At 57.2% G+C, this 42,986-nt stretch carries 40 protein-coding genes; 18 read left to right on the top strand and 22 right to left on the bottom strand.

The window, feature by feature from the left end; translation table 11 throughout:
* Positions 1–613 precede the first annotated feature (613 nt).
* The gene (locus FQB27_RS06660) at positions 614–1,933 is read left to right on the top strand and encodes a M23 family metallopeptidase (RefSeq protein WP_169560131.1); all 1,320 of its coding nucleotides are present in this window, start codon (positions 614–616) and stop codon (positions 1,931–1,933) included.
* An 84-nt stretch (positions 1,934–2,017) separates the two neighbouring features.
* Here the strand turns inward: FQB27_RS06660 and clpB are convergent, their stop codons facing one another.
* From clpB to FQB27_RS06610, 10 genes are all read right to left on the bottom strand, one after another.
* Positions 2,018–4,606 carry an ATP-dependent chaperone ClpB gene (gene clpB, locus FQB27_RS06655; protein WP_169560130.1) on the bottom strand — a complete coding sequence of 863 codons (2,589 nt, stop codon included), beginning with the start codon at positions 4,604–4,606 and terminating at the stop codon, positions 2,018–2,020.
* Positions 4,607–4,880: 274 nt separating this feature from the next.
* Positions 4,881–5,573, bottom strand: a complete 693-nt coding sequence (locus FQB27_RS06650) for a DUF4167 domain-containing protein (RefSeq protein WP_169560129.1) — start codon at positions 5,571–5,573, stop codon at positions 4,881–4,883.
* 232 nt (positions 5,574–5,805) lie between these two features.
* A complete protein-coding gene (gene prmC / locus FQB27_RS06645; protein WP_206374411.1) occupies positions 5,806–6,660 on the bottom strand; it encodes a peptide chain release factor N(5)-glutamine methyltransferase in 855 nt (284 codons plus the stop codon).
* A gap of 4 nt (positions 6,661–6,664) precedes the next feature.
* Positions 6,665–7,753, bottom strand: coding sequence for a peptide chain release factor 1 (gene prfA / locus FQB27_RS06640; RefSeq protein WP_169560128.1), 1,089 nt, complete (start codon positions 7,751–7,753; stop codon positions 6,665–6,667).
* 9 nt (positions 7,754–7,762) lie between these two features.
* Positions 7,763–9,007: a histidine--tRNA ligase gene (gene hisS / locus FQB27_RS06635; protein WP_169560127.1), complete on the bottom strand. Its 1,245-nt coding sequence runs from the start codon at positions 9,005–9,007 to the stop codon at positions 7,763–7,765.
* A 37-nt stretch (positions 9,008–9,044) separates the two neighbouring features.
* Positions 9,045–10,172: a flavodoxin-dependent (E)-4-hydroxy-3-methylbut-2-enyl-diphosphate synthase gene (ispG, locus tag FQB27_RS06630; RefSeq protein ID WP_169560126.1), complete on the bottom strand. Its 1,128-nt coding sequence runs from the start codon at positions 10,170–10,172 to the stop codon at positions 9,045–9,047.
* A 124-nt stretch (positions 10,173–10,296) separates the two neighbouring features.
* The gene (locus FQB27_RS06625) at positions 10,297–11,907 is read right to left on the bottom strand and encodes a RodZ domain-containing protein (RefSeq protein ID WP_169560125.1); all 1,611 of its coding nucleotides are present in this window, start codon (positions 11,905–11,907) and stop codon (positions 10,297–10,299) included.
* 106 nt (positions 11,908–12,013) lie between these two features.
* Positions 12,014–14,278, bottom strand: coding sequence for a phosphoenolpyruvate--protein phosphotransferase (gene ptsP / locus FQB27_RS06620; RefSeq protein WP_169560124.1), 2,265 nt, complete (start codon positions 14,276–14,278; stop codon positions 12,014–12,016).
* On the bottom strand, positions 14,279–15,322 hold the full coding sequence (locus FQB27_RS06615) for an NAD(P)H-dependent flavin oxidoreductase (RefSeq protein WP_206374409.1): 1,044 nt from the start codon (positions 15,320–15,322) through the stop codon (positions 14,279–14,281). It abuts the gene before it with no gap.
* A 2-nt stretch (positions 15,323–15,324) separates the two neighbouring features.
* Complete coding sequence (locus tag FQB27_RS06610) at positions 15,325–16,545, bottom strand: aspartate kinase (protein ID WP_169560123.1); 1,221 nt, start codon at positions 16,543–16,545, stop codon at positions 15,325–15,327.
* Between the two features lie 170 nt (positions 16,546–16,715).
* Between FQB27_RS06610 and ubiG the strand changes: the two genes are divergently transcribed.
* The 3 genes from ubiG to mutT all read left to right on the top strand — a co-directional run bounded on the left by ubiG (position 16,716) and on the right by mutT (position 19,235).
* On the top strand, positions 16,716–17,477 hold the full coding sequence (gene ubiG / locus FQB27_RS06605; RefSeq protein ID WP_169560122.1) for a bifunctional 2-polyprenyl-6-hydroxyphenol methylase/3-demethylubiquinol 3-O-methyltransferase UbiG: 762 nt from the start codon (positions 16,716–16,718) through the stop codon (positions 17,475–17,477).
* A 111-nt stretch (positions 17,478–17,588) separates the two neighbouring features.
* Positions 17,589–18,821, top strand: a complete 1,233-nt coding sequence (gene argJ, locus FQB27_RS06600) for a bifunctional glutamate N-acetyltransferase/amino-acid acetyltransferase ArgJ (protein ID WP_169560121.1) — start codon at positions 17,589–17,591, stop codon at positions 18,819–18,821.
* A 6-nt stretch (positions 18,822–18,827) separates the two neighbouring features.
* A complete protein-coding gene (gene mutT / locus FQB27_RS06595; protein ID WP_169560120.1) occupies positions 18,828–19,235 on the top strand; it encodes an 8-oxo-dGTP diphosphatase MutT in 408 nt (135 codons plus the stop codon).
* A 22-nt stretch (positions 19,236–19,257) separates the two neighbouring features.
* Here mutT and FQB27_RS06590 read toward each other — a convergent pair whose 3' ends face one another.
* A complete protein-coding gene (locus FQB27_RS06590) occupies positions 19,258–20,160 on the bottom strand; it encodes a methyltransferase domain-containing protein (RefSeq protein ID WP_169560119.1) in 903 nt (300 codons plus the stop codon).
* A gap of 93 nt (positions 20,161–20,253) precedes the next feature.
* Here FQB27_RS06590 and FQB27_RS06585 point away from each other — a divergent pair, with 93 nt between their 5' ends.
* The 3 genes from FQB27_RS06585 to FQB27_RS06575 are packed head-to-tail and all read left to right on the top strand — an operon-like array spanning position 20,254 to position 22,189.
* Positions 20,254–21,018 (top strand): ComF family protein, encoded by a 765-nt coding sequence (locus FQB27_RS06585; RefSeq protein ID WP_169560118.1) that lies wholly within the window; start codon positions 20,254–20,256, stop codon positions 21,016–21,018.
* Positions 21,019–21,052: 34 nt separating this feature from the next.
* The gene (gene grxC, locus FQB27_RS06580) at positions 21,053–21,313 is read left to right on the top strand and encodes a glutaredoxin 3 (RefSeq protein WP_169560117.1); all 261 of its coding nucleotides are present in this window, start codon (positions 21,053–21,055) and stop codon (positions 21,311–21,313) included.
* 18 nt (positions 21,314–21,331) lie between these two features.
* Positions 21,332–22,189 (top strand): carbon-nitrogen hydrolase family protein, encoded by an 858-nt coding sequence (locus FQB27_RS06575; RefSeq protein ID WP_169560116.1) that lies wholly within the window; start codon positions 21,332–21,334, stop codon positions 22,187–22,189.
* A 3-nt stretch (positions 22,190–22,192) separates the two neighbouring features.
* On the opposite strand, the gene FQB27_RS06570 is transcribed toward FQB27_RS06575, so the two are convergent.
* Complete coding sequence (locus FQB27_RS06570) at positions 22,193–22,693, bottom strand: class I SAM-dependent methyltransferase (protein WP_169560115.1); 501 nt, start codon at positions 22,691–22,693, stop codon at positions 22,193–22,195.
* A 138-nt stretch (positions 22,694–22,831) separates the two neighbouring features.
* Here FQB27_RS06570 and FQB27_RS06565 point away from each other — a divergent pair, with 138 nt between their 5' ends.
* Positions 22,832–23,293 carry a DUF1178 family protein gene (locus tag FQB27_RS06565; RefSeq protein WP_169560114.1) on the top strand — a complete coding sequence of 154 codons (462 nt, stop codon included), beginning with the start codon at positions 22,832–22,834 and terminating at the stop codon, positions 23,291–23,293.
* An 81-nt stretch (positions 23,294–23,374) separates the two neighbouring features.
* Here the strand turns inward: FQB27_RS06565 and FQB27_RS16800 are convergent, their stop codons facing one another.
* Entirely contained in the window at positions 23,375–24,394 is a 1,020-nt protein-coding gene (locus tag FQB27_RS16800) for a peptidylprolyl isomerase (RefSeq protein WP_338090295.1), read from the bottom strand.
* A 328-nt stretch (positions 24,395–24,722) separates the two neighbouring features.
* On the opposite strand from FQB27_RS16800, the gene secA reads away from it, so the two are divergent.
* The 5 genes from secA (at position 24,723) to FQB27_RS06535 (ending at position 30,017) form a co-directional block, all read left to right on the top strand.
* Positions 24,723–27,392 (top strand): preprotein translocase subunit SecA, encoded by a 2,670-nt coding sequence (gene secA / locus FQB27_RS06555; protein WP_169560113.1) that lies wholly within the window; start codon positions 24,723–24,725, stop codon positions 27,390–27,392.
* Positions 27,392–27,853, top strand: coding sequence for a tellurite resistance TerB family protein (locus tag FQB27_RS06550; RefSeq protein WP_169560112.1), 462 nt, complete (start codon positions 27,392–27,394; stop codon positions 27,851–27,853). Before secA ends, FQB27_RS06550 begins: the two co-directional genes overlap by 1 nt.
* Before the next feature lie 109 nt (positions 27,854–27,962).
* Complete coding sequence (fdxA, locus tag FQB27_RS06545) at positions 27,963–28,298, top strand: ferredoxin FdxA (RefSeq protein WP_169560111.1); 336 nt, start codon at positions 27,963–27,965, stop codon at positions 28,296–28,298.
* 289 nt (positions 28,299–28,587) lie between these two features.
* Positions 28,588–29,085 carry a CarD family transcriptional regulator gene (locus FQB27_RS06540; protein ID WP_169560110.1) on the top strand — a complete coding sequence of 166 codons (498 nt, stop codon included), beginning with the start codon at positions 28,588–28,590 and terminating at the stop codon, positions 29,083–29,085.
* Between the two features lie 119 nt (positions 29,086–29,204).
* Positions 29,205–30,017 (top strand): hypothetical protein, encoded by an 813-nt coding sequence (locus FQB27_RS06535; protein WP_169560109.1) that lies wholly within the window; start codon positions 29,205–29,207, stop codon positions 30,015–30,017.
* Between the two features lie 5 nt (positions 30,018–30,022).
* Here FQB27_RS06535 and FQB27_RS06530 read toward each other — a convergent pair whose 3' ends face one another.
* A complete protein-coding gene (locus FQB27_RS06530; protein WP_169560108.1) occupies positions 30,023–31,522 on the bottom strand; it encodes a M48 family metalloprotease in 1,500 nt (499 codons plus the stop codon).
* A 21-nt stretch (positions 31,523–31,543) separates the two neighbouring features.
* Entirely contained in the window at positions 31,544–32,380 is an 837-nt protein-coding gene (locus tag FQB27_RS06525) for a thermonuclease family protein (protein ID WP_169560107.1), read from the bottom strand.
* Between the two features lie 95 nt (positions 32,381–32,475).
* Between FQB27_RS06525 and FQB27_RS06520 the strand changes: the two genes are divergently transcribed.
* The 4 genes from FQB27_RS06520 (at position 32,476) to FQB27_RS06505 (ending at position 35,801) form a co-directional block, all read left to right on the top strand.
* Complete coding sequence (locus tag FQB27_RS06520; RefSeq protein WP_169560106.1) at positions 32,476–33,213, top strand: phosphoadenylyl-sulfate reductase; 738 nt, start codon at positions 32,476–32,478, stop codon at positions 33,211–33,213.
* 114 nt (positions 33,214–33,327) lie between these two features.
* Positions 33,328–33,648, top strand: a complete 321-nt coding sequence (locus FQB27_RS06515) for a DUF2849 domain-containing protein (RefSeq protein ID WP_169560105.1) — start codon at positions 33,328–33,330, stop codon at positions 33,646–33,648.
* A gap of 16 nt (positions 33,649–33,664) precedes the next feature.
* Positions 33,665–35,317, top strand: a complete 1,653-nt coding sequence (locus FQB27_RS06510) for a nitrite/sulfite reductase (protein WP_169560104.1) — start codon at positions 33,665–33,667, stop codon at positions 35,315–35,317.
* The gene (locus tag FQB27_RS06505) at positions 35,310–35,801 is read left to right on the top strand and encodes a DUF934 domain-containing protein (protein WP_169560103.1); all 492 of its coding nucleotides are present in this window, start codon (positions 35,310–35,312) and stop codon (positions 35,799–35,801) included. Before FQB27_RS06510 ends, FQB27_RS06505 begins: the two co-directional genes overlap by 8 nt.
* A gap of 139 nt (positions 35,802–35,940) precedes the next feature.
* Here FQB27_RS06505 and FQB27_RS16670 read toward each other — a convergent pair whose 3' ends face one another.
* The 7 genes from FQB27_RS16670 to aliB form a co-directional block, all read right to left on the bottom strand.
* Positions 35,941–36,597 (bottom strand): rhomboid family intramembrane serine protease, encoded by a 657-nt coding sequence (locus FQB27_RS16670; RefSeq protein WP_169560102.1) that lies wholly within the window; start codon positions 36,595–36,597, stop codon positions 35,941–35,943.
* Positions 36,598–36,605: 8 nt separating this feature from the next.
* Positions 36,606–37,760: a M24 family metallopeptidase gene (locus FQB27_RS06495; RefSeq protein WP_169560101.1), complete on the bottom strand. Its 1,155-nt coding sequence runs from the start codon at positions 37,758–37,760 to the stop codon at positions 36,606–36,608.
* An 82-nt stretch (positions 37,761–37,842) separates the two neighbouring features.
* On the bottom strand, positions 37,843–38,232 hold the full coding sequence (locus FQB27_RS06490) for a phosphomannose isomerase type II C-terminal cupin domain (RefSeq protein WP_206374403.1): 390 nt from the start codon (positions 38,230–38,232) through the stop codon (positions 37,843–37,845).
* A gap of 75 nt (positions 38,233–38,307) precedes the next feature.
* Positions 38,308–39,450, bottom strand: coding sequence for a CaiB/BaiF CoA transferase family protein (locus FQB27_RS06485; RefSeq protein ID WP_169560100.1), 1,143 nt, complete (start codon positions 39,448–39,450; stop codon positions 38,308–38,310).
* Positions 39,451–39,671: 221 nt separating this feature from the next.
* Positions 39,672–40,454 carry a 2-ketocyclohexanecarboxyl-CoA hydrolase gene (gene badI, locus FQB27_RS06480; RefSeq protein WP_169560099.1) on the bottom strand — a complete coding sequence of 261 codons (783 nt, stop codon included), beginning with the start codon at positions 40,452–40,454 and terminating at the stop codon, positions 39,672–39,674.
* Positions 40,455–40,468: 14 nt separating this feature from the next.
* Positions 40,469–41,227, bottom strand: coding sequence for a glucose 1-dehydrogenase (locus FQB27_RS06475; protein WP_169560098.1), 759 nt, complete (start codon positions 41,225–41,227; stop codon positions 40,469–40,471).
* Positions 41,224–42,369 (bottom strand): cyclohexanecarboxyl-CoA dehydrogenase, encoded by a 1,146-nt coding sequence (gene aliB, locus FQB27_RS06470; protein WP_169560097.1) that lies wholly within the window; start codon positions 42,367–42,369, stop codon positions 41,224–41,226. The genes FQB27_RS06475 and aliB overlap by 4 nt, the downstream gene beginning before the upstream one ends.
* Before the next feature lie 102 nt (positions 42,370–42,471).
* Between aliB and FQB27_RS06465 the strand changes: the two genes are divergently transcribed.
* The gene (locus FQB27_RS06465) at positions 42,472–42,945 is read left to right on the top strand and encodes a MarR family winged helix-turn-helix transcriptional regulator (protein ID WP_169560096.1); all 474 of its coding nucleotides are present in this window, start codon (positions 42,472–42,474) and stop codon (positions 42,943–42,945) included.
* The last annotated feature ends 41 nt before the right edge of the window (positions 42,946–42,986 follow it).

Raw genomic sequence — 42,986 nt, 5'->3', positions numbered from 1 at the left:
GGTTTATAGGCCCTCCCCCCCAAACCGTCAAACCCTTTTTTGGAAATTCTTACAATTTTTTGAAAAAGCCTCTCAAAGGGGCTGAATACTGCTCTTTTGCATCGGAATAAAACCCCGCCCTGAATGATCCAAAAGAGAAAATACCCAGAAATCCCATTCAACTTTCCAGCTAGGGCACTGAATCATACCCGGGAAACAGGGGAAAAAGGACCATGCTCCCTCTCCCCTCCCCCAAATCGAGTGAATCGAGGGCAATTGAGGCGCTAAAAAAGGGGGGCGAAAAACCGGCACCTTCACAGCCCCTTTATAATAAAGTGGGGCAGCCCCATCCGGGGAGCCGGAAAACCTTGATCGTGACACAGGCCACCATATTTATGGCACATTAACAGAATATAGAGGAAAACTTGACAAAAGTGGCCTCTAAGCTCATTGTTCGGGCCAGTATTTATATAGTTAACAGGCCATTTTTCCGGCCAGGTGTTCGGTGGTTTAATCCGTGAATAAAAAACCAAAGATTCCAGGACTTAACAAAAAGAGGGGAAAATCCATATTTATCCCGTCTATTGCAATCGTAAGCGGAGCCCTCCTCGGCGGACTTGCAGTCAATCTGCTTATGGATGATGGTTCGGCTCATTCCAGCCCGGCCAATACCGACTATGTCAATACAGCCGATACAAACGGCACAGTGGCGAACGGATCAACGGATATGGTTCTCGCCATGGCCGATCCGAAGGCAACCCTTGACCAGAACAACACACCCTTTACCAACACGACACCGGCTGAGCCGATCGAGTTGGAAAAGACTGTGTCTGTCGACAAAGGGGACACCCTGATCAAGGTCCTGACCAAGGCGGGCGCCTCGCAGCAGGAAAGCCATGAAGCCATTACCGCCCTGTCCGAGGTTTTTGACCCCCGGCGTCTGAAGGTCGGGCAGGACATCACCCTGTCCTTCAAGAACGAAAACGGGATTGATACTGCGAGCGAAGGCACCATTGGCCAACTGGTCAGTGTTTCACTCAGTCAGGATGTGGATCTTCAGGTCGGCGCCTACCGCACACCGGATGACAGCTTCGAGGCCAAGGAAACCAAGATTGATCTTGAGAAGATCATGACGCGCGCCGGCGGCAGCATCGAAAACTCGCTGTTCCTGTCCGCCCGCAATGCCGGCGTTCCCACCAAGACCATTCTGGACCTGATCCGTATCTTCAGTTACGACGTGGACTTCCAGCGTGAAATTCAGGCGGGCGACAGCTTCGAGGTTTATTTCGAACGCTTTGTCGATGATGCTGGCCGTCCGCTGAAGGAAGGCGAGATCCAGTGGGCGTCCATGACCCTGAGCGGCGAGAAGATCGCCCTTTACCAGTTCAAGACATCCGATGACGGATTTACCGACTATTACAACGAAAAGGGTCACAGCGTTCGCAAGACCCTGATGCGGACCCCCATTGACGGGGCGCGACTGACATCCCGGTTTGGCAAACGCAAACACCCCATCCTTGGTTACACCAAGATGCACAAGGGTGCCGATTTCGGAGCCCCTCCCGGAACGCCGATCATGGCTGCCGGTAATGGCGTGATTGAAATGGCTGGACGGAATGGCGGCTATGGCAACTATGTTCGCATTCGCCACACATCCGAATACAAGACGGCCTATGCCCATATGAAGGGCTTTGCCAAGGGCATTCGCAACGGCTCCCGCGTGAAGCAGGGACAAATCATTGGCTATGTGGGTTCTACCGGTCGGTCAACCGGCCCCCATCTGCATTATGAAGTGCACAAGAACGGCCGCCAGATCAACCCGCTGTCTGTCAAACTGCCGGCAGGTCGCAAGCTGGGCGGAAAAATGCTGGCCGCCTTCCGCGACCATATTGGCACCGTCGATCAGGCCGTGGCCAGCCTGCCGCTGGAAACACGGATTGCCGGACTGGACTGATCCGTCAGGCACAGACCCGATACAAGCAAAAAGAAAGGCGGCCAGTGGCCGCCTTTCCTGTTTATAGCATGACGTCCCGGAGGATCAGGCGGCTTCGGCCTGCTGACCATTGATCAGCAAACCATCTTCCCCGCCTGTAATGGTGACGGTATCCCCGTCCCCCACCCGGCCTTCCAAGACCAGATTGGCAAGGGGGTTTTGCAGATACTTCTGGATCACCCGCTTCAGGGGCCGTGCCCCGTAAACCGGATCAAAGCCCCGCTCTGCCAGCCAGTCACTGGCAGACTTGTCCAGCTCAAGGGTAATCTGTCGGTCTTCCAGCAGCTTGACCAGATTGCCAAGCTGGATCTGGACGATCCCATCCATATCTTCGCGCTTCAGGCGATGGAAAATAATCTGCTCATCCAACCGGTTCAGGAATTCAGGTCGGAAGGCAGACCGAACCACCTCCATCACCTTGGCCTGAACCAGCGGGTCATCCGCATCATTGTCGCCGCCCAGGAATTCACTACCAAGGTTGGAAGTCAGAATGATCACCGTATTCTTGAAATCTACGGTCCGGCCCTGACCATCGGTCAGGCGCCCATCATCCAGCACCTGCAGCAACACGTTAAAGACATCCGGGTGGGCCTTTTCCACCTCATCGAACAGGATGACCTGATAGGGCCGCCGCCGGACCGCCTCGGTGACAACGCCGCCCTGATCATACCCCACATAACCCGGAGGGGCACCGATCAGGCGGGCGACACTGTGTTTCTCCATATACTCGGACATGTCAATCCGCAGCAGGGCATGCTCGTCATCGAACAGGAATTCCGCCAGCGCCTTGGTCAGTTCCGTCTTACCAACACCGGTCGGCCCCAGAAACAGGAACGAACCAATGGGCCGGTTCTGGTCCTGCAGCCCCGCACGGGCACGGCGCACCGCATTGGAAACGGCTTTCAAGGCCTCTTCCTGACCAATAACCCGTCCTCTCAACTGGCTTTCCATGTTGAGCAGCTTTTCACGCTCCCCGGACAGCATCTTGTCGACCGGAATACCGGTCCAACGAGAGACAACGCCGGCAATGTCGTCTTCCTTGACGCTTTCCTTCACCAGAGAGGAATTCTCGGTTTCCTCGGCTTCGGACAATTGCTTTTCAAGACCCGGGATCAGGCCATAGGCCAATTCCCCGGCTCTTTGAAGATCCCCTTTGCGCTGGCAGTTCGCCAGTTCATTCCGGGCCTGCTCCAGCTTCTCCTTGATCTGCTGGGCGGAATGGAGTTTTTCCTTCTCCTGCCGCCAAAGCTCGGTCAGGTCGGCAGATTTCTTCTCAAGACTGATCAGCTCGGCTTTCAGTTTTTCAAGCCGATCCTGCGATGCCTTGTCCTTTTCCTTTTCAAGGGCGGAGGCCTCGATCTTCATCTGAAGGATTTTCCGGTCCAGCTCATCCACTTCCTCGGGCTTGCTGTCGACCTCCATACGCCTACGGCTGGCGGCCTCGTCCACAAGGTCAATGGCCTTGTCCGGCAGGAACCGATCCGTGATATAGCGGTTGGAGAGGGTCGCCGCAGCCACAAGGGCACCGTCGGAAATCTGCACACCATGGTGAAGCTCGTATTTCTCTTTCAGGCCGCGAAGAATGGAGATGGTATCCTCAACCGTTGGCTCGGATACAAAGACAGACTGGAAGCGCCGGGCAAGCGCCGCATCCTTCTCGATATATTTGCGATACTCATCCAGCGTTGTGGCGCCGACGCAATGCAGTTCGCCCCGCGCCAAGGCAGGTTTCAACAGGTTGGAGGCATCCATGGAACCTTCTGCGGCCCCGGCCCCAACCAGCGTATGCAATTCGTCAATGAACAGGATAACCTGCCCTTCAAGGGCGGTAACCTCGGACAGGACCGATTTCAGCCGTTCCTCAAATTCACCCCGGAATTTTGCACCGGCAATCAACTGCCCCAGATCCAGAGACATCAGTTTCTTGTCTTTCAGGCTTTCCGGCACATCCCCGTTGACGATCCGCAGAGCCAGCCCTTCCACGATGGCGGTTTTACCCACCCCGGGCTCCCCGATCAGGACCGGGTTGTTCTTGGTGCGGCGTGACAAGACCTGTACCGTCCGGCGAATTTCCTCGTCGCGGCCGATCACCGGGTCAAGTTTCCCCTTCTGGGCTTCCTCGGTCAGGTCCCGCGCATATTTCTTGAGAGCATCATAGCCCCCTTCCGCGCCGGGACTGTCGGCGGTCCGCCCCTTGCGAAGGTCGTTGATCGCCGCATTCAGGTTGTTGGCCGTGATGCCACCATTGGCCAAGGCCGTATGGGCATCGGTTCCGGTTTCCAGAACAAGCGCAAGAAGAAGGCGTTCCGCCGTGACATAGCTGTCCCCGGCTTTCTCCGAGACTTTTTCGGCGGCCTGAAAAAGACGCGCCAGCGCAGGTGTAATGCTGAGCTGTCCCGCCCCGCTTCCCGTGACCTTGGGCAATTTACCCAGCGCCACATCCACAGCCTGCAGGATACCGTCCGGGTCCCCGCCCGCCTTGGCAATCAAACCCGCGGCCAGACCTTCCTTGTCATCCAGCAGGGCTTTCAGCACATGTTCCGGTGTCAGTTGTTGGTGATTTTCCCGAAGGGCAATTGTCTGTGCAGCCTGAATAAAGCCACGTGACCGATCTGTATATTTTTCAAAATCCATGCTCGTCCTCGACACATAGACCGCTGTTTCCATTGCGCAATCCGCATCCCGATCCCAAAAGAGGCAATCGGCACCCAGGACCCGACCAGCGGCTTCCTTGTTCTAGATTTGGGGTCCTCTTTTCATTTTGCAAGATCAAACCGCCCCTCGTCCAGTGTTCCTTTCCCGCCGCCCCCGGAGCATGGTTTCCTGCAGACACAAAAAAAGCCTGACACGCAGAAAACGGTCAGGCTTTTTTTGTTTTGGTAAGGATCACAATCCGCGTTCAGAAAACTTACTCGGCGGGTGTGTCCGCATCTTCGGCACCGGCGTTTCGCTTGCTGGTGCGGCGGCGCAGGGTGCGCGTCCGGCTGACACGACGCTTGGTTTTCGGCGGTGTATCATCGTCTGCCGCATCCAGATCGCTGTTTTCGGAACCGTCTTCATCGCCGTCGTCATGGGTCGGGTCGGGCTGTTCGCTGGACAAATCCAGAACCGGCTGAACCTGAACCTCATCCTCGGTGGATGTATCTGTGTCCTGATCGTCATCAGCGTCATCGTTCCGATCGCTGGTATCCTCGTCGGAATGATCCTGCGTCTGATCACTTGCAGAGGAGGAATGATCTTCCTGTGCGGGGCTGTCATCTGTCTGAGAGGCGCCCGATGGTTCAGAGGGTTGCCGCTCCGGCTTTACCAGATTGTTGGCCAGCATGATCCGGAAATAATGCTCGGCATGCTGATAGTAGTTTTCCGCAGCGACACGATCACCGGACGTTTGCGCGTCCCGGCCAAGGGCGACATATTTGTCGTAGACCTGCGTGGCAGTTCCCCGGATTTTCCCATCGGGACCATTACTGTCGTAACTGCGGTTCCCGTTATTCGTACGCCGGTTTCCGCCTGATCCGCTCCGACCACCGGAAGACCCGGATCGGCCATTCCCGGAACTGGATCGACCCCCACGGGTCCGCCTGTTGCCGCTAACTCGCATTATTCCATCGAATCCATCTGTATTGTTTTTAATAGGTCGACCGGACCGCTTCTTTTATGTTGATTGAGAAGTACCCAATATGACACACAGATGTTGATCCATCTGAGGAAGTGAGGTCTGGTTTTCAGTTAAAAAAGATCTCTGACCGCTCTAGGGTCGGTGCGCTTAACGCTCAATCTGTTAACGACCCTAACCCCGCTTTACGGAATTTCCAACTGTTTTTTTCAAAAAATCACTTTTTGCAAACGGCGCTCACACACCGCCCGATACCGGAAAGATCATCGTGAACCCGGATTGTGGTAAAACCGGCAGAAGACAACAGTTCCCCGACGTCATCGGCCTGTCCGGCGCCAACCTCGAAAATCACCATCCCCCGATCGGCCAGATATGATTTCAACTGCCCGATGATCTTGCGGTAGCAATCCAGACCATCCGGCCCGCCATCCAGCGCTCCCAAAGGCTCAAACCGGCGCACCTCTTCCTGCAACCGGGCGATGTCGTCCGTTTCAATATAGGGCGGATTGCTGATGACCAGATCAAACTGCCCTGTCACGGGCTCGAACCAGCGGCCCTGCAACAAGGTGGTGCGCGCTTCAAGCCCGAGAAGAGCCACATTCTTGCGGGTGACCTCCAACGCCTCGGCGCTGATATCAACACCGGTGCCAGTGGTGCCCGGCAGTTCCGCCAGCAGCGTCAAAAGCAGGCAGCCACTGCCGGTACCAAGATCCAGAATTTTCTCAACCGGCCCCTGTCCCGCCGCGAATTCCAGCGCGGCAGCAATCAGTGTTTCACTATCCGGCCGAGGGTCCAGAACCCGGCTGTCCACATGAAATTCCCGGCTCCAGAATTCCCGGCGTCCGATCAGATGGGAAACCGGCTCGCGATCCACCCGGCGGTCAATCAATTGACGGAACCGGTCAAGCTCTTCACTCGAAAGCTCTTGTTCCGGCGCCCTGTACAGGATTTCGCGGTCCTGCCCCAGCACATGCACCAACAGGATACCGGCATCCAACCGGGCCGTTTCAATGCCCGCCTCGCGCAGACGGCTCGTTCCCTCCATCAGGGCTTGCTGCAGGGTCAGGCTCATGCGATCAAACGCTGCCTTCCACCTCGGCCAGCATGGCGGCCTGTTCCTCGGCAATCAGGGCATCAATAACCTCGCCCAGCGCCTCGCCCGCCATAACCTTGTCCAGCTTGTACAGTGTCAGGTTGATGCGATGATCCGTGACGCGCCCTTGCGGGAAGTTGTAGGTTCTGATCCGCTCTGACCGATCGCCGGAGCCAACCTGACCTTTACGATCCGCCGAGCGGGCCGCCGCCTTGGCCGCCCGTTCCGCTTCATAGATACGGGAGCGCAGGACCGACATGGCCTTGGCCTTGTTCTTGTGCTGGGATTTTTCGTCCTGCTGCTGAACCACGATACCGGTCGGAATATGGGTCAGGCGCACCGCAGAGTCTGTCGTGTTCACGGACTGCCCGCCGGGACCGGAGGCCCGGAAGATGTCCACGCGAACGTCCTTGTCATCGATCTTGACGTCCACTTCTTCGGCTTCCGGCAGAACCGCAACGGTCGCGGCTGATGTATGAATACGGCCACCGGTTTCCGTTTCCGGTACCCGCTGCACCCGGTGTACCCCGGCCTCGAATTTCAGTTTGGCGAACACATTCCGACCCGTAACCTTGACCACCGCTTCCTTGCAGCCGCCCATATCGGATTCGGAATAGGACATGGTTTCGCACCGCCAGCCCATGGTTTCCGCATAGCGTTGATACATGCGCATCAGGTCACCGGCGAACAGGGCCGCTTCCTCGCCGCCTGTACCGGCCCGCAATTCCAGAATGGCGTTCTTTTCGTCCGCATCATCCTTGGGCAGAAGCTGGATCTTGATTTCATGTTCCAGCGTCGGCAGGGACGCCTGCAACTCCTCAAGTTCCAGTTCCGCCATTTCGCGCATTTCCGCGTCTGTATCGTCGGCCTCCAGCATCTCCTGCAGGTCGGTGATTTCGGATTCGGCCGCCCGGAATTTCTGAATGGTTTCCACAACCGGTTTCAGATCGGAATATTCCCGGCTCATCTTGACGAAATCGTCAGCGGCGACATCGCCCATTTCCCCCGCCATGGCAGCTTCAAGCTCCTCATAGCGGGACTGGATCATCTTGAGTTTATCTTGTGGCAGCATCCTCTATCCTTACCCCAGGTTTGAGAGTGCTGCACGCAGGCTGGAAAGGGGAACTTCCTCCTGCGTACCCTGATCAAGATCCCGGAACGTACAGGCATTCCGAACCAGTTCGTCTTCACCAATCAGGATGGCCGCACGGGCGTTCAGCTTGTTGGCCCGCTTCATCCGCTTGCCCACATTGCCCTTGAACGCCATCTCAACACTGATCCCTTCAAGGCGCAGTTCGTGGGCCAGCTTCAAGGCCACCGCCTCGGCTTCCGCCCCCACAGGAACAATGGCGACGGGGCGGGGCCCTTCGGGAATATCCCGGGCCAGCAAAGCCAGTCGCTCGATACCACCGGCCCAGCCAATACCCGGCGTCGGCTTCCCGCCCAGCGCCTCGATCAGGCCATCATACCGCCCACCAGCAATCACCGCCCCTTGCGACCCCAGTTCGGTGGTCACAAATTCGAACGCGGTGTGGGTGTAGTAGTCCAGTCCGCGCACAAGGCGGCGGTTCAGTTCATACCCGATGCCCAGCATATCAAGGCCTTCCAGAACCTCGGCGAAGAATTCCGTGGAATAGTCGTTCAGGTAATCGGTAAAGATCGGGGCGTTTGCAACAAGCGCCTGATCGCCCTTGTCCTTGCTGTCCAGAATCCGCAACGGATTGCGGTGCAAGCGGGCCAGACTGTCTTCGGACAGCTTGTCCTTGAAATCGCTGAAATACTCGACCAACGCATCCCGGTAAGCCTGACGGCTTTCACGGTCACCAAGGGTGTTCAGTTGCAGGCTGCAACTGTCCAGCACGCCCAGTTCCTTCAGGATGGCTGCGCCAAGGGCAATGACCTCCACATCGGCCTTCGCCTCGGCGGCGCCAATGCATTCGATATCGATCTGGTGGAACTGGCGCTGACGTCCCTTCTGCGGGCGTTCATAGCGGAACATGGGGCCGTTGGCGAACACCTTGAACGGCACATTCTGCTGCAGGCCATTGCTGATGAACGAGCGACAAATCCCGGCCGTATATTCCGGACGGAGGGTCATGCTCTCGCCGCTGCGGCCTTCAAAGGAATACATTTCCTTGGAAACCACGTCCGAGGTTTCGCCCATGGTCCGGGCAAAGACTTCGGTAAATTCAAAGATCGGTGTCGCCATTTCCGCATAGCCGAAACGCGCTGCGATATCCCGCGCCGTGTTCCGCACATGGGCATGGCGCCTGAAATCTTCAGGTAACAGGTCATGGGTACCGCGTACGGGTTGTGGCAGTGACACGTTCTTTACTCCGCTCTTTTCGTTCTGTTCTTCAGTTTCAGGAGGATGCTTCAAGAAGCTCGCTTTTCTCAGCGGCTTCCAGTTCCTCGGCCTTCTTTTCCACCAGCTCGACGATATGGTCAACCATGCCGTCCGTATCAATCTTGTGGTCTGTGACGCCGCTCAGATACACCATGTGATTACCCTTGCCGCCGCCTGTCAGGCCAATATCGGTCTCCCGGGCCTCGCCGGGGCCATTGACCACACAGCCAATAATCGACAGGGTCATGGGGGTGGAGATATGCTCCAGTCGTTCTTCCAGTTTTTCCACGGTACGGATCACCGGGAAGGCCTGACGCGCACAGGACGGGCAGGAAATGATTGTCACACCGCGCCGCCGCAGCCCCAGACCTTTCAGGATTTCATACCCGACCTTCACTTCCTCGACCGGGTCTGCGGACAGGGACACACGCAGTGTATCGCCAATACCGGACCACAGCAGCATGCCAAGACCGATGGAGGATTTAACCGTCCCCGAGGTCAGTCCGCCCGCCTCAGTGATCCCAAGGTGAAGAGGATAATCGCAAGCCTCGGCCAGCCCCTGATAGGCGGCAACGGACAGAAACACATCGGACGCTTTCACGCTGATCTTGAAATTGGTGAAATCGTTATCTTCCAGAATTCGGGCGTGGTTCAGGCCGGATTCCACCATGGCTTCCGGGCAGGGTTCGCCGTATTTGTCCAGAAGTTCCTTTTCAAGGCTTCCCGCATTCACGCCAATCCGCATGGAGCAGTTATTGTCCACTGCGGCCCGCACCACTTCGCGCACCCGATCGGCAGACCCGATATTCCCGGGATTGATTCTGAGACAGGATGCCCCGGCCTCTGCGGCCTCGATCCCCCGGCGATAATGGAAATGGATATCGGCGATGATCGGGATCGTGGTCTCGCGAACGATTTCCTTCAGGGCCTTTGTGCTGGCCTCATCGGGACAGGAAACACGGACCATATCGGCCCCGGCCTCCTCGATCGCGTGGATCTGTTTGATGGTGGCAACCGGATCAGAGGTCAGGGTGTTTGTCATGGTCTGAACAGTGATCGGGGCATCGCCCCCCACCAAGACGTTTCCAACGCTGATCTGGCGTGATTTCCGGCGAATGATATCGCGATAGGGTCTGACACTCATGGGATTGAAGCTTCAGTATAAGGGCGGCATGCGGCCGCATTCAAAAAACCCGCATAAAATGGCGGTATCGAAGAAAAATTTCAAGTAATAGAATCCCGCTTTCTGTCGGCATTCCAAAGAAACGCTATTCTCTGGCGCCGAATTCCCGGCTCAAGGCGTCCGGTTCCAGCGCTAGTCTTCTGACAATGGTCCCGCTTCCCCCAAGAGAGGACAGCATCTTGCCATCAACGGTCAGGTCAATGCCGCCTGCGTTGGCCGTGCTGAGAACAAGCCCGGCCCGGTTCGGCACCATATACCGCTCGCCGGCTTCCAGAATATCATCCAGCACAACCGCATTGTCCGCAGAACGGATTTCAATCCATGTTTCCTGACGGGTCACCACAACAATCCGGGCATCCGTGTTTTCAACCCCAAGGGTGTTCACCCGCCCTCTTGCGGTCGTCTCCGCCGGCAGTTTATCGGCCTCGGCTTGATTCAGCATCGCTTGCGGGTATCCTTCACGGCTATCCGCTGCGCCATCGACCTTGGTTTCCGCTGGCGCCTCTGTCGGTACATCCGCCGGTGCGACCACTGGTGCCTCACCCTGCGCTGTGGCAGAGACGGCAGCCGTGGTTGTTTCCGCTGCGGATGTCTCTGTGGCCGTATCTGTAGCTGTTTCTGTAGCTGTTTCTGTAGCTGTTTCTGTTGCTGTTTCTTCTACGGCAGGCTCAACCTTTTCCGGGGCTTCCGAAACAGCAGGGGCCGCAGCCTCTTGGCCACTGGACTGCGCTGCTGTTGGTTCCACGGCGGACGGGGAGGAGACTTCCGCCTGTGTCCCGGTCTGTTCCGCCGGATCGGTCTGTGATGCACCCTCGGAGACACCCTCGGAGGCGGCGGTCAGCGTTGCGCTCTCAGGCGCAGGTTCTGGCGACGCTTCACGCCCGGTTTCAGGGGCCTCCCCTTCAGAGGATACCTCAGCAACCGTGCCGGAAGCCGTGTCCGTGGCAACAGCGGCAGGGACATTCCCCGCAGCGGTGTCGGTGTCGGTGGTCTGTTCTGGTGCGGCGGTGCCTGTGGCTGGCGCGTCAGCGACCGGATCAGAGGCTACCTCGGCGGAAGATGCGGCAAGGTCGCCGCCTTCCGGGCCTCCGCTTTCCTTGGTAGCAACGGCCCCCGCCGTGCCCGATGTCAATGCTTCTGGCAGATTGGCGGCCAGTCGTTCCGGCAGTTCCGGCACCATATCCTGCTGGAATTTAAACTCGCTCTGGTACAGGTACCATCCGCCGAATGCCACCCCGGCCAGCAGAATGGCAACGGTGATCATGCCCACACCGGGGATCCGCCCTTCCGAGGCGGGTTCCGGGAATGTCAAATCCGGGGCATCGGAGAGCCCATCTGTTTCCTGCTTGTACAAGGCAACGATGGAGACCGCATCCAACCCCAGAAGATTGGCATAGGAGCGCAGAAAACCGGTAACGAAAGTCCGGCCCGGCAGGGCATCGTAATCCCCATCCTCAAGAGCCTGAACCTGCCGCGCCCGAAGACGCAGCATATCGGCAACCTCATGCAGGCTGAGCCCCTTCTGTTCCCGCTGGTGACGAAGATGCTCCCCAACCGTGCGGGTTTCGGTCTCTGCAGTCTCGGCGTTTTCTCCAGCTCCGGGCTCATGCCGGGTCCGGTTGTCCGGTGTCATCGGGGAGCGCATTTCCTGTTTCCCGTCTTCGCCTTCAAATGGCAGGTCACTTCTATTTGCCATACAACATACCACCAAATCTGATTATGCCATTGCCCCCATGCCTTGCCGGCATGGTCCATGCAATCGGGCAGCAGGGTATCAGGAAAACCATTGGAGTTTCAACGATTTAAATTATGATAGAGTGATCTCTCGCAAAGGCCCGCATTTGCTGGCGGACAGAATGTTCGCGCGCCTCGCAAAGTGCCTCTATAAAGCTTTCAATGCGGCTGGTATCCACACTGCGGACCATTTCCTTGACCGGGCCGATCGCCTCAAAAGACATGGAAAGATTTCGGTACCCCAAGCCCAGCAGGGCCATCGCTTCCAAGGGTTTACCCGCCACATCCCCGCAAATGGAAACAGGGACATCCGCCCGGGTACTTTCCCTGACGATAAAGCGCAACATGGACAGGAAACCGGAACTCAACATGTCATACCGGTCCGCAACCATGGAATTTCCGCGGTCCACCGCATAGAAATACTGCTGCAAATCGTTGGTCCCAACCGAGATAAAATCCACATATTTCAGCAAATGGGGTAATTGCCAGACAATGGACGGCACCTCGATCATGGCACCGACCCGCACATTTTTCGGCGCGCCGCCTTCATACCCTTCGGATCGGACCAGTTCTTTTTTCAGAATAGCCTTTGCCTCGATAAACTCCGAAACCTCGGCGACCATCGGGAACATCAGGGAAAGGTTGCGCCCCGCCGCGGCCCGCACCATGGCCCGCAACTGCGCCTTCAACAAGGCCGGGCGATCCAGTCCGATACGGATCGCCCGCCAGCCAAGTGCCGGATTTTCCTCTTCCTTCATGCGCAGATAGGGCAGCATTTTATCCCCGCCCACATCCAGTGTCCGGAAGATAACCGGGCGATCCCCCGCATGGTCCAGAACCTTGCTGTAAAGGGCGGTCTGCTCCTCCACCTTTGGCAGGCGGGATCGCACCATGAACTGCAATTCCGTGCGGAACAGGCCTATGCCTTCCGTTCCGGCCAGATCGAAATGCTCCAGATCAATCAGAAGGCCCGCATTCATGTTCAGGCTGACACGCTGGCCGTCCCGTGTAATCGCCGGCTCCTCGCGCAAGGCGGCGTATTTCGCCTGCCGTTCCGCCCGGTGGCGAACGCTTTTGGCGAAGATATGTTTGACATCATCACCGGGCCGCAGGAACGCCTGACCATGCTCTCCGTCGGCCAGGATATAATCACCCTGCTCAACAAGATCGACAATTTCCGCGCACTGACCAATGACCGGCACGCCCAGCGCCCGCGCAACAATGGCCACATGGCTGCTGCGGGTTCCCTCCTGCAGGATCACTGCCTTCAGGTGAACCCGGTCATAGTCCAGCAGTTCCGCCGCGCCCATGTTCCGGGCGACAACAACCGTTTCCCGAGGCAGGTGCCGCCGGTCGATGCCGGTGCTGCCTTCCAGATGCAGGAACAACCGATTGGCCAAATCATCCAGATCAGATAGCCGCTCCCGGATATACGGATCGGTTACCGCCTTCATGCGGTTGCGCGTATCGTCCTGCACCCGCTTGATCGAGGCTTCCGCCGTCAAACCGCTGCCCACCGCATCCCGCAATTTGTTCAGCCAGCTCTTGTCGTGGGCAAACATCTTGTAGGCTTCAAAGATTTCGCGGGATTCCTCGGTAAACGCAGCATGGTTGGAGGTCAGCATGGCCTCCACCGCTTCCTGCAGGGCGGTGATGGCGCGCTCCAGACGGCCCAGTTCCTCAGCCGGATTTTCTGCGATGGTCTTGATAACCTCGATCCGAGGTTCATGAAGAACCGCATACCCGGCCCCCAGCCCCTCTGCCAGAACCCGTCCGGCCAGACGATGGGGCAAGGTAGCGTTCCCTGCCGTGTCCATCAGTTCCTCTGAACTGATCATCTCTTCCGAACTGATCAGTTCGGCAACCACCATGGCGACCGTCTGAAGGGCTTCCACCTCTTCTTCGGAATAGTGTCGGCGGGTCCGGTTCTGGACCACAAGGACCCCGATAACCCGGCCGCCCCGCATGATGGGGGTGCCAAGCAGGGAATGATAGATTTCCTCGCCCGTTTCGGGGCGATAGGCAAACTGGGGATGCGCCTGTGCGTCCGACAGGTTCAGCGGCCGTGCATGGGCCGCGATGTCACCGACAAGGCCTTCCCCAAGCCGCAAACGGGTCTTGTGAATGGCGTCCCGGCGCAAGCCTTCCGTCGCAAAAAGCTCCAGCATGTCGCCTGCCCGCATCAGGTAACAGGAACACACCTCGGCAATCATGTTGGCCGCGATCAGTTCAACAATTTTCTGAAGCCTGTGTTCAGCTTCCCCGGCCCCCGCCATCACCTGACGCAAGTGACGGAGTAGAATCCTGGGACTGCTGATCGCGGCGCTGTTCATTTAGGTAACGGCCTTCCCGCCCCTGCCTGTCAAAGCCTCACTGGCCTGCTCGACCAGTTCCTGTATGATCTCTTCCGTGGACTGTTCTTTCTTGACCATACCGACGCTTTGTCCAGCCATGACAGAGCCGAATTCCACATCACCATCCATAACGGCACGGCGCAGGGCCCCGGCCCAGTAATGCTCGATTTCAAGCTGGGCAGCTTCCAGTTCAAGCTCGCCCGACTTGTAACGGGCAATCACTTCATGCTGGGTTTCGATAAACTTCCGGCCCCCCGCATTGTCGAGGGCCCGCACTGGAATAACCGGGAATGCCGGGTCCACCTGAACGGTGGTGACCGCATCACGGGCACTGGCCCGGATGAAGGCTTTCTTGAAGTTCGGGTGGGCGATACATTCCGTCGCACAGACGAAACGGGTTCCAAGCTGAACCCCGGCGGCGCCCATATTCAGATAATTGACGATCGCCTCGCCGCGGCCAATACCCCCGGCGACAAAGACAGGAACGTCGGTGATATGCGGCAGGATTTCCTGCGCCAGCACACTGGTTGCAACCGGCCCGATATGACCGCCTGCTTCCATCCCCTCGATCACCAGCGCATCGACGCCGATCCGCACCAGCTTTTTCGCCAGTGCCAGAATGGGGGCAAAACACACGGTTTTCGCCCCACCTTCCTTGATCTTGAGAATGGTTTCCTTGGAGGGCAGACCCCCGGCCAGCACCACATGGCCAACCTTGTTGTCCAGGCAGACATCAACCAGCTTGTCCAGATCCGGATGCATGGTGATCAGGTTCACACCAAAGGGTTTGGATGTCAGTTCCCGTGTCGCCTTGATTTCAGTATCCAACAGGTCCGGTGTCATCGCCCCGCAGGCAATGACGCCGAACCCGCCGGCGTTTGAAATCGCCGCAACGAGGTTCCGCTCGGAAACCCAGGACATGGCCCCGCCAAGAATGGCGTATTCGGTTCCCAAGAATTCACATCCACGCGCCCAAGCCTCATGAAGGGCGCGGGCACCCTCTTGCATACGATCGTCACTCATAATCAGGCAGCGTCCAGGTTAAAGGCGGTGTGCAATGTCCGGACGGCCAGTTCGGTATACTCTTCGGCAATCAGGACACTGACCTTGATTTCAGAAGTGGAGATGACCTGAATGTTGATCCCCTTTTCCGCCAGAGCGGAGAACATTGTCTGCGCGACACCAGCGTGACTGCGCATACCCATGCCCACGATCGAGACCTTGACCACGTTGGGATCAGGAACGATCGCCTTGCAGTTCACATCGTTTTTCAGGCTGTCCAGAACCTTCAGCGCCGGATCAAGATCCTTGCGGCCCACCGTAAAGGTCAGGTCCGTGGCCTTGCCATCTTCAGAAACGTTCTGGACGATCATGTCCACATTGACATGGGCATCAGCCAACGCACCGAATACCAGTGCGGCAACACCCGGTTTGTCACTGACCTGCTGCAACGTGACCTTTGCTTCATCACGTGTATAGGTCACACCACTAACTACTTGCTGTTCCACGATGTCTTCCTCATCAACAACCAACGTTCCCGGCAAATCCTCAAAACTGGAGAGCACCTGCAGCTTGACGCGGTGCTTCATCGCCATTTCAACGGAGCGTGTCTGCAAGACCTTGGCCCCGAGGGACGCAAGTTCCAACATTTCCTCATATGTAATTCTATCAAGTTTTGCAGCTTTTGTCGCGATCCGGGGATCAGCGGTATAAATACCGTCCACATCCGTATAGATATCACACCGGTCTGCGTTCATGGCCGCGGCCAGCGCCACGGCTGACGTGTCGGACCCGCCGCGCCCCAATGTGGTGATACGGTTATCGCTTCCCACACCCTGGAACCCGGCACAGACAGCAACCTGACCTTCGCCGAAACGACGAATGATATCGCTGCAATCGATTTCCTCGATCCGGGCAGAGCTGTGGGTGTCATTGGTCTTGATCGGCACCTGCCAACCCAGCCAGGAGCGGGCATTGACCCCCAGTTCCTGCAAGGCCAGCGCCAACAGACCAACCGTCACCTGCTCACCGCTGGAAACGACCACGTCATATTCACGGGCATCATGCAGGGCAGCAACATTCGTTGTCAGGTCGACAAGGCGGTTGGTTTCCCCGGACATGGCGGAAACAACAACGGCCACTTCATGACCTGCATCAACTTCTTTTTTCACTTTTCTGGCAACGTTCTGGATCCGTTCAACGGATCCGACAGACGTGCCACCGAATTTCATAACCAGCCGCGCCATGGCCGAACCAACCTCTCACATAACGTCTTTAACAAAGGTCCACAATTTTAGACGGAACGGGTACCCTTTGGACTAGAAGGAGCGTATACATATACTTAAGAGGGCTTGTTCGGCAAGCATTCCAAACGAAAATATTAGTGATAGACGACGCAATTCTGAATAGGCATCCCATGACTGATGTTGCAAGTTCGAGCTCGGTGGACCCGAAGGAGATTTCCAATTTTGCCGCAATGGCGGACGAATGGTGGGATGAAACCGGAAAATTCAAGCCGCTGCACCGTTTCAATCCCATCCGAATCGGATATGTCCGGGATCAGGTGATCCAGCATTTCCAGATTGATACAAACAGCCCGGAAAGCCAGTTGAAACCCTTCAAGGGCCTGCGGTTTCTGGATATTGGCTGTGGCGGTGGCCTGTTGTCGGAGCCCATGGCCCGGCTTGGCGCCGAGATTGTTTCTGCAGACGCATCGGAAACCAACATCAATATTGCGTCCCTGCATGCGGAAAAATCCGGCCTGTCCATCGACTATCGACACACCACGGCAGAGGACCTTGCTGCCGCTGGCGAAAAGTTCGACGTGATCCTGAACATGGAGGTCATCGAGCATGTGGCCGATGTGGAAGGGTTTGCAGCCGCCTGCGCCAGCATGCTGAAACCGGGCGGGCTGATGTTCATCGCCACCCTGAATCGCACCTTTAAAAGCTACGCCTTTGCCATTGTCGGGGCGGAATATGTCCTGCGCTGGCTGCCGCGCGGCACCCATAACTGGAAAAAGTTCCTGCGCCCCTCCGAGGTTGCAAGGCTTGTCCGCGGCAATGGTCTGGTTGTCACCGACATGACCGGGGCCGTCTATAATCCGCTGGACGATAGCTGGCGCCTCGGCAAGGATATGACCATCAATTATATTGTCACATCAACCCGCCCCGCCTGATTTCAGGAAAAACGCATCAATCATTCAGTCCCCCCGGACATTCCGATTTGACCAGAAAGCTGGAAATGAACTATCTGGGTATCGGATCAACCTTTATAGCGAGACGTCATCATGTCACTCCCTGTATCCCCGCTTGCCCCCGCACAGTTCCCAACGCTGCCCGCCATTTCAGGCGTTCGCTTTGCAACGGCGAACTCGGGAATGCGATATAAGGGGCGGGACGACCTGCTGCTGGCCGTGTTCCCCGAAGGAACCAGTGTGGCAGGTGTCTTCACCAAGAACTCAATGCCGGGCGAACCGGTTGTGTGGGGCCGGAAAATCCTTTCCAAAGGCACGGCGCGCGCACTGGTGGTCAATTCCGGCATTGCCAACGTCTTTACCGGCGCTGCGGGAACCGAAACCGTCCTGCAGACGGCCCGGACCGCTGCCGAACTGGTCGGCGGCCTGCCCGAGGAGGTCTATGTGGCCTCAACCGGTGTGATCGGGAACAAGGTCCCGACCGAGTATATCACCAACACCCTGCCGGGCATGATGGACGGTCTTGATGAAGGCAACGCGGAAGCCGCCGCCAAGGCGATCCTGACAACCGATACCTTTGCCAAGGGGGCGACAGCCACCTGCAAGATCGGGGATCAGACCGTCACCCTCAGCGGTTTTGCCAAAGGCTCCGGCATGATTGCGCCCGACATGGCCACCATGCTTGCCTTCCTGTTTACGGATGCCAACATCCCGTCCGCCATCCTGCAACAGCTTCTGGCAGAGACAAACGAGAAGAGCTTTAACTGTGTGACCGTGGACAGCGACACCTCGACCAGTGACACGGCCCTGCTGTTCGCCACCAACACTGCGGGCAACACAGCCCCTTCCAGTGCCACCGATCCGGCCCTTGACGGGTTCCGGGCCGCCCTGCTGGAGATCATGCAGGATCTGGCGATCCAGATTGCCAAGGATGGTGAAGGCGCCAGCAAGTTCATCACGGTCAATGTGACCGGTGCGGAAAGCGACACCTCTGCCAAGGTGATTGCCCTTGCCATTGCCAACTCCCCCCTTGTGAAGACCGCCATCGCCGGCGAAGACGCCAACTGGGGACGGGTGGTCATGGCCGTGGGCAAGTCCGGAGAGAAAGCAGACCGCGACAACCTGCGGCTGGAAATCTGCGGCGTTCTGATCGCCGAAAAAGGCGCCCCGTTTGCGGGCTACAAGGAAGAACAGATTACCGACCACATGAAGGGACAGGACATCACCATTGATGTGGACGTGGCCGTCGGCACCGGCACCTCAACGGCGTGGACCTGCGACCTGACCCACGGATATATCGAAATCAACGCCGACTACCGGAGCTGAGGCCCCATGTCCCACAAACCGACAGTGCTGGTCGTGGCGGTGGCGCTGGTGGACACTGACAACCGTGTCCTCATCGCCCAGCGACCGGAAGGCAAGAGCATGGCCGGCCTTTGGGAATTTCCGGGCGGCAAGGTCGAGGACGGGGAAACCCCGGAACTGGCCCTGATCCGGGAATTGAAAGAAGAACTGGCCATTGATGTGACGGAGGCCTGCCTGGCCCCCTTCACCTTCGCCAGCCACACCTATGAGAAGTTCCATCTGTTGATGCCGCTCTATGTCTGCCGCCGCTGGTCCGGCTTTCCCCGGCCAACAGAAGGCCAGACCCTGAAATGGGTCCGCGCCAACAGCCTGAAAGACTACGACATGCCCCCGGCGGATATCCCGCTGGTGGCCATGCTACGCGACCTCCTCTAGAACTCTTCGCCAGAGAAGCGCTTCAGTCCTTGGACAGGATATCGGTCAGGCTTGCCTGACCACTTCCCCGGCGGGCGGGTTCCTGCTGGCTTGCGTGGGGCGACCAGCCCGTCATGTAAATGATCTGGAAGGTAGCCGGGATCAGCCCGTCCTCATCGGCAAAATTCTCCATATACAACTCTGCCGCCCGGAACAGGACCCGGCGCCCCGTCAGGGTTTTCTGACGCTGGACAAGGGCATTCCCCTCGCCCATGCCGCGCAGCTCCCGCATCAGGGCAAAGGGATCGGAATATTTCAGCGTAACCGTATCCACATCGGTCACCGGCAGGGCCAGCCCGGCACGCTGTAACAGGCCGCCTGCATCCCGAACCTCGGTAAAGGGGGAGATGCGGGGATGAACGCCGCCGGAAACCTCTGACTCGGCCTGTGTCAGGCACCATTTCAGCTCTTGCAGGCTTTCAATCCCGAACAGGGAGCCCAGAAACAGCCCATCCGGTTTCAAGCTACGGGCAATCTGAACCAGCGCACCGGGAAGATCGTTTGTCCAATGCAGGTTCAGGACACTGCCCACCAGATCGAAACTGGCCGGGGCAAATGGCAGGAATTCCTCGTCCGCCACAACGGACCGGTCACCGCCGGTTTCGGCGACATGACCGAAGGCCAGATCGGCCTGTATTACGGTACTGGCCAGCGAACGGGCCCGCAGGGCATCCGCAAACGCGCCGCCGCGACAACCAAGGTCCAGCGCCAGATCATAGGTCCGCGTGATATCCAGCAATCGATCCGCCATCCGGTCGGCAACTTCGGCAAACAGAAAACCGTGACGGGACCAGTCGATCCCGACCGCACGCTCCCGGTGTTTGCGGACAACTTTCCGGTCAAACAGATAGCTATCCTGCGCCGGGCTGAAGGGTGTCTTTGTCATGCCCCGTATATGGCACGGTCCCCCCGGCAACTCAATCACGCTTTCGCACAGAATGATTGGATAGGGAGCGATTTTCCCGTAAATTAAGAAATCATGGGAAACATTTTCTCGAAAACCGCACTTCTTGCCATGGGGCGATCCTGCCTTGATGCCCTGTTCCCGCCGGGTTGTCCCCGATGCGGCGAGGAAGTGGACAGGGTCGGCGCCCTGTGTCCCGATTGCTGGCCCAGCCTTGATTTCATCAGCGACCCGCTTTGCCACATCTGCGGCATTCCGTTTGAGTATTCACAAGGCGAAGCGGCCCTCTGCGGGGCCTGCATTGCTGCGCCCCCTCCCTATGCCGGCCTCCGCTCCGCGCTCCATTATAACGAGGCCAGTCGGGCGATGGTGCTGTCCTTCAAGCATGGGGACCGGTCCGACCGGGCGCCCACCTTTGCCGCATGGATGAAACGGGCCGGCCGCGACCTTCTGGAACAGTCCGAGATGGTGGCCCCCGTCCCCCTGCACCCATCAAGGCTGATCAAGCGGCGATACAATCAATCCGCCCTGCTGGCATCCGGCATTGCAAAGGGCACCGGGTTGGACCTTGCCCAAGACCTGCTTGTAAGAACCCGCGCCACCGCCAGTCAGGGGAATTACAGCGCGAAGGGCCGTGTTCGGAATGTCAGGGGGGCCTTTGCGGTCAACACCCGCTGGCAGCCCCATATTGAAGGCAAAACCGTGCTTCTGGTGGACGATGTGCTGACCACCGGCGCCACGGTGGAGGCCTGTACCCGCTCCCTCCTCTCGCAGGGTGTGACTGCGGTCAATGTTTTGACCTTATGCCGGGTTGTACAGCCCGCCTCCCTCAATATATAAGGGAGCGTAAATTTATCAGTCAGGAAGTTTCCAAATGAAAAGTATCGAGATTTACACCAGTATGCTGTGCCCGTTCTGCGCCCGCGCAAAGGCGTTGCTGAAATCAAAAGGCGTCCAGTTCAAGGAAATCGACGTCACCGCCGACGCCGCCCTGCGTCAGGTGATGATGAAACGGGCTGAAGGCGCCCATACCGTTCCGCAGATTTTCGTGGACGATATGCATATTGGCGATTGTGATTACATCCACAAACTTGACGCCGCTGGGAAACTCAATCAGATTCTGGGCATTGCCTGAAACAACTGACAGAGTGCCATGACAACCTTTTCTGCCGCCTGCATCCAGATGACCTCCGGGACCGAACCGGAAGAAAACCTGAAGGTCAGTACGGACCTGATCCGCGCCGCCATTGATGCGGGCGCGGATTTCGTCTCGACCCCTGAAGTCACCAACATGATGGAACCCTACAAGGTTGCGGCCCAGGAAAAAGCCCAACTGGAAGAGGATGACATCACCTTGCGGGCGTACCGGGAACTGGCGGATGAAACAGGCACATGGATTTTGGCCGGCTCTCTCGTGATCCGGAAACCGGATGACGAACGGCTGGCCAACCGCTCCTTCCTGATCGCACCGGACGGACGGATTGCCGCCCGCTACGACAAGATCCACATGTTCGATGTGTCGCTGGACAATGGCGAGTCCCACAAGGAATCAAACGCCTACGCACCGGGAGAAAAAGCCGTTGCCGTCCCGACCCCTTGGGGAACCTTGGGCATGGCCGTCTGTTATGACGTGCGGTTCTCACATCTGTTTCAGGATCTGGCCATCAAGGGCGGCGCCAGCCTGTTCACCGTTCCCGCCGCTTTCACCTATACCACCGGGAAAGCCCACTGGCACACGCTGCTGAAGGCGCGGGCCATCGAAAACGGAGCCTTTGTCATTGCCTCGGCCCAATGTGGGCACCATTCAGAAAAGCGCCGCACCTATGGTCATTCCCTGATCATTGATCCGTGGGGCGACGTCCTTGCCGATGGCGGCGAGGAGCCGGGCTTTATCATTGCCCCGATCGACATGGATCAGGTGGCAAAGCGCCGCCGTCAGGTACCAAACCTGCAAAACCTGCGTGCCTACAGTCTGGAAACCCCGAAAAGCGAACCGGCACCGGCCGTCTAGCCCCTATCGCTTTCGCGCCGCAATGCCCTGCGTTACGGCCGGTTTGGGTTGCCCGACCGGACCGTGACGATAATCCAGGATTTCAAACCCGCTGAACATGTCTTTCAACTCCCCCTCCCGGAGCAGGAAATCCGGGTTTCGGGGGCGTCCAAAGGCCTCGTTCCCCACGGCGAACGTCTCGTAGATCACAACCCCGCCCTGCTTCAGGCTGCCCCGGATATCCTCAAACAGGGGGCGCCACAGATAGTTCGTCACCACAATACCGTCAAACCGCTCCGGCCCGAACGGCCAACCGCCGGCCTCAAGATCCGCCTCGACGATTGTCAGGGCCTTGTGCGACAACGCCCCTACCGCATGGACATCGATATCCACCGCGGTCACCCCGTATCCGCCTGACAACAGAAGGGCCGTATGCCGCCCGCCTCCGCAGGCCAGATCCAGCACCTGTCCCCCTGCCGGGATCAATGGCATGTGTTTGCGAACCCACTCCGATACATCGCTCATTGACGTTCCTCAAATCCTCTCCATGGCTGTTTGCAACCATTGCAATGCTGTCACAGTTCTGTCAAATACTTGCGCAGCAGAATTAAATGCCTATTTTTTCAATAAAGGCATATTTGTTTTTGTGAGATATCCGGTTACATGATCAAGTACAGTCTAAAATGCGAACATGACCACGTTTTCGAGGCCTGGTTCAGCAATAGCGCCAGCTATGACGAACAGGAAGCCAAGGGAATTGTTCAGTGTTCACTTTGCGGGTCTTCAAAGGTGACCAAGGCGCTGATGGCCCCGGCGGTTCCAAGAAAAGGTCGGGACGCAGCCCCCAGACAGGCCCCGGCCGATGCGCCGTCCGAGGAGGCCCAGCAGGCCTATGCCCAGCAAATGTCTGTTGCCATGAGCGCCCTTCGGGAACTTCGCAAAACCGTTGAAGCCAACTGCGACTATGTGGGCAACAACTTTGCCGAGGAAGCCCGTAAAATCCATTACGGAGAAACGGAAGAGCGCGGCATCTATGGTGAGGCCACGCAAGAAGAACGGCAGGAACTTCAGGAAGAAGGGGTTGAGGTCGCGGCCATCCCGTGGCTGCCCAATACCGACGCCTGACATTCCGCTCGCAATGTCAAACCAAACAAAAAAGCCCGGCCAATTGGACCGGGCTTTTTTTCATTCAGTTGAAAGGCGGGCTTAGCCGTCTTTCTTGTCTTCTGTCTTCGGGGTTTCGGCACCCTCGTCCGCAGGCTTTTCGTCAGCAGGAGCTGCCTCGGCTGGCTTTTCTTCCGCCTTGTCGTCCGCTTCAAGGGCAGGCTCGGCAACCTCAGCTTCCACAACCTCAATTGTTGCGGCGGCTTTCAGGCTTTCCAGAAGGTTGGTGACCGTTTCATTGGTCAGCGTATCCGAAATTTCATCCTTCAGTTCCTCGAACGGGGAAATCTCGGTGGGCTTGCGCCCCTCAACCTTGATCACGTGCCAGCCGAACTGGGTCTTGACCGGCTCCTCGCTGTAGGTGCCAACTTCCATGGCAAAGGCGGCATCCGCAAATTCCGGCACCATGGCTTCCTTGATGAAGAAGCCAAGATCGCCGCCATCCTTGCCGGACGGACCTGTTGAATGTTCCTTGGCAAGCTCAACAAAATCACCGCCAGCCTTCAACTCTTCGATCAGCTTCTTCGCGTCTTCTTCCTTTTCCACAAGAATGTGGCGCGCGTGAACCTGCTCGACCGGCTCAAAGGCAGCCTTCAACTTTTCATATTCAGCGTTCAGGGCTTCGTCGGTCAGGGCCTCGTCAATTTTCTTCTGCAGGTAATATTCCTGCAAAAGCTGCAACCGGACATCATTGGCCCGATCGGTGAATTCAGCCTGACTGTCATATTTTTCGGTCTGGGCAGCCTCCTGAACCAGACGCATGTTGATCATCTGGTCAACCAGTTGCGCCTTGATAAAGGCAAAGGGAACCTGACGATACTGGGCCGGAAGGCTTTCATACATCTTGAGAATATCGGATTCCCGAATCTCGTCACCATTGACCGTCGCCACAATGGTGTCATCCGGATCCACTTGCGTTGCCGTGTCCTGTGTACCGGTCGCTACGGACTGGATATCTGCCGTGGTCCCCAGAAGGGCATCCTTGTTCCCCCCGATATAATAACCGGCACCGAGTGAAATCCCCGCAACAACAACCAGCGCAAGGGTGCTTTGAATCTTCATAATCTTCCTATTCCCAAAAAGGATCACGACCTGGCGATAACCGCCTGTTTATTTATCGGGGAACACCGTTCCCAAATTGCCCAAAGAATATATGTTAAACAGCATCAGATACAAGCACAGTAAATTTGGCCAAATCAAGGCATGACCATACCTGTTAACCCATATATGGCATGGGTTTGACGCTGGATAGATTGACAGAAGGCTTCATCCCCCTTATCTGTCACATAGGATTTTTGGGAGGTCTGTCACCATTCTTTCCCGTTCTTTGAAAGACGGTGCAAGTTCGGCATCTGAATTCATCACGATGATGACTGGAGTTTAGTTGGAAATGTTCGGTAGTTTAGCCAAAAAGTTATTCGGCACATCGAATGACAGGGCATTGAAAGCCATTCGCGCAACCGTCGCCGAAATCAATGCCTTGGAAGACAGCATAAAACCGCTTTCCGACGACGCGTTGAAAGGCAAGACCGAAGAATTTCGCCAGCGGCTCGCCGACGGCAAAACTCTTGACGATATCCTGCCGGAAGCCTTCGCCTGTGTGCGTGAGGCAGCCCGCCGGGCCCTCGGGGAACGTCACTATGATGTTCAGTTGATGGGCGGCATTGTCCTGCATCAGGGCAAGATCACCGAAATGAAGACCGGTGAAGGCAAGACCCTTGTCTCCACCCTGCCATCCTACCTCAACGCCATCGAGGGCAAGGGCGTTCATGTGGTTACCGTGAACGACTATCTTGCCAGCCGGGACAGTGGCTGGATGGCGAAAGTCTATGCCCAGCTGGGCCTGACCGTTGGCTGTATCGTTGGCGGCATGTCCGACGAGGAGCGCCGGGCCGCCTATGCCGCAGACATCACCTACGGCACCAACAACGAATTTGGCTTCGATTACCTTCGCGACAACATGAAGTTCGAGCGCGCCGCCATGGTTCAGCGCCCCTTCAACTATGCCGTTGTTGACGAGGTGGACAGCATCCTGATCGACGAGGCCCGGACCCCGCTGATCATTTCCGGCCCCGCCGAGGATTCTTCCGAACTGTACCGGGCCATTGATGCCCTGATCCCGCGCCTGTCCGAGGACGACTTCGAGGTTGACGAGAAATCCAAGGCCGTCAGCTTCACCGAGGATGGCACCGAAACCATCGAACGCATTCTGGACGAGGCAGGTCTGCTCAAGGGCGACAACCTCTATGACGTGGAAAATGTCACGGTGGTGCACCACGCCAATCAGGCCCTCCGCGCACACAAGCTGTTCGAGAAGGACAAGGACTACATCGTCAAGAACAACAAGGTTGTCATCATTGACGAGTTTACCGGACGCATGATGGAAGGCCGCCGTTATTCCGATGGTCTGCATCAGGCCCTGGAAGCAAAGGAACAGGTGGATATCCAGCCGGAAAACCAGACCCTGGCCTCCATCACCTTCCAGAACTATTTCCGGCTCTATGACAAGCTGTCCGGTATGACCGGTACCGCCTCCACCGAGGCCGAGGAATTTGCCGAAATCTATGGCCTGGCCGTGGTCGAGATTCCGACCAACGTTCCCGTTGCCCGCAAAGACGAGGATGACGAGGTCTACCGGTCGGCAGAAGAAAAATACGATGCCATCGTCAAGACCATCGAGGAATGCCGCGAAAGAGGCCAACCGGTTCTGGTCGGCACCGTCTCCATCGAGAAGTCCGAGGTCTTGTCCGACGTCCTGAAACAGAAGAAAATCCCGCACAGCGTCCTGAACGCCCGCTACCACGAACAGGAAGCGGAAATCATTGGGCAGGCGGGCCGCATCGGGGCGGTTACCATTGCCACCAACATGGCCGGGCGCGGAACCGACATCAAGCTGGGCGGCAACGTGGAAATGCTGGTTGCGGAACGGTCCGAAGGCGTTGAAGACCCGGCTCAACTGGCGAAGATCGAAGCCGATATCCGCGCTGAAATCGCCGTTGAAAAAGACAAGGTTCTGGCTGCTGGCGGTCTGTTTGTGATTGGCACGGAACGGCATGAATCCCGCCGGATCGACAATCAGCTTCGCGGTCGTTCCGGTCGTCAGGGTGATCCGGGAACCTCCCGTTTCTATCTGTCCCTGCAAGACGACCTGATGCGGATTTTCGGGTCCGAGCGAATGGAAGGCATGCTCCGCAAGCTGGGCCTTGAAGAAGGCGAGGCCATCATTCATCCGTGGATCAACAAGGCCCTTGAAAAGGCTCAGCAAAAGGTTGAGGCCCGGAACTACGACATCCGCAAGAACCTGCTGAAATTCGACGATGTCATGAATGACCAGCGAAAGGTCATCTATGAACAGCGGATCGACCTGATGGAACAGGACGATGTGTCCGAAACCGTCAACGAGATGCGCGAGGATACCATCGACAATCTGGTGGATACCCATATCCCCGAGAAGGCCTACCCCGAGCAGTGGGACGTTCAGGGCCTCCGCGAAGAGGTTCGGAAGGTTCTGGCCCTTGACCTGCCCGTTGATGAATGGGCACAGGAAGAAGGCATCGCCGATGAGGAAATCCGCGAACGCCTGAAGGACCACGCCAATCGCCGCATGGCGGAAAAAGCCGCCAACTATGGCCCTGAAGTCATGCGGATGGTGGAAAAGAGCCTGCTGCTGCAGATTCTGGACCAGTCCTGGAAAGATCATCTTCTGCAACTGGATCAGTTGCGTCAGGGGGTTTCCCTCCGGGCCTATGCCCAGAAGGACCCACTGAACGAATACAAGACCGAAGCCTTCAACATGTTCCAGGTCATGCTGGACCAGCTTCGCGTCACCGTCACCACCTATCTGTCCCATGTGGAACTGCAGAACCCGACCGAGGTGGTGCAGCGGGAAGAGCCTGACGAAAGCCAGATGCAGGCCACCCATATCGACCCGGTTACCGGTGAGAATGAGATGGCGGACGGCGACGGAAGCGATCCTGAAAATTGGGGCAAGACACGCCGCAATGATCCCTGCCCTTGCGGGTCGGGCAAGAAATTCAAACATTGCCACGGAGCGGGCTGATGCTGGCCAGACTGAAGGAACTGTTTGTTGGGAAGGGCGCCGATGAAGCGTCCCTTGGCAACGCGGAAGACATGCAGGTTGCAACCGCGGCCCTGCTGATTGAGGCGGCCCTCTCTGATGAGGATTTTTCCGAAACCGAGCGGGACACCCTTGGCGCCATCCTGCAGCGGCATTTCTCCCTGAGTGAGGCCGAGGCGGCGGATGTGATCGAGGCGGCTGAAAAATCCCATGCGGACACCAGTCACCTGCTGACCTTCACCCGGGTGATTAAGGAAAATTGCCCCATCGAGGAGCGCTCTGATATCATCGCCCTGATGTGGGAAATCGCCTATGCGGACGGGACCCTCAGCAAGTTTGAAGCCAATTTGATTCGCCGGACCTGCGGACTGATCTATGTCAGCGATCTGGAAAGCGGGCAGGCCCGCAAGCGGGTCATGCAAAAACTTGGGGTAACCGAGTAATATACATTTTTGTTCTGTACTAAAAACAAAAGGGTTGTCTTCCGAGTGTATTGGAGATAATCGGTACAGGATATATTTGCTTTAATATTCCAATGAGCTGGAGAAGACTATGACCTACGTTGTGACCGAAAATTGCATCAAATGCAAATTCATGGACTGCGTTGAGGTCTGCCCCGTAGACTGTTTCTACGAGGGTGAGAATATGCTGGTAATTCATCCGGACGAATGCATCGATTGCGGCGTCTGTGAACCCGAATGCCCGGCTGAGGCCATTCTGCCAGACACCGAAGATGGTGTCGAAAAGATGCTGGAAGTAAACCGGGAATACGCCGAAAAATGGCCGAACATCACCCAGAAGGGGGAAGAGCCCGCCGACGCCGAGGAATTCAACGGCAAGGAAGGCAAGTTCGAGGAATTCTTCAGCCCCAATCCCGCGGCGCGCTAAAACTGGGCGGATATTGCGGTATGCGGACTTGAATTACCCTGTCCGCATACAATATCTTCATCAGGATTAGCAATTTTAGAAAAAATGTGTTATGGTCCTGAAGATGGTTAACATATCGGGGGGTTCTTTCTGTTGCGACAGATGGAAATTCACGGTTTTTAACCTGCACAGTTGAAGTGTAGGCGGCTGTGCTGCCTCTTGATGAGACAGGCAAATTTTGCAGCGTTTTAATCGCTGCTCTTTTTTTTGCGCCACTTTGCCTGCCTCATGTCAGATGAGAAGGAATTGAATGACTAAAGAGTTGGAATTCGCTCCACTTGACCATGTTGTATATCCAACACATGGTGTGGGTCAGGTTGTCAGCATTGAGGAACAGGAAATTTCAGGCATGTCCCTGAAACTGTATGTTGTCGATTTTTCACATGAAAAAATGACGCTTCGTGTCCCGATCGGAAAAGCAAAGAACGTAGGTATGCGCGCTTTGTCCTCGCCTAAGAAGATGAAGACCGCTCTTGACACCCTGAAGGGACGCGCCCGGGTAAAACGCACCATGTGGAGCCGCCGCGCCCAGGAGTATGAAGCCAAGATCAACTCAGGGGATCCGGTTCAGATCGCCGAGGTTGTTCGGGACCTGCACCGGAATGAAGATCAGCCGGATCAGTCCTATAGCGAACGTCAGATTTACGAAGCAGCCCTTGAGCGGTTGAGCCGTGAACTGGCTGTCGTCGAGAAGATTGAAGCCGATGTGGCGACCGAAAAGGTTCAGAAGGTTCTGAAAGCCGCCTGATCCTGATCGCCCTGTCCAAAAAAGAAGCCCGGCCAATGCCGGGCTTTTTTTTAAACTTTTCTTAACTTTTGGCAGTCTTCGCTTGCCTTCCCGAATCACTTGATTCATGCTGCGAATCGATGAAAGCGAATCAGCACAGCGAAAAATTCGGATGCCTGACCAGTGCGGGTCGTGTATGGGCCGTATCCTGTATTCATGGGGATGCCGATCGATTGACGGACCTCCATTCGTTGCTTCGCAAACGCTGGCAACAAGGGGACCGGCTTGTCTATCTTGGCAACTATCTGGGGCATGGCACCAACATCAAGGGGGTCCTCGATGAATTGCTCCAGTTCCGGATTGATCGCCTGACCCTTCCCGGCATGCAGCCTGAAGACATCGTTTTCCTGCGCGGCGCACAGGAAGAAATGTGGCGCAAACTTCTCCAGATACAGCTCGCAACCGAGCCTTCCGTGGTGTTCGACTGGATGATCGAGCATGGCATCGGCAGCACACTGGAAGCCTACGGCGAAAGTGAACAGGGGGTTCGGGGATATTTCCGCGAAGGCATCCTTGCCACCACCCGTTGGACCTCCCGCCTCCGGGAGACAATCCAGAGCCATCCCGGCCATAACGATATCCTGATTTCCCTCCGCCGCGCTGCCTACACAGAGCAAGGGGAACTGCTGTTCGTTCACGCCGGTATTGATCCCAGCAGGCCGGTCACGGAACAATCCGACACCTTCTGGTGGGGCAACGGCTTTTTCGACAAGATCGACGCGCCCTATTCCGGTTTCCGGAAAGTCATTCGCGGCTACGACCGGGACCATAGCGGCGTCACGGAAACCGACTTCACGGTTTCCCTCGACAGTGGCTGCGGCTTTGGCGGGCCGCTTTCGGCCGCCTGCTTCACCCTTGACGGTGAGATCGACGACCTGATCAGCACCCGCTGATTGCCCTAGCGCCCGTAAACGGGCAGCTTATAGGGATCACCCGGCTCCGGGTCCTTCCCGTCAAATTCAGGATTGAGCAGGATAAACAGCGCCTTGCGGTTTTGCAGGTCCGCCATGGATTTGACCAGTTGCTCAACGGACCGTTCATTCTCGACAAACCGCAAATCCAGATGCACCGGCTTGATGGCCATGGCCTCGTCATAGGTCATGGGCTGGAAGCTGTTATAGCTGCCCCGGTAGAGTTTCCGAAGCTCCGCGTTCAGGTCCGGCCCGGTGTAAACGAAGCGCGCCACCTTGTCATAGCCGAAATTGATGGCAACAGCCGTCACAAAGATCCGCTTTCCATTTTGCTGCAGGACCAACTCCGTCCGTGCCGCCTGGGCGCCACCAACCTGAATGTCATCCACATAGCGCAGGTTCTGCTCCCGCATCCAGACGCGGCGCAGATAGTCACTCACACTCAGACCCTTGAGGCCGCCCGGGTCCAGATCAAACACCATTTGGTAGCCCTTGCCGTTCACCGCATAGACCGCCCGCTGGGAATTGATCAATTGGAACCCTTTCGGGGCCCGGAATTTCAGGCGAAGATCAGGATGCAGGAACCAGCGGGACCGAATGACCCCTTCCTTGATGTCATCCCCATAGAGAATGCCATCCAGCTTGGTCATGAACTCGGCCTGCCCATAGTGACGTTCAAGCGCATCCGCCTCCCGCGCGGCCAGTTGTTCCGCCCGGGCAATACGATCATCCGTCTGGGGGTGCGTTGCAAAGAAATCAAACTGGCTTTGCCCGCCATTGCCTGCGAGGCGGCTCTGGAATTCGGCATGGGCCTGCATCCGTTTCAAAAAACCGGCCATGGCTTCACGGGGATATCCCGCCAGCCCCAGATACTTGACCCCCAGTTGATCAGCCTCAAACTCCTGATCCCGTGAATATCCGGCCAGATACAGACCGCCTACCGTCTGCCCCATCCGAAACACATCGGCGTTCTGGGTCAGGATACCGGCCAGCGCCCCCAGCAATCCCAGCCCCGTGGCCCGGGATTGCCGCTGCGCCCCGTGGCGGGCAATCACATGGCCGATTTCATGGGCCAGCACTCCGGCAATCTCTGCTTCGTTGTTGGCCAGTGCCAGCAAGCCCCGCGAAATATAGACATAACCACCCGGCAGGGCGAAGGCGTTGACGACGGGACTGTTGAGGATTGTGAACTGCCACGAGATATCGGTCCGCCCCGTGGCGAAGGCCAACCGCAGACCCACGTCCAGAATATATTCGTTCAGCCCTTCCTGAACATATTCCCCGCCATACTGGGCCAGAATGCGAGGGTGCTGTTGTTTGCCAATGCTGGCCTCGTCTGACGGCTCGAAGATAGAGAACAGACCATCCAGACCCTCTGCCGATGCCACGGGCGCAAGAGCCGCACCCTGCCCCAATACAAGGCAGCCCATAAGAACCATACGGCTTGCAAACCGGCGACCGGCCCCTGATATGCGCTTCAAAAACATCCTTGTCTCCGTTCCTCTTACCTACTGATCCGCCAAAACCTGCACCTGCTCCGGATGAACCAGTTCCATGAAGGGCCCATTATAGGGTCTGACCTTTCCCCTCAGACGTACCCTTTTACCGTGCATACCCTCAGGATCAAGTCCTGCCTCTTTAAATCTGGTCAGATATCGTGTCGATATTGCGGCAGTAAAGTCCGTCCGCCAGTCCTCCCCGAAATTCAGGTAATACCAGCTCCGGTTCTTTTTTACGGCAGTCACCTGCCCCTCGACAACCTGATATGCCCCCTCCTGAAGCAGGATCCTGTGGTCCTGTCTCTGCTCCGGCTGGTGCGCAGCCCAGATGCCGACCTGATCCTGCCGGGCCTGATCCTCGGCCTTTTGCAAGGCTGTTCGCAGGGCGGGCGGATACGGCCCCGCGCCCGAAACCACCCCAAGGCCTTTCCTTACAAGATAGTGCTGAACCCAGCCAATGCCAGAATGGAGAAGGCGGCCATGTAGTTCCCCATACCGGTTCGCGGAAAAATCAATTTTTTCAAAGAGATGACCTTCCACTTCCCACCCCTCCCGGGGTACAAGCTGCTGCAGTTGCCGGGCCCCGGCCTCCCCGATGCGAACCCCATACAAGGACACATTCTTGTCACCAACAGCTTTTACCTTATGCCCCGCAAGCCCGGAGCCCGATGAAAGCGGCTCTGCCATCGGGCTGGCCCCGATCCCCATCGGAACCAAAAGCCCCCCTGCACACCACAACCAAAGGAATAGCTGACCGACCCGGCCACACAAGGTCATCCACTTCTCCCCGAACAGGATATCGACCTGTTCAACATATTGGCGAAAAGCCCAAACCACAAAATACATTTTTATACTGTGAATAATATTTTCTACATTTTTTGATTGATATTTATTCATTACCCCTTAAATTGACCGCATAATTTCGAAGGGATATGGCGATCATGACTGAACAAGAAACACTTGAAAACTTCGAAGCCGAAGCTGCCCGCCTGCGTGGAACCTATGGCCATCTGGAAGGCACGACCCTTCTGGAACAGCTTGTCGACCGGGAATTGAAGGGCCAGATCATGCTGACCTCTTCTTTCGGGGCGGAATCTGCTGTGCTTTTGGATCTTGTTGCCACTGTTGATCCGACCATTCCCGTTATTTTTCTGGATACCCGGCGCCTGTTCGGGGAAACCCTCCGATACCAGCGCAAGCTGGCTGAATTTCTGGGCCTTGAAGATGTTCGCGTCATCCAGCCTGACACCGGACTTCTGAAAAAAACCGACCCGGATGACATGCTGTTCACCACGGACCCGGACCAGTGCTGCCATATCCGGAAAGTCGCCCCGCTGGACAATGCCTTGAAAACACTTTCCGATTCCGGCTTCAAGGCGTGGATTACCGGACGAAAGCAGTTCCAGGCTTCCACCCGGCAAAATCTTGAAGTGGTCGAGGCATCCGAAGGCTTTATCAAAATCAATCCGCTGGCCCATTGGACCGACGAGGATGTAAAAAGCGCTTTTCTGGCCCGCAACCTGCCCCGGCACCCGCTGGTCGCAGACGGCTTCAAGTCCATCGGCTGCATGCCCTGCACACAGCGGGTTGCCGACGGCGAAGACGCCCGTGCCGGACGCTGGGCCGGACAAGACAAGACCGAGTGCGGCATCCATATGATCCGGCGCGTCGCCAGCTAATTAACACAATTATTTTGTGTAATTAAAATTAACTACAATTATATTGCGTTAATTAATTTAATTCCCTATATAGGGAATTATAGAAACCCCTTTTCCGAATATCAGGAGGACAGAATGGCATTGCAGGTTTATACGGCATCCTTGTTGAAAGAAGGTCTTGTGGCCTATCTCTGCCTTGACGGGGACACACCGTTCTGGACGACAGACCTGAACAAGGCGACAGCGGCCCCGGCCGATGCCCTTCACACACTGAAAAGCGAAGCGGAAAAAGCGGCGCGGGAAAACATCATCGTCGAACCTTATGCCGTGGACGTCACCGTGACCGAAGGCGGCATTGTTCCTGCCACCAAGCGTGAACAGATCCGGGCATCCGGCCCGACCATCCGCCTGCCCCAAGCCCGGTCCGCAACGGCCGACGCCCAACACGCCGCCTGAACATCGAGCAAAAGACATGTATCAATATTCACAAGCCGACCACCAGCTTCTGCTGGAGCGGGTGTCGCAATTCCGGGATCAGGTTCAGCGTCGCCTTGATGGTGAACTGTCCGAAGACGAATTCAAGCAGCAGCGCCTGAGAAACGGCCTGTATCTGCAGCTTCATGCTTATATGCTGCGGGTGGCCATTCCCTATGGCCTGATCTCTTCCGAGCAGATGCGGACACTGGCCCAGATTGCGCGGGTGCATGACAAGGGCTACGGCCATTTCAGCACGCGCCAGAATATCCAGTATAACTGGCCAAAGCTGGAGGAAGTCCCCGACATCCTCGACAAGCTGGCCGCTGTGGAAATGCACGCCATCCAGACAAGTGGCAACTGTATCCGCAACACCACTTCCGATCCGCTGGCCGGGGTTGCCCGTGACGAAACGGAAGATCCGCGTCCCTATTGCGAATTGATTCGCCAGTGGTCCACCTTCCACCCGGAATTCAATTTCCTGCCGCGTAAATTCAAGATCGCGGTCAGTGGTGCCAAGCATGACCGTGCGGCCGTGGCCGTCCACGACATCGGCCTTCGCCTTGTGAAGAACGACGCCGGGGAAATCGGTCTGGAAGTATATGTCGGCGGCGGCCTTGGCCGAACCCCGATGATCGGGAAACTGATCCGGCCGTTCCTGCCTGCCAAGGATATGCTGACCTATCTGGAAGCGATCCTGCGGGTGTACAACCAGTATGGTCGCCGGGACAACATGTACAAGGCCCGCATCAAGATTCTGGTCCATGAAACCGGCGAAGAGGTGTTCCGCGAGCAGGTGGAAGCGGAATGGAACCGCATCAAGGACAGCGCCCTTGAGCTTCGGGACGAGGACATCAAGGCCATCAAGGCCCATTTCCGGGACCCGGCCTACGAAACCCTGCCCGACACGGACGAGGCGTTTGAAAACGAACTGATCACCAACCCGGCCTTCGCCCGGTGGGTGGACAGCAATCTGGAACTTCACAAGAAGGCCGGATACCGCATCGTTTACCTGTCCCTGAAGACCAAGGACCAGCCTCCGGGAGACGTGACTGCGGACCAGATGGATGCCATTGCCGACCTTGCCGACCGCTACAGCCTTGGACAGATCCGCTCCACCCATCGCCAGAACCTTGTTCTGTCCGATGTGAAGCTGACTGACCTCTTCAGTCTGTGGAAGGAGCTGGTGGAACTGGACTTGGCAACCCCCAACTACAACCACCTGACGGACATCATTTCGTGCCCCGGACTGGATTATTGCGCCCTGGCCACGGCCCGGTCGATCCCGATTTCCCAGGCCATCACGGACCGGTTCGAAAGCTACGACTTCATCAATGACCTTGGGGATATTTCCCTCAATATCTCCGGCTGTATCAATGCCTGTGGTCACCACCACGTGGCCAATATCGGCATACTCGGGGTCAACAAGAAAGGGGTCGAGGTCTACCAGCTTACCCTTGGCGGCAGCGCCCGCGAGGACGCCTCCATCGGCAAGATCATCGGCCCTGCCTTCACGGCAGACGAAATTGTCGATGCCGTTGGCAAGGTACTGGAAGTCTATCTTGAGAACCGCGAGGACCCGGAGGAAACCTTCCTGGCCACCTATCGCCGGCTGGGGCAGAACCCCTTCAAGGAAAAACTGTATGACTAACTATATCAAGGACAGGAAACCCGCAGACGACACATGGACCCCGTTCACCGGACTAGAGGATGTGGATACCCTGCCATCCGGCAATATCTATGTTCCGTTCGAGGAATGGAACGCCATGCGAGACCAGTTGCTGACCCGCAACAGCGGTCTTGGGGTTTCCCTTGCCAACACGGATGATGTGGCACAGTTGGCCGATGATCTGGATCGGCTGGACCTGATCGTCCTCAACTTTCCCAAGATGGGGGATGGCCGCGCCTTCACGCAGGCCCGCCTGCTGCGCGAGCGGTATGGCTATACCGGGGAAATCCGGGCCGTGGGCGATGTGCTCCGCGACCAGATTTTCTATATGCACCGGTGCGGTTTCAATGCGTTCGAAATTCGCGAGGATCAGGACATGCAGTCCGTTCTGAAAGCCTTCGACGAGATGACTGTCACCTACCAGCCGGCGGTGGATGAACCCCTGCCGATCTGGCGCCGCAAGTAACACAGTGCGGCAATGATTTTGTGAGATATTCTCTCCCACACCTGGATATCTCACAGAACAGCACCTGGAATGCCCCCTAGCTTTCCAGGTGCTTTTTCTTTTTCCGGCCTTCTGATCCAGCAGCAGGCCTTACCATAAACTACGGGCGGCGGGCCAACCGCGACAGGAACCAGATCGCAAACAGCAAGCCTGTCACATAGCCCCCCACATGCGCAGCCCACGAGATGGTCGCCCCCTCGCCCGCCAGCAACGCCCCAAGCGGCGTCAACCCGATCACAAGATTGACCCCCATCAGAACCGCCGCAAAAGAGACAACACCGCGAAGGCCAAATTTCGGCAACATCAACAGCGTGGTCACCCCCATGGTGCCAAAAACACCCCCCGATGCCCCGTAAAGCAGGGACGGCTCTGTCACCGGCATGGATACCAGCGCCTCAAGAATGGCCCCGACCCAGCCTGCGACAAGGAACACGATCACAAACCGGACCGGGCCAAAGGTCCGCTCCACCATCGACCCGAAGGCCAGCAGCATGAACGCGTTTACCAACATGTGCATGAAATCGTGATGCAGGATCATGTGGGTGTTCAGGGTCACCAGAAACTGTATCAGGCTCGCCCCGGCAGCCCCGTTGAGCAGGCGTTCCACCTGTCCCACATCGAAGGCCAGCGCCCCATAAATCCAGTTGATGGTTTCCTGATCCGCGACGGTCAGCAGGATGTGACTGACAATGATGGAGGCCACAAGGAAAAGCGTGACAGGCGGGGCGTTGAACGCCGGTTCTTCAGAATGACTCACAGGGGCCTCTAACGGTTAACTACAAGATCCAACGGGTGACGGGACAAGACTTCATTGCCGGTCTCTGTCACCAATACTGTTTGCCCCGGACACATGGCAAGGCCCGCATCACTGTCCATCAGGATCATGTGCAGGAAGAAAACCATGCCGGGGGCGGCCTCCACCGGATTGCCGTGATAGAACATGGGCCAGTCCATCCAGTTGGGCGAAAACGTGGTTCCAAGGCTGTATCCCGTGGCGTTCAGGCGATGGGGCTGCATCCCACCCTTGTCGGCCACATGGGCATAGGCATCAAAGACCCGGCCAATGGGCTCTCCCGGCCTTAACGCCTCCAGACAGGCCTGCATGGCCGCCGTTGCAACATCATGCATCTTTCTTTGGGTGTCATTCGCCTGACCGATCACAAGGGTCCGCATCATGGCGGCGTGGTAATGGCGATACACCCCTGCCCATTCAAGGGTGATCTGGTCTTGCGGGTCCAAATGGCGGCGTCCTGAAAAATAGCGGCACAGCAGGGCATCCGGCCCCGATCCAATGATAAATTCGTTTCCTGGATAATCGCCGCCACCGCGAAACACCGCGCCCTGCATGGCTGCCAGAATATCACCCTCGAAGGCCCCCGGCACACACAGCCGGTTCGCCTCGTCCAAGGCATCATCCGCAAGTTCCGCCGCCCGCCGGACATAGGCAATTTCCTGTGGGCTCTTGATCACCCGGCGGCGGCTGACCAAATCCGACGCATCCGTCAGGTGGGCGAACCCGTCCAGCGCCGCCTCCAGCCGTTTTCCGTTCCGGGCTGTCAGACCATAGGCCTCATATTCCACGCCCAGCGTCTTTCCCTGCAGCTTCTTGCCCGCCAGAATGGCCTTCAGGTCCGCTGCCGGATTGGCGTCCGGGGCATCCATCCAGATCCGAATGTCGGTAACAAGCGAGGTATGCCGGGCCTGCCGAAGATCCGCCGACCGGGTCAGCAGGGTAAAATCCCCATCCGGCGTCAGGACCAGACACTGAAAAAACACGTATCCGAACGTGTCATACCCGGTGAGATAATACATGCTTTCCTGCCGGAACATCAGCAGTGCATCCAGCCCTGCCGCCTCCATGTCCCGAAGAATGACGGATTTGCGATCCTGAAATTCCGCCTCGGTAAAATGCAACGCCATATACCTGCCCTCCCGCTACAAGTTCATGAACTGCCGGAAGACTATAGAATGGCTTGCCGGGAACGGAAAGCCCCGCCGCGATCTAGTGCCGCCCGAAGTCATCCTCCAGCCGGACAATATCCTCCTCATCCAGCGTATCGCCCTTTTGCACCTCCAGCACAATCAGGGGTCGCCTGCTGATACAAACCAGCCGGTGCAGGACCCCCTTGGGAATGGATACACTGACCCCGGCGCCAAGCTCAAACTCCTGATCCCCGATCGTTGCCATACCCCGGCCACTGATCACATACCAGAATTCTTCGCGGTGATGATGATATTGCAGGGACAACCGCTTGCCCGGCTTCACCTGTATGGTTTTGGAGATAAATTCCGGCCCGATATCCGTAACCTTCCAGCTACCCCACGGCCGGTCGTCGTGATCACCGACGGAATATTGAATAGAAATGGCTCTGCCCTCCTCTATATCCCCCAAACATGCCCCCGTTTTTGGAAACGGCTGCAAGGAGAGATATAGAGCGGACAGGGCCGAAGGAAAAACCGCTGGCTTCTATTTGGTGGCGGTGGTCAGTTCCCGAAGAACCGCTTCTGTATCCTGTCCCAGTTCCGGCGCGGGCGGCAGCGTAATGTCACGAAGCGGCATGACCGGCACCATGAAGGTCCCAACCCCTGGATGCTCCACCGGATGCAGAGCGCCGCCCTCGGCGAACTGCTTGTCTTCCACCACATCCTGCAGGCTGTTGATGGCATTGACGATAATCCCGGCCTTGCCGAGGGTTTCTTCCCAATACTGGTTTGTCTGACGCGCCAGAATTTCCCCGATCCGGGATCGCAGCTCGTCCGCATGATCGGCCCGGTCGGCAAAGGTGGCAAATTTGGGCGCCTCGATCAGCTCCGGCGCATCCAGTGCCTTGACCAGACGGGCGTAATGCTCCTCGGTTGCAAGGGCGATGGCCACATTCCCGGAATCACATTCGTAAATACCGGACGGCACGTTCAGCTTGGCGACGCTTTCCCCTTCCACGCACACCTCGAACAGCTTGGCACGCTGTACCTCCAGCGCACTGGTCACCAGATTCACATCCAGATACTGGGCTTCGCCGGTTTTCATGCGCTGGAACAGGGCCATGCTGATGGACTGGAACGCATACAGGCCGGTGGTGATATCCACAATCGGCAGGTCCAGTTTATGCGGCTGTCCGTCCAGCCCCACATTGCCGTTCACCAAACCGGAATAGGCCTGTGCCACCCCATCGGTGCAGGGGCGTTCCGCATAAGGGCCGGTTTGCCCGAACCCGCTGACCGACAAATAGACAAGCGACGGGTTATGTCCCTTCAGGGTTTCAAAATCGATCCCGATCTTTTCGGCAACGCCGGGCCGGGAACTTTCCATGAAGATATCCGCTTCGGCCACCAACCGGTACAGGCAGTCCAGATCCTCCGGCTTTTTCAGGTCCAGAACAATACTTTCCTTCCCCTGATTATAGGCAATGGCGTAGGTGGATAGAGACCCATAGCGGTACCCTACATTCCGGCCCCAGTCGCCCTGCGGCGGATCAATCTTGATCACCCGCGCCCCATAGGACGCCAGGGTGGCACCACAATAGGGCCCCGCAATACCCTGACTGGCATCGATGACCAACAGACCGGCAAGCGGGCCTGACGAATTATTCTTGTTTTTATTGATTGGCATGGAAACCCCCAAGATTTTTGTGACATGCCCCTGTTGGCAGGATTGCGCTTCTGAACAGTCTCAAGCAGACACGGGAACCGGGTTTTCTTGTTTCTTTCAAAGGTTCCGTGGTGCTTCGGAACAGCAGCATCCGGCCCCGGAAAGGCAGGGCCGGAAAACTATAGCACTATTCGTTCGCCAACTTAAATACCGATAATCCAAGGGGGAAAACGGCGGCAGGACTATTTCATCTTGCCGCGAAAATCAGGCTTCCGCTTTTCATTGAAGGCGCGGACACCCTCGCGGGATTCCTCGGTCTCGTAATAGAGCTTCACAGCCTGCATCCCCATCTGGGAAATGGCCCGGATACTTTCCGTATCCAGATTGAACGACCGCTTGGCAAGGGCAATGGCGGTCGGGCTCCGCTCCATGATCTCGGCGCACCAGGCCTCCACCTCGGCGTCCAGCTGGTCATGGGGAACGACCTTGTTGACCAGTCCCATTCTCTCTGCTTCCTCGGCGGAATAGCGGCGGCACATATACCAGATTTCGCGGGCTTTTTTCTCGCCAACAATCCGCGCCAGATAGGCCGTACCAAATCCGGGATCGACGGACCCGACCTTTGGCCCTACCTGCCCGAACTGGGCTTTCTCTGACGCGATGGTGAAATCACACAGGGTGGCCAACACATTCCCCCCGCCAATGGCAAAGCCCTGAACACGGGCAATAACCGGCTTTGGAATATCCCGGATGATGGTTTGCAAATCCTCGACCGGCAAACCGATGGTTCCGCGCCCGTCATACTGGCCATCATGAGCGGACTGGTCCCCGCCAGTGCAAAAGGCCTTGTCCCCCGCACCCGTCAGGACCACCACACCAATATCATCGTTCCACCCGGCCCGGCCGAAGGCATGGATCATTTCCTCGACGGTCTGACCGCGAAAGGCATTGTATTTTTCCTCGCGGTTGATGGTGATCCGCGCTGTACCGTTTTTCTCTTCATACAGAATGTCATTATAATTCATTGTTTTTGTTCCTGTTATCCTGCCATGGTTAAGCCGCCGGACACGCTGATAACCTGCCCGGTGATATATCCTGCCTCTTCGCTGGCCAGAAAGGCGACGATGCCGCCGTAGTCTTCCGGCTGGCCAATGCGCCGGAACGGGATCGCCCGTTTCAGCCCTTCATAGATTTTCTGCCCCACCTCGCCCTCGCCAACGAAATCATTCAGGATCGGTGTATCGGACGGGCCGGGACAGACCACATTCACATTGATCCGCTGGCGCGCCAACTCCCGCGCCAGCGTTTTCGAGAACGCCACCATGCCCCCCTTGCAGGCGGAATAGACCCCTTCGCCGGAGGATCCCACCCGCGCCGCATCCGAGGCAATGGTGATGATTTTCCCGTGGCCGCGTTCCGCCATGCCGGACGCCACCGCATGGGTCATGTGAAGCGGCCCCCAAAGATTGATGCCGACGATTTTCTCCCACAAGGGCTTGTCCGTATCGATAAAGGTGCCAACCTTGTCCCAGCCTGCGTTATTGACCAGAATATCCGTTGGCCCGACGGCCGCCTCGAACGCCCGGACAGCGACTCGGACCGCATCAAAATCGGCGATATCCACCTGCCACGCCGTCGCCTGCCCGCCGATCTGGGCGGCCACCTTCTCGGCGGCTTCAAGGTTCAGGTCAAACACCCCGACCTTCACCCCTTCCTCCGCCAGCCGGGAGCAAATGGCCCGACCCAGCCCCCCGCCGCCGCCGGTGATAATGGCGTTCTTTCCTGCCAATCCCTTCACTGATTTTCTCCCATCTTTTGCCGCGCGATGATCATTTTCATGATCTGGGCGGTTCCATCCCCGATCTGTAGGCCCAGCACATCCCGAAGTCTTTGCTCGAACGGATAGTCCCGGCCATATCCCCCATGCCCATGCGTCAGTAGGCATTGATGCACCACCTCAAAGGCCAGCTTGGGCGGCCACCACTTGCACATGGCCGCCTCGGTGGTGTGGGGCAATCCCTGATCTTTCAGCCAGAGTGTCTTCTGGCAGAGCAGCCGCGCCGCCTCGACCATTGTTTCCGCCTCGGCCAAGGGAAAGGTCACGCCCTGATTAACGCCGATCGGCTGTCCGAAGGCTTCCCGCTGTTGACTGTATTTCCAGCTTTCCCGCAATGACGCCTGCGCCACCGCAAGGCATTGCAACCCGATCAGGGCCCGGCTGAAATCGAACCCTTCCATGACCTGTGAAAAGGCGCGGTTCTCTTCACCAAGGCGGTGATCGTCGGGAACGAAAACGTCATCGAAGAAAATCGAGCCCCGGCCGATACACCGCTGCCCCAGATCATCGAACCGCTGACAGGAAATCCCTTCCTGCTGCATGGGAACAAGAAAGGCACTCACCCCCTTGGCACGGCTGTCCCTCTCTCCGGTGCGGGCAAAAACAATCATCAGGTCCGCCTGATCCGCCATGGAGATGGAGGTTTTCTCCCCGCTCAGGCGATAGCCACCGGCAACCTTTTGGGCCTTCAACTGCAAATTGGCCGCATCGGACCCGCCGCCGGGTTCGGTCAGGGCGACCCCCAGAATAATCTCACCGGCGCAAATGCGCGGAACCCAGTGCTGCGCCAGTTCCGGCCGGGCGTAGCGTGTCAGGATTTGCGTATTCAGGGAGGCCAGCAACTGCACATAGGCCATATTGAAATCAGCTTCGGCAAGGGTCTCCATGATCAGGCCGCTGGTGACATGGCTGGCCCCTGATCCCCCCAGTTCAACGGGTTGTTCCGGCGCAATCAGGCCCAACGCCCCCATCTTTTGGGTCAGGGACCGGGAAAACGTCCCGCTGCGGTCCCGTTCCTGATAACCGGGGGCAACCTGATCCGCCGCAAAATTCCGGGCTGTCTGAACAATCGCCAACTGCTCTTCGCTTAGACCGAACTGCACAACAATTTCCTTTATTAAATTTTTGTTGATTGTTGCGGCGCTACATGATTATGTCAATATGTTGATTAATTATTTTTCATATAAAAGCGATTTTCAAAGACAATGATTGATGATTTAAGCAATAGATTGTTCTTCCGCCTGTATCAGACCGCCAACCTACTCAACAAGGTCGGGACCCGCGCCCTGGATGCCGAACAGGTCACCACGCAGCAATGGTCCATTCTGGGCGCCCTGTCACGGGACAGCGCCAAGGACGGCATGACGGTGTCGCAGCTTTGCGCCTATTTGCAGGTCAGTCGGCAAAATATGGCTGGGTTGCTGGGCCGGCTGGAAGAACGGGGCGTCATCACCCGCAGTGTTGATCCGGACGACCTTCGGTCACGCCGAATACGCCTGACAGAAAAGGGGGCGGCCCTGTGGCAGACCATCACCCCCCTGATTGAAGCCTTTTACGATACCGCCCTGTCCCGCCTGTCCTATGACGATCGGGTGTCGCTCGTTCATTTTCTCAATATCCTACTGAAAACCATGCAGGAAATGGACAGGCCCCCCGCCGGTCAGCCCAATACCCCCTAGAACGCCCAGCGAATGGTCGCGGCCACCGCGTGGGAAGTCTC

This window comes from Sneathiella chinensis (genome assembly GCF_012720115.1).
In the GTDB taxonomy this organism is placed as follows: domain Bacteria; phylum Pseudomonadota; class Alphaproteobacteria; order Sneathiellales; family Sneathiellaceae; genus Sneathiella; species Sneathiella chinensis.
Note: the sequence above shows the minus strand (reverse complement) of the source record. Positions and strands in the feature narration are given on the sequence as shown.

What these genes read in the sequence shown, in the direction of transcription:
- FQB27_RS06660 (WP_169560131.1), top strand. Translation starts at nt 614, where the DNA reads ATGGATGATGGTTCGGCTCATTCCAGCCCGGCCAATACCGACTATGTC.
- clpB (WP_169560130.1), bottom strand. Translation starts at nt 4,606, where the DNA reads ATGGATTTTGAAAAATATACAGATCGGTCACGTGGCTTTATTCAGGCT.
- FQB27_RS06650 (WP_169560129.1), bottom strand. Translation starts at nt 5,573, where the DNA reads ATGCGAGTTAGCGGCAACAGGCGGACCCGTGGGGGTCGATCCAGTTCC.
- prmC (WP_206374411.1), bottom strand. Translation starts at nt 6,660, where the DNA reads ATGAGCCTGACCCTGCAGCAAGCCCTGATGGAGGGAACGAGCCGTCTG.
- prfA (WP_169560128.1), bottom strand. Translation starts at nt 7,753, where the DNA reads ATGCTGCCACAAGATAAACTCAAGATGATCCAGTCCCGCTATGAGGAG.
- ispG (WP_169560126.1), bottom strand. Translation starts at nt 10,172, where the DNA reads ATGAGTGTCAGACCCTATCGCGATATCATTCGCCGGAAATCACGCCAG.
- FQB27_RS06625 (WP_169560125.1), bottom strand. Translation starts at nt 11,907, where the DNA reads ATGGCAAATAGAAGTGACCTGCCATTTGAAGGCGAAGACGGGAAACAG.
- ptsP (WP_169560124.1), bottom strand. Translation starts at nt 14,278, where the DNA reads ATGAACAGCGCCGCGATCAGCAGTCCCAGGATTCTACTCCGTCACTTG.
- FQB27_RS06615 (WP_206374409.1), bottom strand. Translation starts at nt 15,322, where the DNA reads ATGAGTGACGATCGTATGCAAGAGGGTGCCCGCGCCCTTCATGAGGCT.
- FQB27_RS06610 (WP_169560123.1), bottom strand. Translation starts at nt 16,545, where the DNA reads ATGGCGCGGCTGGTTATGAAATTCGGTGGCACGTCTGTCGGATCCGTT.
- ubiG (WP_169560122.1), top strand. Translation starts at nt 16,716, where the DNA reads ATGACTGATGTTGCAAGTTCGAGCTCGGTGGACCCGAAGGAGATTTCC.
- argJ (WP_169560121.1), top strand. Translation starts at nt 17,589, where the DNA reads ATGTCACTCCCTGTATCCCCGCTTGCCCCCGCACAGTTCCCAACGCTG.
- mutT (WP_169560120.1), top strand. Translation starts at nt 18,828, where the DNA reads ATGTCCCACAAACCGACAGTGCTGGTCGTGGCGGTGGCGCTGGTGGAC.
- FQB27_RS06590 (WP_169560119.1), bottom strand. Translation starts at nt 20,160, where the DNA reads ATGACAAAGACACCCTTCAGCCCGGCGCAGGATAGCTATCTGTTTGAC.
- FQB27_RS06585 (WP_169560118.1), top strand. Translation starts at nt 20,254, where the DNA reads ATGGGAAACATTTTCTCGAAAACCGCACTTCTTGCCATGGGGCGATCC.
- grxC (WP_169560117.1), top strand. Translation starts at nt 21,053, where the DNA reads ATGAAAAGTATCGAGATTTACACCAGTATGCTGTGCCCGTTCTGCGCC.
- FQB27_RS06575 (WP_169560116.1), top strand. Translation starts at nt 21,332, where the DNA reads ATGACAACCTTTTCTGCCGCCTGCATCCAGATGACCTCCGGGACCGAA.
- FQB27_RS06570 (WP_169560115.1), bottom strand. Translation starts at nt 22,693, where the DNA reads ATGAGCGATGTATCGGAGTGGGTTCGCAAACACATGCCATTGATCCCG.
- FQB27_RS06565 (WP_169560114.1), top strand. Translation starts at nt 22,832, where the DNA reads ATGATCAAGTACAGTCTAAAATGCGAACATGACCACGTTTTCGAGGCC.
- FQB27_RS16800 (WP_338090295.1), bottom strand. Translation starts at nt 24,394, where the DNA reads ATGAAGATTCAAAGCACCCTTGCGCTGGTTGTTGTTGCGGGGATTTCA.
- secA (WP_169560113.1), top strand. Translation starts at nt 24,723, where the DNA reads ATGTTCGGTAGTTTAGCCAAAAAGTTATTCGGCACATCGAATGACAGG.
- FQB27_RS06550 (WP_169560112.1), top strand. Translation starts at nt 27,392, where the DNA reads ATGCTGGCCAGACTGAAGGAACTGTTTGTTGGGAAGGGCGCCGATGAA.
- fdxA (WP_169560111.1), top strand. Translation starts at nt 27,963, where the DNA reads ATGACCTACGTTGTGACCGAAAATTGCATCAAATGCAAATTCATGGAC.
- FQB27_RS06540 (WP_169560110.1), top strand. Translation starts at nt 28,588, where the DNA reads ATGACTAAAGAGTTGGAATTCGCTCCACTTGACCATGTTGTATATCCA.
- FQB27_RS06535 (WP_169560109.1), top strand. Translation starts at nt 29,205, where the DNA reads ATGAAAGCGAATCAGCACAGCGAAAAATTCGGATGCCTGACCAGTGCG.
- FQB27_RS06530 (WP_169560108.1), bottom strand. Translation starts at nt 31,522, where the DNA reads ATGTTTTTGAAGCGCATATCAGGGGCCGGTCGCCGGTTTGCAAGCCGT.
- FQB27_RS06525 (WP_169560107.1), bottom strand. Translation starts at nt 32,380, where the DNA reads ATGTATTTTGTGGTTTGGGCTTTTCGCCAATATGTTGAACAGGTCGAT.
- FQB27_RS06520 (WP_169560106.1), top strand. Translation starts at nt 32,476, where the DNA reads ATGACTGAACAAGAAACACTTGAAAACTTCGAAGCCGAAGCTGCCCGC.
- FQB27_RS06515 (WP_169560105.1), top strand. Translation starts at nt 33,328, where the DNA reads ATGGCATTGCAGGTTTATACGGCATCCTTGTTGAAAGAAGGTCTTGTG.
- FQB27_RS06510 (WP_169560104.1), top strand. Translation starts at nt 33,665, where the DNA reads ATGTATCAATATTCACAAGCCGACCACCAGCTTCTGCTGGAGCGGGTG.
- FQB27_RS06505 (WP_169560103.1), top strand. Translation starts at nt 35,310, where the DNA reads ATGACTAACTATATCAAGGACAGGAAACCCGCAGACGACACATGGACC.
- FQB27_RS06495 (WP_169560101.1), bottom strand. Translation starts at nt 37,760, where the DNA reads ATGGCGTTGCATTTTACCGAGGCGGAATTTCAGGATCGCAAATCCGTC.
- FQB27_RS06485 (WP_169560100.1), bottom strand. Translation starts at nt 39,450, where the DNA reads ATGCCAATCAATAAAAACAAGAATAATTCGTCAGGCCCGCTTGCCGGT.
- badI (WP_169560099.1), bottom strand. Translation starts at nt 40,454, where the DNA reads ATGAATTATAATGACATTCTGTATGAAGAGAAAAACGGTACAGCGCGG.
- FQB27_RS06465 (WP_169560096.1), top strand. Translation starts at nt 42,472, where the DNA reads ATGATTGATGATTTAAGCAATAGATTGTTCTTCCGCCTGTATCAGACC.